The 56,264-nt window shown below is 63.7% G+C and carries 54 protein-coding genes and 8 pseudogenes (1 of these 62 cut by a window edge); 29 read left to right on the forward strand and 33 right to left on the reverse strand.

Annotated features, from left to right (window positions below; all coding sequences use genetic code 11):
• Positions 1 to 63 carry the 5' portion of a hypothetical protein gene (locus M2428_RS04970; RefSeq protein ID WP_277524275.1) on the reverse strand. The gene continues 66 nt to the left of window position 1, outside the view, so the window shows 63 of its 129 coding nt (coding positions 1-63); the start codon lies at positions 61 to 63; its stop codon lies off the left edge, out of view.
• Positions 64 to 114: 51 nt separating this feature from the next.
• Between M2428_RS04970 and M2428_RS04975 the strand changes: the two genes are divergently transcribed.
• Positions 115 to 693, forward strand: coding sequence for a GNAT family N-acetyltransferase (locus M2428_RS04975; RefSeq protein ID WP_277524276.1), 579 nt, complete (start codon positions 115 to 117; stop codon positions 691 to 693).
• Positions 694 to 754: 61 nt separating this feature from the next.
• Here M2428_RS04975 and M2428_RS04980 read toward each other — a convergent pair whose 3' ends face one another.
• The gene (locus M2428_RS04980; protein WP_277524277.1) at positions 755 to 1,258 is read right to left on the reverse strand and encodes a recombinase family protein; all 504 of its coding nucleotides are present in this window, start codon (positions 1,256 to 1,258) and stop codon (positions 755 to 757) included.
• Positions 1,240 to 2,319, reverse strand: coding sequence for a TRAP transporter substrate-binding protein DctP (dctP, locus tag M2428_RS04985; RefSeq protein ID WP_346780715.1), 1,080 nt, complete (start codon positions 2,317 to 2,319; stop codon positions 1,240 to 1,242). Before dctP ends, M2428_RS04980 begins: the two co-directional genes overlap by 19 nt.
• 2,100 nt (positions 2,320 to 4,419) lie before the next feature.
• Between dctP and M2428_RS04990 the strand changes: the two genes are divergently transcribed.
• Positions 4,420 to 5,394: a sugar phosphate isomerase/epimerase gene (locus tag M2428_RS04990; protein ID WP_277524279.1), complete on the forward strand. Its 975-nt coding sequence runs from the start codon at positions 4,420 to 4,422 to the stop codon at positions 5,392 to 5,394.
• A 1,119-nt stretch (positions 5,395 to 6,513) separates the two neighbouring features.
• Here M2428_RS04990 and M2428_RS04995 read toward each other — a convergent pair.
• The 4 genes from M2428_RS04995 to M2428_RS05010 form a co-directional block, all read right to left on the reverse strand.
• On the reverse strand, positions 6,514 to 7,719 hold the full coding sequence (locus tag M2428_RS04995; protein ID WP_277524281.1) for an acetyl-CoA C-acetyltransferase: 1,206 nt from the start codon (positions 7,717 to 7,719) through the stop codon (positions 6,514 to 6,516).
• A 63-nt stretch (positions 7,720 to 7,782) separates the two neighbouring features.
• A complete protein-coding gene (locus M2428_RS05000; protein ID WP_277524282.1) occupies positions 7,783 to 8,532 on the reverse strand; it encodes an SDR family NAD(P)-dependent oxidoreductase in 750 nt (249 codons plus the stop codon).
• 12 nt (positions 8,533 to 8,544) lie between these two features.
• The gene (locus tag M2428_RS05005) at positions 8,545 to 9,297 is read right to left on the reverse strand and encodes an enoyl-CoA hydratase/isomerase family protein (RefSeq protein ID WP_277524284.1); all 753 of its coding nucleotides are present in this window, start codon (positions 9,295 to 9,297) and stop codon (positions 8,545 to 8,547) included.
• The gene (locus M2428_RS05010; RefSeq protein ID WP_277524286.1) at positions 9,294 to 10,919 is read right to left on the reverse strand and encodes an AMP-binding protein; all 1,626 of its coding nucleotides are present in this window, start codon (positions 10,917 to 10,919) and stop codon (positions 9,294 to 9,296) included. Before M2428_RS05010 ends, M2428_RS05005 begins: the two co-directional genes overlap by 4 nt.
• Before the next feature lie 232 nt (positions 10,920 to 11,151).
• On the opposite strand from M2428_RS05010, the gene M2428_RS05015 reads away from it, so the two are divergent.
• Positions 11,152 to 11,784: a TetR family transcriptional regulator gene (locus M2428_RS05015; protein WP_277524289.1), complete on the forward strand. Its 633-nt coding sequence runs from the start codon at positions 11,152 to 11,154 to the stop codon at positions 11,782 to 11,784.
• 540 nt (positions 11,785 to 12,324) lie between these two features.
• Here M2428_RS05015 and M2428_RS05020 read toward each other — a convergent pair.
• Positions 12,325 to 13,401 (reverse strand): alpha/beta hydrolase fold domain-containing protein, encoded by a 1,077-nt coding sequence (locus M2428_RS05020; protein ID WP_277524291.1) that lies wholly within the window; start codon positions 13,399 to 13,401, stop codon positions 12,325 to 12,327.
• A gap of 633 nt (positions 13,402 to 14,034) precedes the next feature.
• Complete coding sequence (locus tag M2428_RS05030; protein ID WP_277524292.1) at positions 14,035 to 14,649, reverse strand: TetR family transcriptional regulator; 615 nt, start codon at positions 14,647 to 14,649, stop codon at positions 14,035 to 14,037.
• 160 nt (positions 14,650 to 14,809) lie between these two features.
• Between M2428_RS05030 and M2428_RS05035 the strand changes: the two genes are divergently transcribed.
• Positions 14,810 to 15,166 (forward strand): hypothetical protein, encoded by a 357-nt coding sequence (locus M2428_RS05035; protein WP_277524293.1) that lies wholly within the window; start codon positions 14,810 to 14,812, stop codon positions 15,164 to 15,166.
• A gap of 14 nt (positions 15,167 to 15,180) precedes the next feature.
• Positions 15,181 to 16,143: an aldo/keto reductase gene (locus tag M2428_RS05040; RefSeq protein WP_277524295.1), complete on the forward strand. Its 963-nt coding sequence runs from the start codon at positions 15,181 to 15,183 to the stop codon at positions 16,141 to 16,143.
• Positions 16,144 to 16,340: 197 nt separating this feature from the next.
• On the opposite strand, the gene M2428_RS05045 is transcribed toward M2428_RS05040, so the two are convergent.
• Entirely contained in the window at positions 16,341 to 16,916 is a 576-nt protein-coding gene (locus M2428_RS05045) for a TetR family transcriptional regulator (RefSeq protein WP_277524297.1), read from the reverse strand.
• A gap of 90 nt (positions 16,917 to 17,006) precedes the next feature.
• On the opposite strand from M2428_RS05045, the gene M2428_RS05050 reads away from it, so the two are divergent.
• The 8 genes and pseudogenes from M2428_RS05050 to M2428_RS05085 all read left to right on the forward strand — a co-directional run.
• A complete protein-coding gene (locus tag M2428_RS05050) occupies positions 17,007 to 17,393 on the forward strand; it encodes an MmcQ/YjbR family DNA-binding protein (RefSeq protein ID WP_277524299.1) in 387 nt (128 codons plus the stop codon).
• Positions 17,390 to 17,749: an MmcQ/YjbR family DNA-binding protein gene (locus M2428_RS05055; RefSeq protein WP_277524300.1), complete on the forward strand. Its 360-nt coding sequence runs from the start codon at positions 17,390 to 17,392 to the stop codon at positions 17,747 to 17,749. The genes M2428_RS05050 and M2428_RS05055 overlap by 4 nt, the downstream gene beginning before the upstream one ends.
• Positions 17,746 to 19,095: a replication-associated recombination protein A gene (locus M2428_RS05060; protein ID WP_277524302.1), complete on the forward strand. Its 1,350-nt coding sequence runs from the start codon at positions 17,746 to 17,748 to the stop codon at positions 19,093 to 19,095. Before M2428_RS05055 ends, M2428_RS05060 begins: the two co-directional genes overlap by 4 nt.
• A complete protein-coding gene (locus tag M2428_RS05065) occupies positions 19,092 to 19,265 on the forward strand; it encodes a hypothetical protein (RefSeq protein ID WP_277524304.1) in 174 nt (57 codons plus the stop codon). Before M2428_RS05060 ends, M2428_RS05065 begins: the two co-directional genes overlap by 4 nt.
• A 450-nt stretch (positions 19,266 to 19,715) precedes the next feature.
• Positions 19,716 to 19,985 (forward strand): annotated as a pseudogene (locus tag M2428_RS05070) (sulfurtransferase); the annotation flags it as partial.
• Between the two features lie 22 nt (positions 19,986 to 20,007).
• The gene (locus tag M2428_RS05075) at positions 20,008 to 20,556 is read left to right on the forward strand and encodes a rhodanese-like domain-containing protein (protein ID WP_277524306.1); all 549 of its coding nucleotides are present in this window, start codon (positions 20,008 to 20,010) and stop codon (positions 20,554 to 20,556) included.
• Positions 20,557 to 20,782: 226 nt separating this feature from the next.
• The gene (locus M2428_RS05080) at positions 20,783 to 21,187 is read left to right on the forward strand and encodes a VOC family protein (protein WP_277524308.1); all 405 of its coding nucleotides are present in this window, start codon (positions 20,783 to 20,785) and stop codon (positions 21,185 to 21,187) included.
• Positions 21,184 to 21,459 (forward strand): annotated as a pseudogene (locus tag M2428_RS05085) (helix-turn-helix domain-containing protein); the annotation flags it as partial. The gene M2428_RS05080 and the pseudogene M2428_RS05085, both read left to right, overlap by 4 nt.
• 321 nt (positions 21,460 to 21,780) lie before the next feature.
• Here the strand turns inward: M2428_RS05085 and M2428_RS05090 are convergent.
• Positions 21,781 to 22,887 (reverse strand): IS110 family transposase, encoded by a 1,107-nt coding sequence (locus tag M2428_RS05090; protein ID WP_277524538.1) that lies wholly within the window; start codon positions 22,885 to 22,887, stop codon positions 21,781 to 21,783.
• Positions 22,888 to 23,480: 593 nt separating this feature from the next.
• On the opposite strand from M2428_RS05090, the gene M2428_RS05095 reads away from it, so the two are divergent.
• Both M2428_RS05095 and M2428_RS05100 read left to right on the forward strand, forming a co-directional pair.
• Positions 23,481 to 23,627, forward strand: a complete 147-nt coding sequence (locus M2428_RS05095) for a hypothetical protein (protein ID WP_277524309.1) — start codon at positions 23,481 to 23,483, stop codon at positions 23,625 to 23,627.
• Positions 23,628 to 24,304: 677 nt separating this feature from the next.
• A pseudogene (locus M2428_RS05100) lies at positions 24,305 to 24,490 on the forward strand (transposase); the annotation flags it as partial.
• Between the two features lie 158 nt (positions 24,491 to 24,648).
• Here M2428_RS05100 and M2428_RS05110 read toward each other — a convergent pair.
• The 10 genes and pseudogenes from M2428_RS05110 to M2428_RS05155 form a co-directional block, all read right to left on the reverse strand.
• Positions 24,649 to 26,334: a thiamine pyrophosphate-binding protein gene (locus M2428_RS05110; RefSeq protein ID WP_277524311.1), complete on the reverse strand. Its 1,686-nt coding sequence runs from the start codon at positions 26,332 to 26,334 to the stop codon at positions 24,649 to 24,651.
• A gap of 225 nt (positions 26,335 to 26,559) precedes the next feature.
• The gene (locus M2428_RS05115) at positions 26,560 to 27,549 is read right to left on the reverse strand and encodes an NAD(P)-dependent oxidoreductase (protein WP_277524312.1); all 990 of its coding nucleotides are present in this window, start codon (positions 27,547 to 27,549) and stop codon (positions 26,560 to 26,562) included.
• Between the two features lie 132 nt (positions 27,550 to 27,681).
• Positions 27,682 to 28,752 carry an isocitrate/isopropylmalate family dehydrogenase gene (locus tag M2428_RS05120; protein WP_277524314.1) on the reverse strand — a complete coding sequence of 357 codons (1,071 nt, stop codon included), beginning with the start codon at positions 28,750 to 28,752 and terminating at the stop codon, positions 27,682 to 27,684.
• Between the two features lie 721 nt (positions 28,753 to 29,473).
• Entirely contained in the window at positions 29,474 to 29,935 is a 462-nt protein-coding gene (locus tag M2428_RS05125; RefSeq protein ID WP_277524316.1) for an NAD(P)-dependent oxidoreductase, read from the reverse strand.
• A gap of 512 nt (positions 29,936 to 30,447) precedes the next feature.
• Positions 30,448 to 31,821: a 2-hydroxycarboxylate transporter family protein gene (locus tag M2428_RS05130; protein ID WP_277524319.1), complete on the reverse strand. Its 1,374-nt coding sequence runs from the start codon at positions 31,819 to 31,821 to the stop codon at positions 30,448 to 30,450.
• 73 nt (positions 31,822 to 31,894) lie between these two features.
• A complete protein-coding gene (locus tag M2428_RS05135) occupies positions 31,895 to 32,770 on the reverse strand; it encodes a hydroxymethylglutaryl-CoA lyase (RefSeq protein ID WP_277524321.1) in 876 nt (291 codons plus the stop codon).
• Positions 32,771 to 34,027: a CaiB/BaiF CoA-transferase family protein gene (locus M2428_RS05140; protein ID WP_277524323.1), complete on the reverse strand. Its 1,257-nt coding sequence runs from the start codon at positions 34,025 to 34,027 to the stop codon at positions 32,771 to 32,773.
• A gap of 269 nt (positions 34,028 to 34,296) precedes the next feature.
• Positions 34,297 to 34,956, reverse strand: coding sequence for a helix-turn-helix domain-containing protein (locus tag M2428_RS05145; RefSeq protein ID WP_277524325.1), 660 nt, complete (start codon positions 34,954 to 34,956; stop codon positions 34,297 to 34,299).
• 189 nt (positions 34,957 to 35,145) lie between these two features.
• Positions 35,146 to 35,287 (reverse strand): annotated as a pseudogene (locus M2428_RS05150) (disulfide bond formation protein DsbA); the annotation flags it as partial.
• A gap of 267 nt (positions 35,288 to 35,554) precedes the next feature.
• Entirely contained in the window at positions 35,555 to 35,743 is a 189-nt protein-coding gene (locus M2428_RS05155) for a hypothetical protein (protein ID WP_277524327.1), read from the reverse strand.
• A 761-nt stretch (positions 35,744 to 36,504) separates the two neighbouring features.
• On the opposite strand from M2428_RS05155, the gene M2428_RS05160 reads away from it, so the two are divergent.
• The 7 genes and pseudogenes from M2428_RS05160 to M2428_RS05195 form a co-directional block, all read left to right on the forward strand.
• Entirely contained in the window at positions 36,505 to 37,899 is a 1,395-nt protein-coding gene (locus M2428_RS05160; protein WP_277524329.1) for an FAD-binding oxidoreductase, read from the forward strand.
• Between the two features lie 42 nt (positions 37,900 to 37,941).
• On the forward strand, positions 37,942 to 38,139 hold the full coding sequence (locus M2428_RS05165) for a DUF4913 domain-containing protein (RefSeq protein ID WP_277524331.1): 198 nt from the start codon (positions 37,942 to 37,944) through the stop codon (positions 38,137 to 38,139).
• A 714-nt stretch (positions 38,140 to 38,853) separates the two neighbouring features.
• A pseudogene (locus M2428_RS05170) lies at positions 38,854 to 39,431 on the forward strand (dihydrofolate reductase family protein).
• Between the two features lie 439 nt (positions 39,432 to 39,870).
• Positions 39,871 to 40,203 (forward strand): hypothetical protein, encoded by a 333-nt coding sequence (locus M2428_RS05180; protein ID WP_277524339.1) that lies wholly within the window; start codon positions 39,871 to 39,873, stop codon positions 40,201 to 40,203.
• Positions 40,204 to 40,918: 715 nt separating this feature from the next.
• Positions 40,919 to 41,035 (forward strand): annotated as a pseudogene (locus tag M2428_RS22230) (DNA/RNA non-specific endonuclease); the annotation flags it as partial.
• A 73-nt stretch (positions 41,036 to 41,108) separates the two neighbouring features.
• Entirely contained in the window at positions 41,109 to 41,663 is a 555-nt protein-coding gene (locus tag M2428_RS05190) for a DNA/RNA non-specific endonuclease (protein ID WP_346780721.1), read from the forward strand.
• A 358-nt stretch (positions 41,664 to 42,021) separates the two neighbouring features.
• Positions 42,022 to 42,147, forward strand: a pseudogene (locus tag M2428_RS05195) (aminocyclopropane-1-carboxylate deaminase/D-cysteine desulfhydrase family protein); the annotation flags it as partial.
• A gap of 329 nt (positions 42,148 to 42,476) precedes the next feature.
• Here the strand turns inward: M2428_RS05195 and M2428_RS05200 are convergent.
• Positions 42,477 to 42,617: pseudogene (locus M2428_RS05200) on the reverse strand (helix-turn-helix domain-containing protein); the annotation flags it as partial.
• Positions 42,618 to 42,764: 147 nt separating this feature from the next.
• On the opposite strand from M2428_RS05200, the gene M2428_RS05205 reads away from it, so the two are divergent.
• Positions 42,765 to 43,043 carry a hypothetical protein gene (locus M2428_RS05205; RefSeq protein WP_277524341.1) on the forward strand — a complete coding sequence of 93 codons (279 nt, stop codon included), beginning with the start codon at positions 42,765 to 42,767 and terminating at the stop codon, positions 43,041 to 43,043.
• A 183-nt stretch (positions 43,044 to 43,226) separates the two neighbouring features.
• The gene (locus M2428_RS05210) at positions 43,227 to 43,700 is read left to right on the forward strand and encodes a GNAT family N-acetyltransferase (RefSeq protein ID WP_277524543.1); all 474 of its coding nucleotides are present in this window, start codon (positions 43,227 to 43,229) and stop codon (positions 43,698 to 43,700) included.
• A gap of 102 nt (positions 43,701 to 43,802) precedes the next feature.
• Here the strand turns inward: M2428_RS05210 and M2428_RS05215 are convergent, their stop codons facing one another.
• The 3 genes from M2428_RS05215 to M2428_RS05225 form a co-directional block, all read right to left on the reverse strand.
• Complete coding sequence (locus tag M2428_RS05215; RefSeq protein WP_277524343.1) at positions 43,803 to 44,234, reverse strand: DUF309 domain-containing protein; 432 nt, start codon at positions 44,232 to 44,234, stop codon at positions 43,803 to 43,805.
• Positions 44,235 to 44,364: 130 nt separating this feature from the next.
• Positions 44,365 to 44,751 carry a VOC family protein gene (locus M2428_RS05220; protein ID WP_277524345.1) on the reverse strand — a complete coding sequence of 129 codons (387 nt, stop codon included), beginning with the start codon at positions 44,749 to 44,751 and terminating at the stop codon, positions 44,365 to 44,367.
• A gap of 351 nt (positions 44,752 to 45,102) precedes the next feature.
• Positions 45,103 to 45,771, reverse strand: coding sequence for a TetR/AcrR family transcriptional regulator (locus M2428_RS05225; RefSeq protein WP_277524347.1), 669 nt, complete (start codon positions 45,769 to 45,771; stop codon positions 45,103 to 45,105).
• A gap of 103 nt (positions 45,772 to 45,874) precedes the next feature.
• Between M2428_RS05225 and M2428_RS05230 the strand changes: the two genes are divergently transcribed.
• Positions 45,875 to 46,663: an SDR family oxidoreductase gene (locus tag M2428_RS05230; protein ID WP_277524349.1), complete on the forward strand. Its 789-nt coding sequence runs from the start codon at positions 45,875 to 45,877 to the stop codon at positions 46,661 to 46,663.
• A gap of 76 nt (positions 46,664 to 46,739) precedes the next feature.
• Positions 46,740 to 47,597, forward strand: a complete 858-nt coding sequence (locus M2428_RS05235) for a PhzF family phenazine biosynthesis isomerase (protein ID WP_277524350.1) — start codon at positions 46,740 to 46,742, stop codon at positions 47,595 to 47,597.
• A 68-nt stretch (positions 47,598 to 47,665) separates the two neighbouring features.
• Here M2428_RS05235 and M2428_RS05240 read toward each other — a convergent pair whose 3' ends face one another.
• From M2428_RS05240 to M2428_RS05265, 6 genes are all read right to left on the reverse strand, one after another.
• Positions 47,666 to 48,031: a carboxylesterase family protein gene (locus tag M2428_RS05240; protein WP_277524351.1), complete on the reverse strand. Its 366-nt coding sequence runs from the start codon at positions 48,029 to 48,031 to the stop codon at positions 47,666 to 47,668.
• Between the two features lie 23 nt (positions 48,032 to 48,054).
• The gene (locus tag M2428_RS05245; protein WP_277524353.1) at positions 48,055 to 49,380 is read right to left on the reverse strand and encodes a replication-associated recombination protein A; all 1,326 of its coding nucleotides are present in this window, start codon (positions 49,378 to 49,380) and stop codon (positions 48,055 to 48,057) included.
• Positions 49,377 to 49,736: an MmcQ/YjbR family DNA-binding protein gene (locus M2428_RS05250; protein ID WP_277524356.1), complete on the reverse strand. Its 360-nt coding sequence runs from the start codon at positions 49,734 to 49,736 to the stop codon at positions 49,377 to 49,379. The genes M2428_RS05245 and M2428_RS05250 overlap by 4 nt, the downstream gene beginning before the upstream one ends.
• Complete coding sequence (locus M2428_RS05255; protein WP_277524358.1) at positions 49,733 to 50,119, reverse strand: MmcQ/YjbR family DNA-binding protein; 387 nt, start codon at positions 50,117 to 50,119, stop codon at positions 49,733 to 49,735. Before M2428_RS05255 ends, M2428_RS05250 begins: the two co-directional genes overlap by 4 nt.
• 114 nt (positions 50,120 to 50,233) lie before the next feature.
• The gene (locus M2428_RS05260) at positions 50,234 to 51,196 is read right to left on the reverse strand and encodes an aldo/keto reductase (protein ID WP_277524359.1); all 963 of its coding nucleotides are present in this window, start codon (positions 51,194 to 51,196) and stop codon (positions 50,234 to 50,236) included.
• A gap of 16 nt (positions 51,197 to 51,212) precedes the next feature.
• Positions 51,213 to 51,488, reverse strand: a complete 276-nt coding sequence (locus M2428_RS05265) for a hypothetical protein (protein WP_277524361.1) — start codon at positions 51,486 to 51,488, stop codon at positions 51,213 to 51,215.
• Positions 51,489 to 51,695: 207 nt separating this feature from the next.
• Between M2428_RS05265 and M2428_RS05270 the strand changes: the two genes are divergently transcribed.
• Positions 51,696 to 52,307, forward strand: coding sequence for a TetR family transcriptional regulator (locus M2428_RS05270; RefSeq protein ID WP_277524363.1), 612 nt, complete (start codon positions 51,696 to 51,698; stop codon positions 52,305 to 52,307).
• A 310-nt stretch (positions 52,308 to 52,617) separates the two neighbouring features.
• Here the strand turns inward: M2428_RS05270 and M2428_RS05275 are convergent, their stop codons facing one another.
• Positions 52,618 to 52,995 carry a hypothetical protein gene (locus M2428_RS05275; protein ID WP_277524365.1) on the reverse strand — a complete coding sequence of 126 codons (378 nt, stop codon included), beginning with the start codon at positions 52,993 to 52,995 and terminating at the stop codon, positions 52,618 to 52,620.
• A gap of 450 nt (positions 52,996 to 53,445) precedes the next feature.
• Between M2428_RS05275 and M2428_RS05280 the strand changes: the two genes are divergently transcribed.
• Both M2428_RS05280 and M2428_RS05285 read left to right on the forward strand, forming a co-directional pair.
• Positions 53,446 to 54,054, forward strand: a complete 609-nt coding sequence (locus M2428_RS05280; protein ID WP_277524366.1) for a recombinase family protein — start codon at positions 53,446 to 53,448, stop codon at positions 54,052 to 54,054.
• A 208-nt stretch (positions 54,055 to 54,262) separates the two neighbouring features.
• Positions 54,263 to 54,466, forward strand: coding sequence for a cold-shock protein (locus M2428_RS05285; protein WP_069951488.1), 204 nt, complete (start codon positions 54,263 to 54,265; stop codon positions 54,464 to 54,466).
• Positions 54,467 to 54,657: 191 nt separating this feature from the next.
• On the opposite strand, the gene M2428_RS05290 is transcribed toward M2428_RS05285, so the two are convergent.
• The gene (locus M2428_RS05290; RefSeq protein WP_277524369.1) at positions 54,658 to 55,815 is read right to left on the reverse strand and encodes an FAD-dependent oxidoreductase; all 1,158 of its coding nucleotides are present in this window, start codon (positions 55,813 to 55,815) and stop codon (positions 54,658 to 54,660) included.
• Positions 55,816 to 56,264: the final 449 nt, after the last annotated feature.

The following is a 56,264-nucleotide window of genomic DNA, read 5'->3' on the forward strand; positions in this document are numbered from 1 at the left end:
CTCGGTCAGCTCGCGGCGAATGGGTTCAACCCCAATGGCCAGACGCTCGTCCAGCGACGGCAATTCAACCGTAAATCGATGTGACGGGTCTTCCCCAGGTGCGAGAATGTCTGCATGCTCACCTTCCTGGAGACCGAACGACTTCTACTCCGGCAGTTCACCCCCGACGATGCCGAACTACTCGTGGAACTGGACAGCGATCCACGCGTGATGCGCTACATCACCGGCGGAATCCCCACCTCCCGTGGCGACATAGAAGGCGACTTCCTCCCGGCATTCCTCGACTACTACCAGCGCTTTCCCGGCTACGGGTTCTGGGCGGCGCTCGAGAAGACGACCGGGGAATTCCTCGGCTGGTTCCACTTCCGGCCAGGACCCGACGATCCGCACGATCAGCCGGAACTGGGCTACCGGCTGCGCCACGCGGCCTGGGGAAAGGGGCACGCGACGGAGGGATCGCGGGCCCTGATCGCCAAGGGGTTCACCGAGTTCGGGGTGCAGCGGGTTGTAGCCTCGACCATGGCAGTAAACACAGCCTCCCGAAGGGTGATGGAGAAATCCGGGATGCGCCTCGTGCGGACCTTCGTCGCCGACTGGCCGGTGTCCGTTCCCGGCGAAGAGCACGGTGACGTCGAATACGCGATCACACGAGATGAATGGGAGTCTGACGATTCTCGCCCTCGTCGCCAGTGACCCGCCGGTATCAGTCGGCCGGAAGTAAAGACCCCGAGGTCCGCGATCGACGCTGAGGGATTCAACCAGGCCGTGCCAGCGCGAACATCACAGCGGCGAGGGCCGGACTGAGACCGAAAGCGCCCTCCCCTGCCCATCGCCCAGGTCGAATCGACCGTCTTTGGGGCCGGCCAGCTCTTTTCGGCGCATGGAACCGAAGGGACGGCGCTGCGGAAGAGGATGGGGACTCCGGAACCTCGAGAGTTTGCCCAACCCGGATCTCAGCCTTGCGCGTCTCGGGGGACCTCGGGCCGTCTCGAGCTTTCATGGGGGTCATGGCCGGCGGGCGGCCGCCGAGTCTGCCCCTGGCTTTCGCGGTCGCTTGGCCGGCCTTCGTGCCTTCGTGCAACCGCGGTCGTTCGTACGCTGCACGAGACGCGAACATGTCGAAATTTGGCTTCTGGTGCGATCTTGTTGTGTCCAGCCAGGGTTCGGTAAGTGACCGGAAACCTATCTCTCGACGTCCAAGAACCCAGACCCTTCGACTCCGGACCAAGTGGCCGTCCGCTAGCCGCCGGCACTGCACGGGGAAACGGATCGGGGCTCAGGTTCGGCCGCGGCCAGATCCTTTATCTTGGCTATGCGGGCTTTTGTATCCGGGTCCGCCTCGAGCTTCATGTAAACAGGGGCGCCGGCAGCTTTAAAGTCGGCAACCTCGGCCGCCGTCGCTACGACCACGGTTCCGCCGTCCTTGCAGAATTTCGCCGCATCGTCCGCCGTCGCGGTCATTGTTTCCACGGCCCACGTGCGGGTGGCTGCCGCCGCGTCTTTCAGGGCCCGCCGCTGACCCTCGCTCAAGGCTTGAAACGACTTCGTGTTGATGACCAGGGAGTTTAACTTGGAGTAGAGGACCATGTTGCCGGTCGCGGTCGTGGCCTTCGGGAGCGACCCGGCCAACGCGAACGACGATTCCGCCGCCACCACCGTTCCCGCTGCCATCCCGTCATAGAACTGTTCGCCCACCAGATCGTCCGGAGTGGCACCAATCGTCCTCAGCAGATCGTAGGTCGTGTCGGACCGGGGAGCCCGTACGGTTTTCCCTGCAAGATCAGCCGGCGTCAGCACCGGTTCGAAGAAGGAGAAGAGCATTCGCGTGCCTTCTGGGAACAGGGCAAGACCGGACACACCGACCTTGTCCAGCCCTGCAAGCATTTCCTCCGCGACTGCCGGGTCCGACACCTTCGCCATCAGTGCATTCGATGTCACAAGGAACGGTGCGTGAAGTGCCGCAAAGGAACTCACCCCTTCGGTGTCCCAGGCCCGGGCCGGGACCAGCCCCATATCGAAATCACCGGTCACCACTGCACGTGCCACTGCTTGATCCGGGTCGTCCTTGTCCTCACCCACGGCCTTCCATACCGGTTCGATCAGGACCTTGCCCCCGGAGTGTTCCTTCACGTTGCGGGCGAATTCCTCAATCTGGGCGGCGGCCGGGCGGCCGGGCTCATCATCGGTGGCTATCCGCAGGGTCTTGGTCTGTTCTGCCGCCGGCGGCGGGCTGGCCGTCGTTGAGCTGCATCCCGCTGTGGCCAGAAGTGCTGCTAATCCGAACCCTACAGAAGTCATGAAGTTGAACGGATTTCTCATAACCACGCGCCTTCCGGACGATGAATCCGTGATGCAGACTTTGGGACGGGCGACTGGTGAAGCAGCGCAGCTGGAAACGTGCGTGTCCGCAAGCTACGCCCAACGCCGCAGCGAAGCAATAGCGGACGGCAACGCCGGACCGCCGTCCTGTTGCGCAGCGAACCTTCCGCTGTGCTGGCCCAACCGAGGACAATTCGGGGCCCGTTTAACGGTGTGGACTATCTACACATCACGTATGACCGGACAATGCAGTACACAAGGAATCCGGGGAAAATCTTCAACAAACCCCCGCGAGTCAGGCCAACACCACAACTCCACGGCATGAATAGGTGCAAGACCAACCATGCCCACTGGGACAGATCAGAAAGGAGGCCCGAAATGACCCCACATCCCAGCACGCGGAGGACCTACAGCCAAGGCCCCTGACCCCGCCACCCACAGTGGCGGGCGGAGATGGCAAATCCGTGGGTTAGGTGATCTCCTCGCATGGTGGTGCCGGCTGAGTGGTTATTACTTGGGTATTCGGATCGTACTCTAGGGCCGGCCTTCCGGCCACAATCACTGTAGCGCGCTCCCATGGCCGGTCTTTAAGTAGGAAGGGAATTTCTTGTTCTTCCCACTCCCTGTGCAGGTCTTCTTCTTCGTGGCCATCTCGTGCCAGGAGGCGACGTCGGGCTTCGAAGTTGTCGCACTGCACCCAGATCGAAGCGTCGACTAGGTCGGAGAGCGCTTGGCGTGATGATCCGCTCCCTTCCACCCACACCACGGAACGCCCGGCGGGTAGAGCTATGGCACCTGGACGTTCTCGGGCCACCCAACCCGGCGGACGGTAATGGACTGCCTCGCCTTGGAGCAGGGGTTCGAGGACACCGTCACGGAGTTCATCGGCCCAGTCAAAAAACGAGAGATGCCACGCTACATCGTCCGTGTGAACGACATCTGAGTCCGGCACTCGAGCTAGTAGACGATCGACCAGGGTGGTCTTGCCTGCCCCGCTCCTTCCATCTACCGCTACAATCCATGGGCGGTTGGGACGTTGTCCTGCTGCCGGCAGTAACCGCCGCACCAAGCCTTCCAGTGACTCGGCCTGCCAGGGTCCCCCATCGGGTTCGCCGACTTCCGGTTTCATATCCATGGTTACCTCGACTTCGATAATCGGTCCCGCCCGAAGCTGCCATATATGGAGTCTCGAGAGTTGCCCTGTATAGCGCAAGCTCTTTTCGTGGCTGAGGATGGCTGATGTACTAATCTACGCGGGGCTGCCGTGTTGCGGGTGTCCGGCTGATTCAGTGCGAAGGTCTAGGGTCATTTCCCTGTTGTGGGGAGAGCGCGGTGCCGTAGCGCAGCAACGTGCACTACTCGCGGACCGGCGGTTCGAAGGCCCATGCTGCCGAGTGCCGCAGCTTTTGAGCGGCACTTTCACTCGGACACGGCGTCGATGCTTCTGGCACTCATTGAGCGCCTTACTGCACAACTCGCGCTCAGAACGACGCCGTCGACCGCGAACGTCGGCACAAGTCTTGAAATAGGTGCGCCTCGCCGTCTTCGATGCCGCCGGGTCTTCTGGGCCCCGCGGAGATGGAGACGATTCGGGCGACGAAATTCCATGGGGCTGCGAGGGGCCTTGAACGTGTTGGTGTAGCCCAGGAACGGGAAGGGCAGGGACTAAACGAAGTCCTGGCGGCCGTCCGGGCCGGCGGCACCCGGGCGGTCCCCAACTCCATCGGTTCGCCCAGTCCCCACCCGCTGTTCGAGAACATCATCGAGGACATGACGACGGTGTCCCAGGAGTTCCGGCTACCGACAGGGATGACCATAAGGTGTTCCGTAAGCCGCAACAAGTCATGCAGTTCCAAGCGCTCCCGGCCATGAAGGAGCAAGCAGCAACACCGCTGTCCAAACCAAGAGAAGGAGCCGCCGGAGCGCAACGGCCACAACAAAAATGGGCCCCACAGGGGCCCATACGAGGAGATTTGTACACACTCAGAGGCCTACAAGCCCCTGAACAGGGAAAACACGTGCCCGAGGTGGGACTCGAACTGCAAGGAATTGCTGGGTGACGTCGAAGGCGCCCTGGCCTCTGCACGGAAGGCCTCCTAGGTGACCACGTCGTTCGACCCGAGCATCCCGTTCGCTCGTGCGGCGCACTCTTCTGCCAACCCGCTCGGCATCCACGCAGGCGTGTGGGTGAATGACTGGTCGCCCACTTCAGCCCGCGCCGCCATCGAGGCCAGCGCCCGGGCCGGGTTCGACCTGATCGAGATCCCCCTGCCGGATGCGAGCGGCGCGGCGGCCGCGACCGCCGGTTCCGATCTCACGAGGGCTCTGCTCGATGACAGCGGAATCGACGCCGTCGTCTCCCTCGCGCTGGGCCTCGACACCGACATCAACACCGCCGACCCCGCGGTCTCAGCCCGCGGTGAACAACGGCTTCTCGACGCCGTAGCCTTCGCCAGCAAGATCGGGGCGCACTACGTCGGGGGCGTGACTTTCTCCGCAATGACGAAATACGCGCATCCCGCCGCCGAGGCCACCCTGGCCAACTGGCTCGCCGTCCTCACCCGGGTCGCCGCCGCCGCGCACGAGGCGGAGGTGCGGATTGGCATCGAGTACGTTAACCGCTACGAAAGCAACCTGCTGAACACTGCCGCGCAAACCGCCGCGTTCATCGATGAGCTCCAGGAACGCGGCGCGGCTAACGTGCTGCTGCATATCGACACCTACCACGCCAACATCGAGGAGCTCTGCCAGGCCGACGCAGTGCGCGACGCGGGCCAGCTCCTCGGATATTTGCACATCGCCGAGAGCCACCGGGGCCGGCTCGGGACCGGGACGATCGACTGGAACGGCCTGTTCGTGGCCTTGGCCGCGTCAGGCTACAAAGGTCCACTGACCTTTGAGTCGTTCTCCTCGGACATCATCTCGCCCGCCACCGTGACGATATCGGCCTGTGGCGGAACCTCTGGAACGATCCGGCCGAAGTGGCACAGCACGCCGCGGCGCTCCTGCGGAAGCATCTCGCCGCATCCGCTGACCGTGCCGCCGCTTCCAGGGCCGCTTCCGGTGATGCCGTGACCCGGGCGATGCACACGCAACGGGCTGCTAACCGGGAGGACAGACTAGGTCGTCAGGTCAGTCAAGCAGGGTTTTGACTCGTGCGGCTAGACCTCCCGGCACGGCGCCCCGGACCGTCAAAGCTCCCGTTTTCACCCGTTCAGCACGAAGTAGTTCAGCATCAATCCCCAATGGTCGCTTGGCACTACGAATGAATTGAGGGCGACCCTCGCATACTCGATCACCGCCGCGGCACCCTCACTATTCTCATAAACCCGAACAATTTGCCATTCTGTGGCTACCTGTTGTTGGACGGCTTTTGGGACAGCAACGGTGGCATGCCGAACCGCGAGATCCTCGACCCTGCCGACGGCCCCTGAAATACGGCGCGGCCGTCCCAGTAATCGATCGTATATGAGATGCACGGGAGTGCGGGCGGCCGCTCAAACGCCCCATCTACAGCCGCTGCTTAAACACCCGGCCAGCACCCATCTGAGACGGTGCACGGTGAGACATCTTTCCAAGAAACTGGAGGCCCGGCAGGACGTCGATTCCTTCGATCCTCCACGACACGACGTCCGCGTCTCGAAAAACGGTAGGTTTCTAGGACCCCGAGCCGAGGTCGACGGGACTCGTGAATCGACGCATCACAGGACTAGGGTTCGTTTTCTTCGTGCTCCACTTGTACTCAGGCTCTTCCTGGGCGGATTTGCCCTTTTGTGGAGCACCGACTACCCGTGGTGGGCTTTTGTCCTGCTGATCATGGTCCCAGCGCTCTTGTCCTGGGCTACTCTCGCCCTGCTGGAAGGCCGGCGTAAGACCCCGTATATGAAGGCCGGCGTAAGACCCCGTATATATAGAGCACGAACGGGAGTACCTACGAAGCGTGGCCCGAGGATCGGGCAGAGTCGGCGGCGACGTCGGCGATCTTGTGTGCCAACTGGTCCTCGCGGGCGAGGTTTTCCTCGCTTTTGTAGACGCGGACGTGGTGTTCTTAACCATGGGGGTTCCTTTTAGTTGCCCTGACAGATCCGTTCGTCGCGTCATGGTCTTGTTCTCTGGAGTCTCCTTGCTGTGCCGGACCCGTGGGTGATTTCCGCCGTGGTGCCGGCAGGGGCGGGCCCGGTGGTGGGGGTCCGGTCAGTTGCGGTAGAGCAGCAGAGCTTCGCCTTGTCCGCCGCCTCCGCAGAGGGATACGGCTGCCCGTCCTTTTCCGCGTCTCGAGAGCTCCAGCGCGGCGTGGAGGGTGATTCTTGCTCCCGAGGCGCCTATGGGGTGACCGAGGGCGATGGCTCCGCCGTTGAGGTTGGTTTTCTCAAGGGGGAATCCGAGTTCGCGGGCGGAGTGCAGTGATACGGCGGCGAATGCCTCGTTGATTTCCAGCAGGTCCAGTTCTTCGACGCTCCAGCCTGCGCGGTCGAGGGCTTGCTGGACTGCGCGGGCGGGTTGGGAGTGCAGCGAGGTATCCGGCCCGGCCACCTGCCCGGGCCGGCCGACCACAGCGAGCCACGCCAGGCCTCGCTCCTCTGCCCAGCTGCGCCGGGCGAGGACTACCGCTGCCGCGCCGTCGGACAGCGGTGATGAGTTTCCGGCGGTGATCGTGCCCTTCGGGTCGAAGGCAGGGCTCAGTTGCGCGAGTGTCTGTGGGGTGGAGTCCGGCCGGATGCCCTCGTCGGCTGAGAGGACGACAGGTGCGCCTTTGCGTTGCGGGACCTCTATCGGTGCGATCTCATGGGCGAATATCCCGTCGGCCACGGCCTGGGACGCCCGCTGGTGCGAGCCCGCAGCGACTTCGTCCTGTTCGGCGCGGCTGATGCCACGTCCGGTGTTTCCGGTTTCGGTGAGCGAGCCCATGGGTGAGCCATCCGCGCTGTCGGTGAGCCCGTCGTGGGCCACTGCATCGAGCATTGTTGCCGGCCCGTAAGATTGCCCGCGACGGAGGCCCGGCAGCAGGTGGGGGGCATTGGTCATCGATTCCTGGCCGCCGGCGACGATGACGTCTGCGTCTCCGGCCCGAATGGTGCGGGCGGCGTCGGTGATGGCTACAAGGCCGGATAGGCACACCTTGTTTACGGTTATGGCTGGTGTCGACAGTGGAATGCCGGCCGCCACGGCCGACTGCTTGGCGGGGTTTTGGCCGCATCCAGCTTGGACGACGTGGCCAAGGATGACTTGGTTGACGTCCTCCGGCGCGATCCCTGCCCGTTCGATGGCGTGACGGATGGCGTGGGCGCCCAGCTGCACGGCAGTGAGGCTTGCCAGTTGTCCGAGCAGCCGTCCCTGGGGTGTGCGGGCGCCGGCGAGGAGGACGACGTCGTCAGGGGAAGCAGCGGGAAGGTCGGCCATGTCAGGACTCCTCGGTAGGGGCGGGTTGTTGCTGGTGATGAAGGGCTGGACGTGCAGCGGGGGTCAGCGGATGGAGGATCCGATGCTGATGCCGCCGTCGACGTCGAGGACCACACCGGTGATGTAGCGGGCTTCGGGGGAGGCGAGGAAGCAGACCGCTGCCGCAATGTCCTCGGGTTCCCCTGGATGCTGGAGCGGAATTTTGCCGATGAGCTTTTCCCGGGCCGGGCCGTTCATGGAGGCGAGCATTGGGGTTTTGATGAGGCCGGGGGCGATGGCGTTGGCGGTGATTCCGTGGCGTGCTCCCTCGAGGGCTACGGTCCGGGTGAGCCCGACGATACCGGCTTTGGCAGCGACGTAGTTGGCCTGGCCGAAGTTGCCGCGCCAGCTCATGGAGGAGAAGGAGAGGATCCGCCCGCCGCCGCGTTTCTTCATGTGCGGCATAGCCGCCCGGATGCAGTTGAAGGTGCCGGTGAGGTTCACGCCGATGACCGCTTCCCAGTCGCTGGTGGAGATGTCCTCGATTCGGTTATCCCGGATGATGCCGGCGTTGTTGACCAGGACATCGCCGCCGCCGACCCCGTCGATCCAGTCCCGCACGGCTTCGCCGTCGGTGACGTCCAGGACGTGGGCGACGGGGGTATGTTCGAAAGTCCCGTCGAGCTCGTCCTTAAGCATGAGGGCGGTCTCGGGGTTGACGTCGGCGACGTGGACGAGGGCGCCTTCGGAGGCGAAGCGACGCACCATGGCCAGTCCCAGTCCCTGGGCACCTCCGGTGATGAGGACGACGTGGTCAGCAAATCTGTTGGTCATGGTCTGTGGCTCCTAGGCGTTGGTGAGGAAGGCGTTAAGGGAGGCGGCGACGTCGTCGGAGGCCCAATGCTCCTCGAAGACGTCCAGTTCGCGCTCCAGCCGGGCGCTGGTGACCGCGGGGTCGGCGGTGAGCAAGGTTTTGAATCGTCGTTGCGCGCCGGCCGGGACGGCGCTCAGGGTCCGGGCCATATCCCGGGCTGTGAGCAGAAGTTCCTCAGCTGGGACCACTGCGTGCAGCCATCCGGTGGCGGCGAGGGAATCAGCTGTGGCCAGCTCCCCGCTCAGGGCGAGCCATGTCGCGGTTCCAGTGCCGAGGTTGGCGGCGATGCGGACACTGGACCCGCCGCCGGGGACAAGATTGTTGCGCACGTGTCCGTCGCCGATCAGGGTCCCGGTGGCGGCGATGACGAGGTCGCAGCTGAGTGCGAGTTCGAATCCTCCCGCCACCGCGTGCCCGTGGAGGGCGGCAATGAAAACTACGGGGCTGGATTCCATTGCCACGGTCAGGTCGCAGATTTTTTGCAGGAACGGGCGGGGGGACTGCCCGGTGCGGGCGCAGTCAAGGAGGTACGCCAAGTCTGCCCCCGCGCAGAAGCTGGGCCCGTGCCCGGTGATCACGACAGCGCGGACACCGTCGTGTTCGGCATGCTGCAGGGCCTCATGGAGCGCAGCGACTGTCTGCGGGTCCAGGGCATTGCGGACCGCGGGCCGGTTCAGGGCCCACACTTCGGTCTCTGCATCCCGGGTGATCTCCAGACGGCTCATTGACCGTCACCTCCTGTAGCTAGGCTCCGCCGCAGGACCGCGCGCTGCATTTTGCCGCTGGGGGTCTTGGGCAGGGCATCAAGGAAATCGATGCGGCGGGGGTAGGCATGCGCGGCGTAGTTCTTTTTGACCCAGTTCTGCAGTTCGGCGACCAGGGTATCGTCGGCTTTTGTCCCGGCGGTGGGGACGACGAAGGCGTGGATAACTTCGCCGCGCATGGCGTCCGGTGCGCCTACGACGGCGCATTCCTGAACTGCGGGGTGGGTGCCCAGGACGCTTTCGACGTCGAAGGGTCCGATACGGTAGCCCGCCATGAGTATCACGTCATCGTCGCGGGAGGAGAAGTGGATCAAACCTGATTCTTCCATGATGACCAGGTCTCCCGTGAGGTAGTACTGCTCATCAACGGTGAATCGGGTTCCGGCGTTGTCGCGGTCGACGCCGTAGCCGGTGAAGGTGAAGAAGTCGCTGTCGCGGACTCGCACTGCAAGCCGGCCGACCTCACCTGCCATTGCGGGCTCATCACTGTCAATGGACAGCGCGGTGAGTAACCAGCCAGGCAGGGAGTAGCCCATGGCGCTGGGCCGGGGACCGCTCTCGAGATCCGGGTGATGGGCGAAGCCCGCCGGCATGCCAAGCTCGGTCTGTCCGAAATGATCATGAATGACCAACCCCCACTGCTCATTGGCCCAGGCGAACACGTCGGGAGTCAGTGGTTCTCCTGCGCTGGAGAGCCTCCGCAATCTGGGCAGGACGGGGCGGTCAGGGCGTCCACGGAGCGCCCGGTAGACGGTGGGAGCTGCGGCGAGATCGGTGACCTCCAACTGATCCAGCAGGCGCCAGGTGACCTGTGCGTCGAATTTGGCCGTGACGAGAATGCTGGCGATTCCTGCGCACATCGGTGCGATGATGCCGGCATAGAGCCCATATGCCCAGCCGGGGTCCGCAACGTTCCAGTACACCGAGTCCTCGCCCACGCCCAGAGCGAACTCCAGGTAGGACTGCCACCCTGCCGCGTATTTCAGCGGGTGCACGACGGTCTTTGGTTTTCCCGTGGTACCGGAAGTGAACATGTGGGTCAGCGCGACCTCAGGGCCTGTCGGCGCAGACCCGGTCCAGGGCTCTGTCCGGTCCAGGGCCTCACGCAAGTCGACCACCTGGCTGGTACCCGGGTTTACTGGGGCGCCGAGCTGGAAGATGATGTAGCCCTCAGCAGGTATCTTTTCGGCCTGTTCCTCATCGGTGATGACCACCCGCACTTCCGCCTGTTCGAGGCGGTCGGTGACGGCGGCGGATGCGAAGGCCGTGAACAGCGGCACGTAGACCGCCCCCAGGCGCCAGATGCCCAGGATAATCGCCGGCAGATCAGCGTCCTTACCCATCAGGGTTGCCACCCGGTCCCCGGCACCTACGCCGTGCTCCTGCAGAAGGCCCGCAACCCGCCGGGACCTGTCCGCCAGATCCCCAAAAGTGATAACCCGCTCCTGCAGCTGGTCGTCTACTACCCGGAACGCTGTTGCCTCTGCGGGATGCCGGTCGCACATCAACTGGGGCGCTGAAGCCCCTGGGGACGTGAAATCCCCGATGATGGCGTCCACCCGTGTCTGGACTTGCTGGGACATAAGATCCGCCTCCTTGCGAACGATCCTGAGTACGTTCGTACTATACATCGTACTGACACAACATGTCCACTGGTTGTTTCGGTTGAACCTGCCGCAATGAGAAAGGAGGCCCTCTCAACGCCGGACGGTCCAAGTAGGGTGGTAGCAGATCCTGACCTGCCCGGACGACTCGCAATCCCAGGTTGCACGGGTCGTGGATAATATGAGCTCAATCCGATGGAAGAATGAATAGATGCCTACTTCCTCTCGCCCCGCAACGGCAGCGCGCCGTGAGAGCCGCGTCCGCAGGCACGCCGACGCCGACGCAGGACGCCGAAACGAGCTGATCGAGAGCCTTGAGAAGATTTTCCTCGCGGAAGGGTTCAGCTCACTGACGGTCGATGAAATCTGCCGGCGTCTGAAATGTTCCAAGTCAACGTTGTATTCCATCGCCGACTCCAGGGAACAGATCATCCAAGCCGTAACGCGGCATTTCTTTGCCCGCGCAACTGCCGCCATCGAAGCCGAAGTCGCACAAGAGAAGGACCCGGGGCGCCAGATCATCCGGTATCTCGACGGTGTTGGAACTGCAATGCGCCGCAATTCCGTTGCGTTCTACGTTGATATGGTCAGTTATCAGCCCACCGCCAACATCTACCACCTCAATTCAGATGCCGCTGCCCGCCGCGTTCGTGAGCTTATTGAGCAGGGAGTGGAAATTGGTGCTTTCCGCAGAGCGAATGCAACGCTGGCTGCACAGGCAATTGCCCTGCTTATAGACGGCGTGCAGTCAGGAGAGCTGCTGCAGGCCACCGGACTGTCTGCCGGTGAAGCCTTCTCAGAACTCGGTGAGCTCCTGGTGAACGGCCTTTCCATCAGGCGATGACGAGACACTGGGCCATCGCGGCCACGAGGGCAATCTCCTCTTCTGGCTGGTCCCGACCTCTGCCCGCCGCGACGCTCCACCGACCCGACCCCAAGGGATAGGGGTTGTGGCAGGGATTGCCGCCCGAGGGGTACGAATAGGCCGGCCGCGAAACCGGTTGCCGCTGGGCCGCTGCTCCAGGACAGCTGAGCCGCTTCAGGGTGATGTCGCTGGTGCGGGCTCAGGTCGATTGCCGCGGAATGACCCGAGGCGGCTTGAAGGCTCTTGGAACCACTTGCTCCGCGGACGCCGAACCATACCTCCAAATGGATTCAAAACGGCCCGAGGTCAGTGCCCGGAAGTCCCTGCCTTCTCCGGGCCCGCTGAGAGCATCTGAGACGAGTGGGGTGGGCATGGTCATCCTGCCAGGTGCTTCTCGGTGTTTTGTGACCGCAAGGTCGGAGTGCGAATCCGGACCCTCGGCATGTATAGGCCACATAAAGCTGGCACTTGCTCATCGAGCAAGTGCCAGCAGAAGCACGCGGCGTCTGGGTCTGTCCTTTACACCCCGACCGCGGATTCCGCCGCTACGGGCGGAGTAGCCCAGCGCGCATCCAAGAATCGCCGCGCCTGGGCAGGACGCTCCAAGTCCTCAGGGGCAAGCCCTCCGAAGAAGATGTGCTGGGCGGCTTCCCAGACGTGCAGTTCCGCCTCGACCCCCGAAGCGAGAAGTTTGCGGTGGAGGCGGACCGTGTCTGACAGTAAGAAGTCGCGTGTACCTGTGGTCAGCATGATCGGCGGGAAATCGCTCGTGTAGGTGCCGAGGATCGGTGACACATAGGGGTCGAGAGGATCGTGTCCGTCGAGATAGAGCGGGCGAGTGAAGATTCCGAGCACCGTGACGTCGATGTCGATTCCCTCCATCGTCTTGAAGGTGTCCCCGACATGGGCGAGGTCCACGTACGGCGTGTTGATGACCGCCGCTGCGGGCATCGGCAGTCCTTCCGAATGAGCGCGGAGTAGGAGCGCCAGTGCCAGGTTGCCGCCTCCTGACGTCCCTCCGATGGCAACGTTACCGGGCTGGTACCTCTCGAGAATCGCTTTATAGGCGTCAACCGAATCGTTCAGCGGAGTCGGGTATGGGTGGAACGGGGGCATCCGGTAGTCGACCGCCCATGTGCGGACGCCGAGTGCTTTCGCGGTCTGGGCTGCACCGACGCGAGAAACCTCACCGCCGGCTTGAATCCACGAGCCATGGATTGTCATGTAGACCCGCCGGTCCGCGTCCGTGACGCCCTCGGGGGTGGCGATGTACACGGAAACGTCACCGAACTTGGCGTGCTCGACGTGGACATCTGAGATGTCCACCGCGGCGACGCCGAAGTTAGTAGCGGCTGGAGACTCGGGATTGCTGGCCCAAGCCTGATCCCATACCGCGAGCAGCGCCGCTACGGCTTCCTTATCCGACAAGTCGGACGGAAAAGCACTCAGATCAGAGAAGTCGAAGTCGCCGTTGGACGACTGACCGACCATTGACCGAAGCGCCAAGTTGGCTGCGGCTTCGGGACTCACGGTGCTTGGGATTGGAATATCTCGGGCCGGGACGTGCAGAGCGCTTGAATCATCGATCGTTGTCATGGGCATCTCCTGTATCGACATTGATGGCGGAAGAACATTCCGAGCCCCCTGGCCGGGACGTTTCAGGGTACACGCTTACTCAATTTCGTACTCAAGCTAACAAATGTTCACGGGATCAGCAAGTGTCTGTTTACGGCAGCTCGAGCCGGGTGATGTTGTCGGAGGGGGGAACGAGCTCGCGCTAATGGCCAAGCTCGCACTGCTCGGAAGGGAGTTCAGAGATGCGAGGTTGTGCATTCGTGCCCCGGGCCGGACGCGTTGAGCTAATCGCGGAGCGCGGGAAGCCTGAGGAGCGCGAACGCCTCGTCGAGCAGTCGACCGAACCCGATTGCCACCTCACGGACCACCCACTCAGCCGAGCTGACATCGAGACACGTCCTTTTGGTCTCCGGCAACACTGTGGGGAGCGGACGCCGCAGCACCGCACCATGATCGAGGCCGCCAATGCTGAATGCGTGGACCTCGTTGCGTACACGAGCGTCGCAAATGCGGACACCTCAATACGAAGCTTGCGGCAGAGCACCAGGCTACCGAGGCAATTCTCAAGGAAGCCGGGGTCGCCTCGAGTGGGCCGTGCGGAGGCGGTAGCCGAGGTGGCACCGCCGGACACGTGGGCCCGCTTGGCCAAGGTGGCTATTCGGTCAGGATTGCGGGTTTGAGCATCCGGAAGGCGTCATCGAGCAGCACCCGTGATGGCACGTCGCCGCCGCGGTGTACCCACTCGGCGGAGTAGGCGTCGAGGCAGGTCAGGGCGCACAGGGTGACGGCTCGCGCCTGATAGTGGCGATCTGTTTCGGGGCCAGTCATGGCGCCGGCGACCAGCGGCTCGAGAACAGTCATCCACGCTAAGTGCTTTTCCGTGTTCCGAGCGCGCAGAGAAGGAGTGCGGATCATCACCCTGGTCGCACGCAGCGCCCACTCAGGGTCCGATTCAACGTTCTCGATGACCGCCTCGAAGCCCCACCTCAGGGCCTCCCACACCGGCATCGATTCCAGGCCCTGCGCAAGACGCTGGCGAACGGGCTCGCCGTAGATCATCGGGTCACCCAAGACGACATCTTCCTTGGAGGCGAAGTACCGGAAGAAGCTTCGGGGGGAGATGTCGACGGCTGATGCGATCTGGTCCACCGTGGTCTCGTCGAAGCCTTGCTCGTCGAACATCACGAGAGCGACGTCAGCGATCTGCGCTCGGACGGCGTCTTTTGTCCGCTGCCTCAGTCCGCGCCCTACGCTCGTTCTCTCGCTCACTCCATGAGCATACAGCGTCTTTGGTGGCAGCGACTGCCAAACTGTGCATATACTGTCAACAGCCGCGAAAGGCGTTGAGGACGTCTTGCCAGCGTCACAACATGCTCGGGCACACCCCCAACGACCGGAACCGTCCAATCCACTGACCTAAGGAATAGCAATGCCTACCACTGATCAGATCGACGTCTTCTTCACCTACCGTGTCCTCGATCAGGACCTCTTCGAGCAGTACGTCGCGACGGTGCTTCCCGTCACCGAGAAGGAGGAGCCGTACGTCCTCGAGTACACGCTGGCGCGGTCCGCTGACGGGACGATTCTGCAGCACGAGCGTTATGAGAACGAGGAAGCGATTGCCCGCCACCTCGCTCTGACCGCCGATGGCCAGAAGATGTGGGGGGAGTCCACCGAACTCACCAACATCCGTTTCGTCGGACCCTTGAGCGAGAAGTTCCGGACCGAGAACGCGCTGGGGCCCATCGCCTCTTGGTGGGACCGCTACCAGGCCGTCGCCCGATAGCAGAAAGGCATCTCATGCAAACACGCACACTTGGCCAGCAGGGCCTCACCACGTCCGCCATCGGCTACGGCTCGATGGGTATCTCGATCGCCTACGGCGCGGCCGACGCTGAGGGAGGAACCTCCGCCATTCAGCGCGCCTACGACCTCGGAGTGACGCACTTCGACACCGCGGAGCTTTACGGCTGGGGAGAGAACGAGAAGATCGTCGGCCGCGCCGTGAAGGGCTTCCGCGACGAGGTCGTCATCGCCACCAAGTTTGGCTGGACCCGCGAATACAGCTTCGACAGCCGCCCCGAGCACATCCGCGAGGTCGTCGAGAACAGCCTCCGCTACCTCGGTACGGACTACATCGACGTCCTTTACCAGCACCGCCCCGACCCCAACGTCCCCATCGAGGACGTCGCCGGGACCGTGAAGGAGTTCATCGACGCCGGCAAGGTCAAGTACTTCGGACTCAGCGAGGCCGGCGCCGACACCATCCGCCGCGCGCACGCAGTGCAGCCGGTCTCAGTCCTGCAGACCGAGTACTCCCTCTTCGAGCGTCAGGTCGAAGTCCTCTTCCCCGTCCTGAATGAACTGGGCATCGGATTCGTCCCGTACTCGCCCCTCGGGCGCGGATTCCTGACCGGCACCGCGAAACCGGCATCCGAATACGATGAGACCGACATGCGCAGCCGCGATGCCCGCTGGCAGCCCGGCAACTTCGAGAAGAATCTCGAAGCCACCCGTCAGCTGACCGAGCTGGCCGCGTCCAAGGATGCCACGGTGTCGCAGCTTGCTCTCGCCTGGCTTCTCGCGCAGGGCGAGCATATCGTCCCGATCCCCGGCACCCGCAGCGCCAAGCGGGTCGAGGAGAACATCGGCGCCGCCGACCTCACCCTCACCCCAGCGGACCTCGACCGCATCAAGGAGATCCTCCCCACCGGAGGCTTCGGCGCCCGCTACCCCGAGGCCATGCGATCCGAGTGGGAGTAACCACCCGCACATGAACGAAGGGCGAGACGGTCAAGGCCGTCTCGCCCTTCGCTGTTTTGTACAGAGCATCCACCAGAAGAACGGAAACAATTGCGATGCATGGGGTCGCAGCGAAAAGCCTGGCCATTTCGGCAGCGCAGCCAGGTGCGACGGGGCCGGCGGGTCGGATCGCGCGCATGGTGTCAGACACGGTGATGCTACTTCTGCGGTACTCGTTCGGTCGCTGCCATAGTGACGAGGGCCCGGTACGCGTCGTGCACCATGCCCGTGTCGAGCCGATCATGCTCGTTGAGGGCGCGGTAGCTCCACCACCCCCACATGAGCGCGTCGACAGCTCGGGCTGCGCTGTCCGACAGGGATCGGCGGAGGATCACGAGGGACGCCTCCTGTAAATCGCGGAGAAGACCAGCGACCTGTGGACTGCGCGCACCGTAGCGGTGCATCTCCTCGTATATGCGGATGTCGTCGAGCGTCGGGGCCGTTGAGCCGCACGTGGCGGCCACGAGCGCGTCAACGACGTCGTCATCGGTTCGCGCGTCCCTCAATGGGGACGCGTATCGCGGTTCCAGCCCGTCTCGCAGGGTCTTGAACGCGCTCACGATCAATGTTTCCAGGTCGGAGAAGTAGTACGTCGTCGACCCGAGGGGCACGCCGGCCTGCGCGGCGATGCGCCGATACGATGCCGCGTGCACGCCTTCCATCGCGATGACCTCCAGTGCCGCACGGAGGATCCGGGTTCTGCGTTCCGGGTCATTCGGCTTGCCCTTCCGCACGCGCTCCTCCTTCGATGTCAGACCAAGTATGTACCACCGTACGCATATTCCGATAGGCTTGTTCCTGCCAGCGACCTCAGGAGGATGAACATGCAGGGTGACACGCTGCAGCAGTACGCCCGGAACCGCGTCGAGGAGCTTCCGGGTGCTGGGTTGGAGCATCCCTTCGGGCCCGACTGGGAGGTGTTCAAGGTCCGCGACAAGGTCTTCATGCTGAACACCGACATCACTGGTGAGCCGATCGTGATCGTCAAGGCGGATCCGGAGGACAGCAAAGCGCTCCGCGAGCAGCACGAGGACATCACGCCCGGGTACCACATGAACAAGCAGCACTGGATCACCCTGCATCCCGGCGGGGACCTGCAGAAGCGGCTTGTCGATGACCTCGTCACCGAGTCTTACCTGCTCGTGGTCGAGAACCTGCCGCACGCGAAGCGTCCGGTCGACACTAAAACGTTCGGCCGGAGCGACCAGTGATTCTCTCGGGCGAGCAACTGCAGCAGCACGCCCGTGACATTGCGGCATCGCTCGCCGACGTCACCAATGGCCGCCCGTTCACGCCGCACCTCGATGTGTGGAAGGTGCACGACAGAGTGTTCCTCATCGTCACCGACGATGATCCGGGCCTGCAGATCGTTACCCTGAAGGTCGACCCGCACCAGGGGGATGCACTCCGCCGCGACTTCGACACGATCACGATCGGGCGCTACCTCAACAAGCACCACTGGATCTCCATCGGGCCCGGCGTAGGGATCACGAAGCAGCTGATCGGAGACCTGGTGCACGATTCCTACGACCTCGCCGACGACCGGCACCGGAAGCAGCAGCCGTGAGTGAGACCCCGTCGCTGTTCGACGTCGATGACACCTCGCGGCCCTTGGCCGACCGGCTCCGTCCGCGCACCCTCCAGGAGGTCGTCGGGCAGGACCATCTGCTCGCCGCGGACGCGCCGATCGGGCGGATGGTCGACACGCAGCGGCTAGTGTCGATGGTGTTGTGGGGGCCGCCAGGGTGCGGGAAGACCACGATCGCGCGGCTCCTCGCCAAGCAAACCGACCTCGCGTTCGAGCCGCTTTCCGCCACCTTCTCCGGCGTCGCGGACCTCCGCAAAGTGTTCAGCGCTGCGCAGCGCCGGCGGGAAGTGGGTCAGGGGACGATGCTGTTCGTCGACGAGATCCACCGCTTCAACCGCGCCCAGCAGGACTCGTTCCTGCCGTACGTCGAAGACGGCACCATCGTCCTCGTCGGCGCGACCACGGAGAACCCCAGCTTTGAACTCAACGGCGCTCTGTTGTCCCGCAGCCAGGTCCTCGTCTTGAAGCGCCTCGACGACGCCGCGCTCAGCACCCTCATCACCCGCGCCGAAGCGCTCCTCGGTCAACCGCTGCCACTGACCGGCCAGGCCCGGCAGGCGCTGATCGCGATGGCGGATGGTGACGGCCGGTACCTGCTGAACATGATCGAACAGGTGCACGCCCTGCCCGCACCCGTCGGCCCGGCCGCCCTCGCCGCCGCCGTGCAGAAACGGGCACCGCTGTACGACAAATCGCAGGAAGGCCACTACAACCTCATCTCCGCGCTCCACAAGTCGATGCGCGGCTCCGACCCGGACGCGGCCGTCTACTGGTTGGCGCGGATGCTCGACGGCGGCGAAGATCCCCTGTTCATCGCCCGCCGCCTCACCCGGTTCGCCACCGAAGACATCGGCATGGCCGACCCGAACGCCGTCCAACAGACCCTCGCCGCCTGGGACGTCTACGAACGCCTCGGCTCACCCGAGGGAGAACTCGCCATCGCCCAGGCGGTCGTCTACCTCGCGACCGCGCCGAAGTCCATCGGCGTGTACCGCGGGTTCAATAAGGCGCGCGCCGCGGCGAAACGCACCGGCTCGCTAATGCCGCCGGCGAGCATCCTCAACGCCCCGACCCGCCTCATGAAGGACCTGGGCTACGGCGACGGATACCAGTACGATCCCGACACCGAGACCGGGTTCTCCGGCGCGAACTACTTCCCGGACGGCATGCCCCGGGAGACCTTCTACGAACCCACCACCGGCGGTTACGAGCGAGCCATCACCGAACGACTGCGCCACTGGGCGCAGCTCCGGAACGGCGACAGCGCGACCCCACCCCCAAATCCGACGCACACTGACCCTTCTCCGAAAGGACCCCTCACATGACCGAGACCCCCGCACCGCACGCAGTGCGGTCCTGGCTCGGAATCCCCTACGCCACCGCGGAACGCTTCCGCCGCCCCACCCTGCTGCCGTTCGACCCCGCCCTGCCCTACGACCAGAAAGGCCCCCGCACCGTTCCAAGCCGGGAACACCCGCTGGTTCGAAGCCGATAACGGATTCAGCGAGGACTGCCTGAACCTCAACGTGTGGGTACCCGAAGATGTTGGCGACGAACCCCTCCCCGTGGGTGTGCTCCCTTGGTGGGGCCGACGGTGAGCAGGTGAGCGTTCCCGCCGGCGGCGGCGTGCGCGAGTGCTCCGCGAACGGAGCTCCTCGTGGATCCACCGATTCAAAAGTTGAAGTCTCTAAACACGATGGCCCCACCGCGCCCCACATCAGGATGCGTGCAGCGGGGTGACATTTAGCGCTGCGAGAAAGCCGCCATTTACCGATGAGATTCACAGCCTAGGCCAGTAACTGCACGGGACGTGCGGCACGTTTCCTGGGCACGGTGATCGACCGGCTTACGGGCGCCTGCGGTGGTGCGTCGCATCCTCTGCAGGATGTCCACATCATGGGATATTTTTGCTCAAAATGTGGACACATCATTTAACCTGCACTGTATGGACGACAGCCGGATAACCCAAGAAGATCTTCCACCCTTTGTTGATGCCGCATGGCTCAAGGCGCACCGAAGTAGCGTTGTCACCGCTGATGTTCGCTGGTACCTCGACGGTGCGTCAGGCCGTGCAGCGTACGACGGCGGGCATCTTCCAGATGCGGTGTTCGTGGACCTGGACGCATGGCTGTCGGGCAATTCCGGACCACACGGGCTGAACCCGCTTCCCGACTCTGAAGTATTCGCACAGGGAATGTCCTCCCTCGGAATCGGCGACGACACGACCGTCATCGCCTATGACGACGCGGGGGGGAGTAATCGCCGCGCGGCTCGTGTGGATGCTGCGTGCGCTCGGGCACCGGGCGGCGCTGCTCGACGGCGGGATTTCCGCATGGACGGGACCACTGGAGACAACCCCCGTGAAGCCGACACCCGCGACCTTCACGCCGTCTCCGTGGCCCGAGGCCCGTCTCGCCCAGCTTGAGGACATCACGGCAGAGGCTGCCAGGAACATCGTCGACGCCCGCAATGCCGACCGCTTCGACGGAAGCCTCCAGCTGCCCACCGATCCCCAAGCCGGACACATCCCCGGCGCCGTGAACGTCCCGTGCCGTGGGAACCTCGCCCCCGATGGACGCCTGCGCCCGATCGCAGAGGTCCGACGAGCGTTTGCGAAGGTTGGGATCGAAGACGCGACTACCGTCATCTCCTACTGTGGCTCAGGCATCACGGCCTGCCACAACCTTCTCGCTCTCGAGCATGCAGGACTGGGGCAGGGGCGTCTCTACGCAGGCGGGTGGTCAGAGTACGGAGCCGAGCCTCGCCGCCGAGCCGAGCTGGGCTGACAACCGACCTACGATGCCCGCTCGGGTCGAGACCACGACCTCCATCCTGAAGAGTGGGGACCTTCTCAGTCTGGCCCGGTAAGGGATCCCTGTCTGCACCAATGCCGAATGCACGGTCTGGTCCCTATTACTCGGCCGTACCTCTGAATGGGCTCCTACACGCCCGCAAGTCGTGAAGCGCGGCCGAGGCTTGACGTCATACTTGCATTTTGCAAGTATAGGCCGCATGAGCCTTTTCATCACCTGTCCGGTTGAGAGCGTCGAGCGCGCGACTGCCTTCTATACCGCCCTCGGCTGGACCCTCAATGCCAAGATGTCCGATCACAACGTGTCATGCTTCGCGATCGCGCCGGAGCAGTACGTCATGCTCGGCAGCCGCGAGATGTATGCGAGCGTCGGCGGCGCCGAAGAGCTGGTCGGCGGACCCGATACGCCCTCGAAGGTCACGGTCTCGTTCGACCTCGGCAGCCGTCAGGCGGTCGATGAGCTCGTCGAGCGCGCCGGTGCCGCCGGCGGGCGGATCGGTGATATCGACGACTACCCCTTCATGTACCAGCGCCAGTTCGACGACCCTGACGGCTACCACTACTCGCCGTTTTGGATGAAACCGGACGCCGATCCGACCGAGTGAGCAACCTCGCCGCGGCCCTCGATATCGTTGGAGCACGGTGGGCCTTGCTCATCGTGGAGCGGCTGCTCGACGGGCCGCAGCGCTACGGCGATCTGCAGCGCGACCTCGGAGTGCCGACGAACATTCTTGCGACCCGCCTGCGTGAGCTCGAAGCGGCCGGGGTACTGTCCCGTCTGCCCCTCCGGCACAACACCCGGGCCTACGCGCTGACCGATCGCGGGCTCGCCTTGCGCGAGGGGATCGTCGCGCTAGCACGCTGGGGCGGCGAGGAGTGGCCTAGTCGTGGCTCGGAATCGCGCTGCGCTCCGACAAGCTCCCCCGCAGCTACCGCGCCGGCGCCAGCCTCTCCGCCACCCTGGTATGGATCAAATCAGACTCGATCAACACGGCCTAGTAGCGCCTCAGAAACTTAAAGCTTCTAAGACACCCGGACGGGCTAGGCAGCGCGCACCCACTCCCTGTGAGTTGCAGCGGTGATGGCGTGGTTTCCGCAGCGCTTGGTGGTCGAGCGACAGGTCCCGTAAGCCCATCCTTTACCGGACACCACCTGAACCGTAAATCAAACCGAAGCCCGGCATGCTCAACCGGTGCTCCTATTCCGGGTAAGGGTTTGCCCCGGCAACGTGGGATCGGGCCGGTTCCGCGGTGGCGTAAAGGGAGTTGAGTTGGCGGTAGAGGATTCGGGCGATGTAGCGCTTGAGGGATCTGCGGATTTCGCGGTAGCTACGGCCTTCTTGAGTGCGTTTGGCGACGTAGTCCCGGGTTCCGGGGTCGTGGACCATCCGGGTCATCGTGATGGTGTGCAAGGCTCGGTTGAGGCGCCTATCACCACCCCGGTTGAGCCTGTGCCGGACAGTGTTACCGCTTGAGGCCGGCAAGGGATTTACCCCTGCCAGTGAGGCGAAGGCAGCTTCGCTGCGAACCCTTCCTGGATGCGACCAAGCTGTCAGGACAGCAGCGACCGTGACAGCCCCGACGCCCACCATCTCCAACAGCGGCGCAGCGGGGCTTTGCTGGATCAGCTCTGTCATGCGCTTCTGGTTCGCCGTCAGCTGAGTGGTCACTTCGAGAACGCGGCGCGCCAACCGAACCGCTTCCTCCCGCGCAATCGCTAGTTCCATCTGCTCCTGTCGTTCCCGCCATCTGGTGATGGTGGCGATCTGGGCGGGAACCAATGGTTTACGAGCGTCGATTCCAAGATCATGTGCCCGGAGTAAGGCGATGAGTGCATTGACATTCACTGTTCGTTCCCGGGTCAACTGATCCCGGGCAGCGCTCAAGATCCTGAGTCCGGCACGAGTTCCTTCATCGCGGCACGGGGCTCGGAGCTGGGACTCCTCTAAGCCGATGACAGCGGTTCCGATGGCGGCGGCGTCCAGCGGGTCAGATTTGCCGATCGCCCGGCGCCCGCGGGCGTTCATCCGTGGAGCTTCGGCGACGTCATAGCCGGCGTCGGCTACTGCCCTGGCCAGACGTGCCCCATAAGAGCCGATACCCTCAACGGCCCATAGACAGGCCATATCGCCGTCTGTCCGTCGGCCTACCCAGGCAAGTGCGCGGGAAATCCCTGCCGAGGTGGTCGGGAACTGCTCGCACGCGACCCGTCGCTTGGTGCTGGCCTCGATGATGGCGTACGTGTGTGTGCGGACGTGGCAGTCCACGCCGATTACGAATGGGCGGGTCTGCGCAACGATAGTCAACGCGGCCACCCTCCTTCCTTTCGAGCGGGCAAGACTGGTCGCATCACGACCGGCACTGACCTGGGAGGAGTCACTTCGAGGCAATACTGTGATGAGCCACAACCGCAGGGGCTGGGCAAGCTTCTAATCAAGCCACCGTCGTGGGACAGGTCAACGCCGGTCGCTCCAACCAGCGCGGACAAGTCGGGGGAAATGCACCCTCAAGGGGCAATTGTTTTTTCGAGTCACGCGCCAGCAGAACGACCGGCATCAACACTGCCAGCTAGTCCCAGACCAGCCACTGCAAGACTCACAGTTGTTTTTTGGATTGCTGGCAAGCTCGCTTGCTCGGCGGCCGACGGAGGACTGTCTACGCGGAGGAGGGCAAGGGGGAAAAAATTCCTGGAGGAAATCAGCGACGCAGGAGCGCGGGAGCGAAATTGAGCGAGGTGATTACGACAATCGTCACCGATGTCGGTTGGTTTGATCCGTCCCCCTGCTGCCTGCACGCATTGCCTCACGCCACATGCGTGTCCGTAAACCGGTCCCCCACGGCGACACCTTCGCCCGCAAAACTGTCCCGCTTAGGTTGGACAATCGCGACAGTTGCACCATTGTCCGCGCAGCTCACCGGCTACGCCCGGGACTTCACATACGAACAAGACCCGGCGACGCGGCGCAAGGCGCCCACGGGTCTGGGCGTCCCCGAGGGCCGGACCAATAGTGACCACGGCGTGACCGGAAGGTACGGCCGGGACTGAACGACGCCCTGGCGGCTGTCCGAGCCGGCGGCACCCCGGTCGTCACCAAACCCGATCGGTTCGCCCTGCCCCTACCCGATGCTCGAGAACATCATCGAGGTCATGACGAGACTTTGCCAGGAGCTCCGGCTGCCGACAGGGATGACCCTGAGGATCTGATCCCAAGTCATGCAGTTCCAAGCGCTCCCGGCCATGAAGGAGTAAGCAGCAACACCGCTGTCCAAGTCACGACAAGGAGCCGCCAGACCAGCCGCCACCAACAGAAATGGGCCCCCGCAGGGGCCCATAAAGGAGATTTGTACACATTCAGCGGCCCACAAGCCCCTGAACAGGGAAAACACGTGCCCGAGGTGGGACTCGAACCGCATTCGCTCCCCCGCAAACACGGGGCTCCCACGGAAACATGCGGAATCCGGCCCGATCCGACGCAAGTACGGCCCAGTCCGAGGCCCAAAGTGTGTACTTTGTACACACCCCAAAATCGCCGGCTCCAATGATTCCGACGAAGCCCCACCCTAGCGCCCTCGACCCTATGATGAGCCAGACGGGTCGCTGCTGTGTTCCGCTCTTCCGCACCCTCGCAAATTGACATCACAACTTCGTCGGTCAGCCAACCGCTGGGGAGTGTCTGAATAACGGTGGATCCGGGGTTGGCCTGACACGCCGGGCGGTGCCTCACCAACGCCATCGAGTCCGTCAACGCCAGGTACCGGCGCGCAGTCAGGGCCAGGGGTCATTTCCCCACCGAGCAGGCGGCCTTGAAGTGTCTCTATCTGGCCACCCGGGCACTGGACCCGACCGGCCAAGGCAGGGCAGGATGGGCCGTACGGTGGAAGCCGCCACTGAACGCCTTCGCCATCACCGTCGATGGAAACACCCTAGCGGCAGGCCGGTCCGGCGGGACAGCTCACTTGCGGCCACGGCGGACCGGCCTACGGCGTCGAGAATGGAGGCGGCACGTTCGACGGTGCGGTCTCCCGTTAGTGCCAGGGGACGGCATATTGCCGGCTTCTGATGTCGCTTATCCTTTGGCGGCCACGGACTCCTTCATCCATTCGGCCACGACTTTTTGCGAGATGGCAACGTCAAGGACGAAAACGCCTTCGTCGTGGCTGGTGAGCCAGTCCTGAAGCCGCTCCAGGTCGGCCAGGGTGCGCACTTTGATCCCTTTGGCGCCGAGGGCTCGTCCGACGGCGGCGAAGTCGACTTCGTCGATAAGCATTGCTTGGTCGTGAAGTCCGTTGACGGCGTACTGGTGCAGTTCGGCGCCGTAGGCGGAGTCGTTGAGGATTACGACTACGCCCTTGCGGGTGGTCCGAAGGAAGGTTTCGAAGTCGGCCATGCCCATGAGTGCGCCGCCGTCGCCGGTGACCAGGACAGTGGTGCGTTCGGGGCGGGCTACTGAGACGCCTGCCGCTGATCCGAAGCCGAGGCCGATGGACTGGAAGGCGGTGCCGACGAGGATCATCGCGTGCGGGTCCGGTACCGACAGGTACATGGGTGCCCAGCCCATGAAGTGCCCGCCGTCCATCACTACGGAGCGTTCGGCCGGGAGTATCCCGTCCAGGGCGGCGACGACGGCTCTGGGGTTAAGGCGGCCGTCAGGGCCAAACTCAACGGAATCCTCAGTGGGGTGGGATGAGCGGAAGTCTGCCTTGGATACTTCGGGAGCTTTGTCGCGCCAGGTTGATGTGCCTTTGGGAAGGCGTTCGAGCAGGCCTTGGATGAACGGGTGGATGTCTGCACGTATGTAATCAGTTGCTGCCTGGGTTCCGGTTTCGGGTTCGTTGTCGACCCGGATAATTTTTGTGCCTTCCGGGAACAGGGTTCCGTAGCGGGTCTGGAAGGTGTTTTGGCTCGCGCCTACCACCAGAACGACGTCGGCCTGGCGCGCGATCTTGAGGCGGTGGCTGCGGGTGAAGCCGCCGGCGATGCCCAGGTACCAGGGGCTGTTGAAGGCGTTGACTGCCATGAGCGAGGTCATGAAAAATGCTCCAAGCCGGTCGCCCACGGCGCGCAGCTCAGCGGTGGCATCGGCAAGGAGGACGCCGCGTCCGGCCAGGATCAGTGGTCTCTCGGCTTCGGCGAGCAGTCCAGCCACCTTCTCCAGCTCACGAGGTTCAGTGGGCCATGAGGATTTTAGAGGCAGGGGTTCTATGGGTTCCGGTGCCGAGGGTGGGGCGGTGGCAAGGTCGAAGGGGATGGAGACCACTACGGGCTGGACAGTTTGCAGGGCGAGGTCGAATGCGCGATGGGCGACCGCTGTGGCGTTGCCGGGTCCGGCTACCAGGGTGAGGACTCCGGCCGCTTCCGCGGCTTTGGTCTGGTCGATGTCGGAGGGTCGAAGGCCCGTGGACGGAGCGTCTCCTACCACCAGGACCAACGGAATGCGGGCCATACGTGCCTCAGCGAGGGTGGTGTAGGCGTTGGTGAAGCCGGCTCCGTAGGTGGTAGTGGCGGCTGCCATATCCCCGGTTGCCCTGTAGTAGGCATCGGCCATTGCGACGGTCGCTGATTCGTGACGGGCTGAGGTGAAGGGGAAGCCTCGGCGGGTCAGGCGGCTGATGAGGTGAACGTTGCCATTGCCCATCAGGCCAAACAGGTGGGCTGCCCGCTCCGCGACAACGTCCGCGACCAGTGCGGCCACGTGGCCTTCGTCCGGAAGCGAGGGTGCTTCGTCTGGGAGGGCTTCGGTGCTGGTGCTCATCACGGTTTCTCTCAAGATCTTTGTTGGGGCGGGCAGTGTCAGGCGGACGGGGCAAGTGGTGCTGCCTCGGGGGTGCTTCTGGCTAAGCCCGAGCCGGCAATAACGCAAGTAGCTGACGGAGCCCCGTAGCTACTCCGCGGCTGATGAAGATTGCCGGCATCGGCCCGCCAAACCCGCGTGACTCCCGGGAGTCCAGGGACCACCGGGACTAAATTGGGATGGACTTTAAGCGGGCAGGGTGCTCGCTGCTCGCTTCGTCGCCGTGACAATCCCGGTTGGAATGTCGCCAAGCAGGACCGCATCGAAGTTCTGCCACACGGTCGCGATCCTGCGCTCGACGTTTTCCCAGCCGACGCCTGCCATATGAGGCGTGCAGACTACCTGCTCCAGATTCAGCAGTTCGCTGGCGGCGTTCAACGGCTCTCGCTCATAGACATCAAGTCCGGCTCCTGCGATGCGCCCTTCGCGTAGACATTCAATGAGCGCGCCCTCATCCACGACCTCACCGCGGCCGACGTTGACGAGAACACCGCTCCGCTTCATAAGGGCCAGTTCGTCCCGGCCGATCATGTTGTCGGATTCAGCATTCAACGGAACGCTCAAGCAGACGATGTCGGAGATTGCCATGAGCTCCTCCAACGGGACGGGACGGGCCGGGATGAGTTCGGAAACAGTCAGCGGGATCTGCGCGTTGTCATAGAAGACCACGTTGGCACCGAAGCCGTGGTGTACGATCTTGCCGACCCAGCGTCCGATATTTCCCAGACCGACGATCCCGACTGTCTTGTTGTACAGCTCCGAGTACGACATCTCGTCCAGGTCCTGGCGCCATTTTCCATCGCGCATCAATTGCATAGAGGCTGGAATTCGCCGCAGCACTGTCAGCATCAACGTGACCGCATGCTCCCCGACGGATATGGAATGGGTTTTCATCTGGGCCACTGGAACACCCAGGTCATCCAGGACACTTATCGGAAGCTGCCCATAGCCGGAACTCATGTATTGAATGAACTTCACGTTTTTGGCCGCCCGAAACACCTCTTCGGGAACATCGACGCCAGAAATGAGGAAATCGGCATCCGCAGCTTCACGACAAACGTCCGATACATCCGCCTCCGGCGGCATCACCTTTACGGTGTAGCCCTCGGGCGTAGAATCCACAAGTCGATCAACATAATCCTTCAAGGGATTAATAAACAAAACTTTGTATGTCATAGGTACGTACCTTTCGTGAGCAAATCCTGTCGACTGTGACACGAGGACCTGACTGAGCAGAGCATGGGCTGGCCGATGTGGGATCATCTCTCCGCCACGGCGGCGGCGCGGCATTCCAGCTGCGGAGGTCAGCTACGCCGGCAAGGCGCCCACGACGGTTTCCACCACTTCCTGGGTTCCCGCCGTTCCACCCAAGTCGGGTGCCCGGGGGCCAGTTGCCAGCGCTGACTCCACGGCGGCTTGGATGCTTTGTGCTGCATGGGTGCAAAGCTCATCTCCGCGGCGTTCGCCTAGCCATTCCAGCATCATCGCGGCCGACAGTATCATCGCCGTTGGATTTGCGATCCCCCTGCCCGCAATATCGGGCGCGCTACCGTGAGAGGGCTGGAACACGCCATGTGTAAGGCTGACATCGGCGGAAGGCGCGACGCCGAGACCGCCGACGAGGCCGGCCGCAATCTCTGAAATGATGTCTCCGAAGATGTTTTCCGAGACGACCACGTCGTATCGTTCCGGATCGGTAACCATGTACATCGATCCCGCATCAATGTAAAACTTTGCACTTCCGATATCGTCGTTTTTCGCGGCGACCTCGTCGAACACTTTCTCCATCAGAACGTTGCTACGCAAGGCGTTGGACTTATGCAGCAGTGTCACGTGCCCCGGCGTACCCCGCTTGCGCCGCTCCCGCGCCTGAGAAAACGCAACGTCGAAAAGCTTTTCACACGTGGCCCGGGTGATCGTCATACGATCACTCGCACGCTCATCACTGGGCTCATGCTTATCGGCCAATCCCGCGAACATCCCTTCGGAGGTTTCACGGATCACGAGCATGTCGATGTTCTTTGCTTTTACGGGGCCCTCGACTCCCGGAAACAGCCGAACCGGCCGAAGGCTTGAGAAGAGTCCGTAGTGAGCCCGCATTTCAACCTGGGCACCCAATTCAAGACCCTCCGGTCCACGCACGTCGGGCAGCCCCATGGCACCGAACAGCACAGCGTCCGCCTTGCCGATCTCATCCATATCCGCAGCAGTGATCTTTCTTCCGGTACGGCGATATAAGTCTGCGCTGAAGTCATAAAACGTGTAATTGAGCTTGAGCCCGTACCGCGTTTCGCATTCCTTCAGTACGGACAGAGCGGCCTCGACGACTTCAGGTCCGATTCCGTCCCCGGGCATTACAGCAATTTCGTATTCAGTCATGGTTCTCCTGCCTTGTTGTTCATGAGCGCTTCCGCGCAGGGGGTTCGCCTCGGTCTCGAGACCTTCGCTCCCGCGAAGCTTCCCTAGGGCTTTCCCATCTGATGGGAAAGGATGTTTGGTAAGTGGGAAGACATTAGCAGGAGATGACTCAGCTCACAAGGGCTTGGAGAGAGTCCTTCTCGACGCGTACGTCAGCGGGGCAACATGGCGTGCGCAGTGGCGCGCCCGGGGTTACGGAGACGGAGTGCGCGTCCCGGCGCGAAGGCGGGAAGAGGAAGGGGCCCTGCAAAGCGCACGCATCGGGACGGTGCGGGAGCCGGAGTCGGGGCTCAGGGAAGGTCGAACGTCTCCATGGCGTCGCCCAGGCGGGCGGCCACCGGGACGGTTTGCTCGCCGAAGTCGCCGCCGGGTGTGTCCATGAAGCGAGCCCGGGGGACGATGAGGCAGACCGCCCCGACCAGTTCCGGCGCCGACCATCACGGGGGCACTGGCGGAACCCAGCCCGGGGAGCCTTGGCGTCAGCACATTGGGTTCGACAAGCAGGGCGCCTGGTGGCCGCCGGGGTATGCGTACCTCCGGCGGCCGTCGTCAGTACCCTGCCTGGATATCGATTTGGCCTTGCAACGGTGCTCCGGCGGACCAACGCTTGACGTTTTCGCGCACGCGCGTGGATCAATGGCTGAACCATTTCTTCGGTGTCGGCTGAGTGCGGGGTGATCAGTCACCTTGGCTCGGTCCAGAGTGGATGCCCGTCGGTTAGGGGCTCTGGGTCTGTCACGTCCAGGGCGGCGCCGGCCAGTCTTTCCCCGGCCAGTGCTTGGAGGAGAGCTTCCGTATCGAGGAGTTTGCCCCGGGCAATATTTACCAGGATGCACGATGGCTCCAGCAAGGCCAGTTCCTGCGCCCCAATCATTTGTGCGGTGTCGCTGGTCAGGGCTGCGGCCAAGACGAGGACATCGGCGCTTGGCAGAACATCGGCCAGATCTGTGATGGTGACGGTCCGGTCCGCGCCCTCAGCAGTCTCGGCTTTGCGCCCCACGACCGTTATCCGGGTGTTGAATACGCCGAAGAGGCGGACGGCCTCCTGGGCGGTTCCCCCCGCACCGATGATTACGATGGAGCGTCCTTCCAGCGTGGTGCCTTCTTGTATGCCCCAGCTTGTTGCGCGACTGCGCTCGGGCAAGTGCCGGAGCATGGCCAGAGTCAGGGCGAGGATGTGTTCGCCAACGGGGCGGGCGAACGCTCACTTGGCACTCGTCCAGACCCTTTCGGAGTGGGCGCGGATGGGTTCAAGGAAGCGTTCGATGCCGGCCGAGGGCAGCTGTATCCAACCTATTGCGGGGTGTTCGGTCAGGAGGTGGTTGGGGTGGACGACGTCTGCATGGCGGTTGCCGACCAGCGCCGAGGTCTCGGCGGACAGGGAAATGAGCCTTTCTCCCCCGCCCCGACGGCTTCTTCGAGGCCGGGCGTTCGGGCGCCGAGCAGGGAAATCCCGGGTAACGCACGGTCTGGATTCGTGTCATTTTGAGGCTCCGTTACTGTCCCATTCCGGGTTGACGGACTTCCGGGCCGACGCCGTCGCCGGGAAGTACAGCAAGCGAGTAGTCGGTCACGGGCGTCCCTTCTGCTTGTAGCCCGAAAGGGTGCCGGCGCCGCTTGGCGCCGGCACCCTTCCAAGCCGCAGTGGTGTTGGGTCTAGCCGAAGAACGGCACCAGGAGGGAGGTCACGAACAGGACCAGCGCCCCGCCGATCCGGTTGGTCAGGGCGGCGAACGGCATGAGGTGCATGCGGCCGGCGGCGCTGAGGACAGAAACGTCGCCGCTTCCGCCGGTGTCGGCCATGACCAAGCCGGGGGTGATGGAGGCTTCAACGAAGTTGAGCTTGACCAGCCAGCCCAGGATCCCCGAGGACAGCGTGGCGACGAGGACCGTGACGATTGTCAGGACGATGAACATCGGGTTGGACAGGGACTGCAGGACTTCCTCGATGGAAATGTAGGTGATGCTGACACCGACGAGCAGTGCCGGGATGAGAAAGGCACCGATCATGTCGCCCCACTCGGAGCTAGCGTCTTCGAGTTCCTTCGGGAAGAGGCCGAAAATCTTGATGGCGGCGGCGATGATGATGGTCCAGGCGTAGGGGTGGAGGCCGGGAATGAAGGCGGCGACCAGGTTGCCGACAATGAACAGGATGCCGGCGATGGCCAGGCCCTTGCCGAGGGACAGGAACGAGGCGACGTCCTTCTTCGGCGGTGACGTCAGGTCCCCGGCCTTGCCCTTGATGCGCATCAGCTCGCCGTTGCCGTTGAATCCGACGAAGGGCTGGATGCCGCGTTTGCCGATGCCGTTGTAGATGCCTGCGATCAGGATGCAGACGATGTTGGCCATGACGACGGCGGACATGAGGTCACCCATGAAGTCCGCGGAGCTGCCCCCGGTCCGGGCGGCATACATTTCCGACATCGGCAGCGCCCCGACGCCCAGGCCGCCGGCCATGATCGGCGCGGCGATGAACAGGATGCCTTCGATGAAGCCGAAGCCCGTGACGAGCCCGAGCAGCCCGACGATCGAGAAGGTGGCGATGAGGCAGCCGATGAGGGGGACGATGAACCTGGGGCCGGCCTTGAGCAGCAGGGCCCGGGGCATGCCCAGGATGCTGCCGGCGATGATGGTCACCACGAAGAAGTCGAGGAACCCGTAGCCCTTCACGAAGTTCTGCACCACGGCGATCAGGTTCTCAGGCATCACGCCCATAAAGATCAGGATGGACGGGACGAACGTGCAGAGGATGGTCGGCAGCCCGAAGTCCCGGAGCACCGGAACGGTGTTGCCGATCCAGATAAAGAGCCCGCCCAGGATGATCGTCGCGGCAAAGCCGGCCAGCATCGAATCGGGGAGGTTGCCGGTGGCCGCCGCAATGAGCAGGACGGCCAGGAAGCTGACGTAGTAGAGGGCCGGGAAGTCCGCGAGGCGGCCGAGGTTCGGCTTGGGCGGGCTGACCCGCTCTTCCGTGGCAGCGGGAGTGGATATTTCTTCGTCGTTGGACAGGTTGGTCTGGGTTGCTGACATCTTTGTCTCCCAAGGGGATAGGTGGCACGGCGCCGTGAGGCGCGGTCTGCCGAAAGGGTGGGTGTGCCTGTTCTTAGTGTGAAGCGGAAAAGCTAGAAAGGGCAGGGGCACGGGTGACGGACCCGCGGGCGTAGGCCACGGTTTCGGCGAGCTGTGCCTCGTCGATGCCGGTGTCGTGGCCCGCGGCGTGCAGGTGGCGGACGAGTTCCTCGGTGGCGAGGTTGCCCGCGGCTCCGGGGGCGAAGGGGCATCCGCCGTACCCGCCGAGTGCGCTGTCGAAACGGGTGATTCCGAGGCTGACGGCTGCGCTGACGGTAGCCAGCGCCTGGCCGTGCGCGTTGTGCAGGTGCAGCGAATAGTCCAGCTCCGGCTCGGCGTCCAGGACATATCCCACGGCGGCGATGGCCTGTTCGGTGGGCGTGGTGCCGAGGGTGTCGGCGAGCCCGATGGTGGTGATGCCCATGGCCTTGAAGGCCCGCACCACCCTGAGCAGGTGCTCCGGGGAAATCTCGCCTTCGAAGGGGCAGGTGAACGCGGTGGAAACGCCGGCGAAGAAGTCCATTCCGGGGAACCGGGCGACCACCTCCCCGAGACCGGCCAGGGCTTCCTCGATGCTCTGCCCGGCGTTGGCGTTGCTGTGCGCCTGGCTGGCGGAGGTGACGACGGCAATGTGCTCCGCCCCGGCGTCGACGGCCCGCTGGATCCCGCGGCCGTTGAGGGCCAGCGAAGTGTAAGCAACGTCCTTGCGGACGGGGAGCCCCGCGAAGATCGCTTCGGCGTCGGCCATTTGCGGGACCTTCTTCGGGTTGACGAAGGAGGCGACTTCGAGCCGCCGCACGCCGGCGGCGATCAGCCGGGCTGCGGTTTCGAGCTTTTCGGCCGTCGGGACGACGACATCAACGTCCTGCAGTCCGTCCCGGAGGAAAACATCAGTGATCTCAACCCGCATTTAGACCACACCCTGCGGGACGAGTTTGCGGTCCAGCGGAAGTGCCTCGGCGAGCTGTGCCGGGGTGAGGCCGGCGAGGTCGCGAAGGACTTCCTCAGTGTGCTCCCCCAACTCAGGCCCGAGCCACCGGACGGAGCCTTCGTGGCCGGGGATCTTTGGAACGACGCCGGGGAAACGGACGGCTTCCGGGTCACCGTCGATGACCACCTGGTGGGTCTGGATCATGTCCCGGGCGATGTAGTGGCGGTCCTCTGCGATGCTGGGCGCATCGTAGACGGGCCCGGCGGGGACGCCGGCCAAGTCCAGTTCCTCCAGTACTTCTGCCAGGGTGCGTTCTTCGGTCCAGTCCGAGATGGCCGTGTTGAGTTCTTCTTCGCGCAGGCCGCGGGCTTCGGTGGCCAGGAGTGTTTCGTCCGCGGCGAGGTCGTCGCGGCCGATCGCCTGCATGAGGCGGACGAACACGGAGTTGGAGTTACCGCCGATGACGACTTCCAGCCCGTCCTTGCAGTTGTATGAGCCGGTGGGCACTACTCCGGGCAGGCGGCCGCCGGTACGGGTGCGGATCATGCCGTAAGCGTCATAGTCCGGAACGAGGGACTCGAGCAGGCTAAAGATGCCTTCGTAGAGGGCAACGTCAACGACCTGGGGTCCGGTCTGCTGGATGCCCTTGGCTTTCTGCAGCATCAGCATCAGGGCGCCGATGGTGCCGTAGAGGCCGGCCACTGTGTCGCCCATGCTGGCGGCGGCACGGCCGGCCGGGCGGTCCGGTTCCCCGGTGATGTAGCGAAGTCCGGCGAAGGACTCGGCGGAGCTGCCAAATCCTGCGCGGTCTTTGTACGGGCCGGTCTGGCCGTAGCCGGAGATCCTGACCACGATGACCTCGGGGTTGAGTTCGGTGAGGACCTCCGGGCCCAGTCCCCATTTTTCCAGGGTGCCGGGGCGGAAGTTCTCAATCACCACATCGCACTTGGCGGCGATTTTGCGGACGGTTTCCTGGCCCTCGGGCGTGCGAAGGTCCAGGATGACGGATTTCTTGTTCCGGCCAATGGTCCGGAAGAGCATGGACGTATTTCCGCGGGTCTTACGCCAGTCACGCAGCTCGTCGCCGCCCCCGGGGCGTTCAATTTTGATGACTTCAGCGCCGAAGTCGCCGAAAATGCGTGCGGCGAAGGGGGCCGCAATGAAGTTACCAAGCTCCAACACCCGGATGCCCTCCAAGGGGAGGGAGTTTGAAGCTGCATCAGTCTTATCGGTCACGGCTGTGGTTTCCCTTGATTGAAAGTCGACCTTCCCACTGTGTGGGACTCATCGGTCACGAGGCGGAAATACACTAGCAAGTGATGCGCAACACAACAAGGGGGCAGCCGGATTTTTCTGGCAGAGGCCATTTGGCACTCTGGTTGGCCTACTGAAGGCCCTGGTGCAGGCCGCACGGCCGCACGCTGCCGTGGCGGATGGTCGTGCCATTCAACCGGGACCGAAATGTCCGCCGGGAAAGGGGTGCAGCTAAGTACCCCGGGCCGATCCTAGGCGTTGGGGATGAGCTCGAGGTCGGCAGCGATTTGCTGGGCTGCGGCTGCTACAGCAGCGCCGAAATCCCGGCCCGGCGAAACGGAAACCCTTGACAGCGGCACCGCTAGACAAACGCTTGCCAGCAGGCGGTCCCGAACATGGACCGGGGCACTGACGGAGCCGAGGCCTGGCGTGCGTACTCCCGCGGATTCGACCCAGCCATGCTCGTCAAGGCTGGCCAACGCCTCAGGATCCCCAGCCAACAACCGGCCGCTGGATCCCTCAGGGAGCGGGAGCCGGGAACCCGGTGGCAGCGAGGCCTTCAGTTCGTGGTCGCTGTCGATACTCAGGAGACATATGCGTTCGTCCCCGCGTCGTACCCAAAGCTGCACAGTTTCCCCTGTTGCCTTCTTGAGTTCGGTCAACCTCGGAAGGGCAGACTGTTCCACGGCGCTGCGCACAAATCGATGGCCCAGCCGGAACTCCCCGGCATCAGTGCGGCGGAGGAACCCGTATTCGACCATGGAGAGGGCGAGTCGGTGGGCTGTCGAGACTGAAAGCCCCGATCTTCTCGCCAGCTCACTTGCGGAAACTGCCGCGCCATCAACCGCATCAAGAATTGACGCTGCCCGCGCGAGCGTTCGATTGCTGGCCAATGCATCCGGGGAACTCATGGTGCAAGCCTAGTCGCCGGATAGGCCCGGGGTGCCCGGGGCGCGTGGATTCCTGGGAAGGATTTCTTATACAGTGACAAACTACGTCCGTGGTGGGTCACAATTCCTAAGCACCAAGGGCAGCCCGTGACAGAATCTCCATTGTTCGCAGTGCACACAGCCCTCCCCAATCCAGAGACCTGGGTTGCACCTGTCCCCGTATCCCTTCTTCAGTTCCTTCACCAAGGGCTCGGCGGCGCGGCAGGATTCTTAGTTCGAAGTCCAGGGGCTCGACCAGCTGTGCCTTCTCGATGGCCGGGTTGGTGGCCCGGCGGCTGTCTTCCCTGACGAGGTAGCCGATGGCTATGACAATAACTGAACAAGTCACAGGTCGGCTCAGTAGCGACTGGCCGGCCCGCCTTTTGCTGAAGCAAGTGCCCCAGACCAAATCGAGCGTAGGACGGCGGGACGAAGGTCAATCCTCCAGAACGCGTTACTGGAAGTTCCGAAATCGCACCTTGCCGGTACCTGCCGCGAACAGCGCCGGTCGAAGACTAAGGGGTTCATCAGCAGTGTTTGTGTTGTATCCGGCGACGTCGAAACGCAGACCGTGCCTAGTCTATTCAATTCCGTCAGAGCTGTAGTACTGCGTCACGATGCGCCCGTCGTTAACGATGCGGAGGTGCAGTACATCAGTGGACGGTGCTGGCTCGCGCCAGTATGGAATATCCCGGCCGGCCCGGTAGCTTGTCATGCGGTCACCGTCGTGGCCCATGCCGCAGAACAGGCGGTAACTGTAGTAAAGCAACAACCCGCCTTGCGCGCCGTCCAGAAGCTCTACTTCGCCACTTATCTCGTATCGCCTGGGACGATCATGGGAACTTGATCCCCAAGCCACGGCAGGTCATGCAGTTCCAAGCGCTCCCGGCCATGAAGTTGTAAGCAGCAACACCGCTGTCCAAGCCAAGAAGGAGCCGCCAGACCAGCCGCCACCAACAAAAATGGGCCCCGTAGGGGCCCATAAAAGGAGATTTGTACACACTCAGAGGCGCTCAAGCCCCTGAACAGGGAAAACACGTGCCCGAGGTGGGACTCGAACTGCATTCCAGCCCTTGCAAACACTGGACTCCCCCGGAAACATGCGGAATCCGGCCCGATCCGATCCCGGTACGACCCGATCCGAAGCCCAAAGTGTGGACAATGTACACACCCCCAAATTTGCCAGCTTAAGGCATACAGCTATCAGCCGCACTTACGTCGCCGAGGTAAGGCTCTTCTGATTCATACTTCAAGTGCCCTACGGAATGGAATTATCCGGTCTCACCATAGCTGTCAGTCCTGACGTGGGAACTGACACGTTGGATGAGAAGCAAAACGTGCCTGGCTGTCTCATCGAAGGTGTCAGTTCCGTATTGATGCCGCTGACCGAACTGAAGTCCTCGCAACGCGCCACTCCGGTCGGCGCTCAGCCGCTTCGTATGATGCACAATTCCCGCAACCTTCAAACTCTTGTGACTTCCTCCGAACGTGTGGGAATCTGCTTGGAGTAGAGAGAGGTCCGTGAGTCCAATGGCACAGGGCACGGTGATCGACGGCGGTGCTGTCGATGAACTACAGACATCCTTTCGGGGTGAACTCGTCCGTCCGGATGATGCCGGTTACGACGAGCATCGCAAGGTGTGGAACGGTTCGATTGATCGCCGTCCCGCGCTCATAGCCCGCTGTACCGGCGTCGCAGACATACGCGCTGCCGTCCGGCTCGCCCGCTCGCAGGACCTGCTGGTCGCCGTGCGTGGTGGCGGTCACAGCTTCCCTGGGCTTTCAGTGTGCGACGACGGCATGCTCATCGACCTCGGGCTGATGAAAGGGATCCGAGTGGACCCCGAGGGGCGAACGGCACGTGGTCAGGCCGGCGTGCTGCTCGGCGAGCTCGATCGCGAGACGCAGGAGTTCGGCCTCGCCGTTCCTTCGGGAATCGTCACCCATACCGGGCTGGCCGGCCTCACGCTCGGCGGTGGAATAGGTTGGGTCATGGGCAAGTACGGGCTCACGATCGATCAATTGCAGTCCGTGGACGTGGTCACCGCCAACGGCGAGCTGGTCAGGGCCAGCGAGGATCAGAACGCCGACCTCTTCTGGGGGGTGCGCGGCGGCGGGGGCAACTTCGGCATCGTCACCGAATTCGAGTTCAAGCTCAACCCTGTGGGTCCGTACGTTATGGCAGGTCCGGTGTTCTGGCCCATGGAGGATGCCCCGGAAGTCCTGCGGTTTTACCGCGATTGGATCGCAGACTGCCCCGACGAGCTCATGACGATCGCCGTGCAGCGAAGGGCTCCGGCCCTGCCGATCGTCCCGCCCGACCTGGTCGGCAAGCTCGTCGTGGCGGTCGTCGCCTGCTACGCGGGACCGGTCGAGGACGGTGAACGAGTCGTGCGGCCGCTCAAGGAATTCGGTTCGCCTGTGCTGGATCTTTGTCGGCCGAAGCCTTTTCTGGAGCATCAGAGGATGTTTGATCCGTCGTTCCCCCGCGGCTGGTCCTACTACATCAGGTCCTGTGACGTCGCATCCCTCGACGACGATGTCATCGACATCGTCGTCGAACGCGGCAGGCGCATCACCTCGCCGGTCACCAGCGTTGCCCTGTGGCAGATGGGCGGAGCGGTGGGGCGGATCGACGACGGCGCCACCGCGTTCAGTGGCCGCCAGGCAGGGTTCACCTTCAACATCAACGGCAACAGCAAGACCGCCGATGGCTTCGACGCTGAGCGCCAATGGGCTCGTGACTATTGGTCCGCCCTCGCGCCCCACCACACCAGCGTCTACGTGAACTTCCTTATGGAAGAGGGTGAGGAGCGGGTCAGGCAGGCGTACGGGGCTGGTAAGTACGACCGGCTCAAGGCACTCAAGCGCAAGTACGACCCGACGAACTTCTTCACTCTCAACCAGAACATCAAGCCCGGCTGACTTTCGCGGACAGATCCAGGAAGCCTTGTCTACTCCAGCGCCGTGGAGTTCTTCGCCGAACTGCTGGCCCAGTCCTACGTCCGAGAAGTCAGCGAAGGCGCAACCTTCGCATGGTGCCCCGAGTGGTACAAACACCCCGAAGCACTGATCCGCATGGAAGCAATCTGGCGGGCATGGGAACACCTGCGCTTAGAGCCGGCCCTCGGAGTCAGCACGTGGTGGCTCCCTTGGAGGCCGTAAACGTGGTGTCTGTGAACGCTGAGGGTGCCGAGACCAGGCGCTACAAGCTTGAAACTATGAGCCCTGGAAAGGAGAGGCGAGTTGACCTCCCTCTCCCGGTTACAGGCAAGTCATATGTTAGCTTCAAGGACGCGAATGCGGATTCACTGTCTCTCGACGGCCTCAATGTAGCCAGCAGGGCATCTTCCCGCGCGCGCCAGACACCGCGGTTAACGTGACTCGATTCCGACTGTGGGAATCGCGCGTTGTGGTTCACACTTTCCTCTGTCGCTAGCACTCTTGTGGCCACCTGTGGGCTTTGAGAGCCTGTGGGCTATGACTCCTTCAAGGGTCCGATTGCCTAGGATTCTCGCGGTGTCCAAAGCCGCAGAACGACTCATGTCAGAGGTTCAGCGGGTCAATCTCGACGCAAGCTGATCCAATTCATTGAGGCACTTTCCTCTAGCGTCACGAAGTTGAGGGATGGAAATGCCCCGAGGCCAGCGAGCACCTGGGCAGGAGGAATAGTCAAGACCTGTGGATCGGAGAGGCACGCTCTTCTTCCGGCCCGCCGCGTTGCTGACTACACTGATCGTCGCCACCGTCATGGCCGTGGTCAAGTCCTGGGGCCGCATCCGGGACGGCCGGACTTCAGGAGTCCAACGGCGATGAGTTTCGCCGTGGTTTCCAGCCTGCATCCACACACCCCGATCAACCGCACTCGAGGAGAACATCATGACCCCTACCTACACCTTCGACGTCTTTTCCAGCCTCGACGGCTACGGCTCCCACAGCGGCAACTGGGGCGGCTACTGGGGCAAGCAAGGCCCCGAGCTGCTCGACCGCCGCCTCGCCTTGTACGGCGAGGAGCAGCGGATGGTCTTCGGGGCCAACACGTACCGGGCGTTCGCGCGGATGCTGGCCTCGAGCACCGAGGAGTCCGAGGTGCGTGACCCATGGGTCACCCGGATGAGAAGCCTGCCGGCAACGGTGGTGTCGACCACACTCGAAGGACCCCTCGACTGGCCGGACGCGACCGTCGTGAGCGGCGACGCCGTCGACGTCGTCGCCCGGCTCAAGGAGGAGTCCAAGGTGCGTTGCGGTCCCACGGCAGCCTGTCAATGAACCGGGCGCTGATGGCCGCCGGTCTGGTCGACCGCGTCCAAGTGACGCTATTCCCGGTGATCACCGGTCAGACCGGACTGGACCCGATCTTCCAGGGGGCGGCCGACTTCGACCTCGAGCTGATCGCGAACCGGACGCTCGACGGCAACATCCAAGAGCTCATCTACCGGCCCACCCTGCACGTCTGAGTCCGTGCATGCACCCCCACCCCGTCAAGCAGCCGACCTGACCCGGAAGTTCCACAGCAGCGGACAGCCTGGGCCAAAGGCCACGACGAAGCAGGAATGACTGCGAACGGCGTCGTCGCGGAGCTCCTACGCCTGCAGCATCGTTTCGACGCTGCAACCCGCCAGCGCGCCAACCTTGCCGAGCCACTCGCTGGACGCACGCCCGAACAAATGGCTACCTCAACGCCCTGGCCGCGGTCCTCTTCCTTGGGTGGGCTGTCCCCGACCTGCCGACGGACCCGGTCAGGCGACCGCCGTACTACCCAGAGTCGCTGAGGCCTGCACCCCGGCGGGCCGCGTTCCCGCGTCCAGGTTGGGAGCGGGAGGAAGCCGGCGTAGCAACCCGGCCGGTCGAGCGCCGGGGGTTGTCCCCCGGGCTCCAGGAAGGGAGGATGTTCCCATGCTGCCCGAGGAGCGGTTCAGAGCGCTGGTCGAGGAATTCGCCGCCAGCCCGGGCGTCAGCGTACCGGGCGAACCGGGGCGGCGCGGGTTCGGATCCTCCGCACTGAAGGTCAACGGCTCGATTTTCGCGATGATCTCCGGCGACAAGCTGGTGTTGAAACTGCCACATGCCCGGGTCGTCGCGCTGATCGGGACCGGAGCCGGGACACCGTTCGATGCCGGGAAGGGCCGCCCGATGAAGGAGTGGCTCACCGTCACGGGCGACGATGAGGAGTCATGGCTGGCCCTGGCCCGGGAGGCACTGGACTTCGTTGGGTCCGCTCACCGCTGACCTCCGGCCGCCAACGACTCGGGCTCCCGTAACCACCTCGTAGCACGCTCCCGCTAAGCCTTCTCCGCGGCACCGTTGGTGCCGTCCCTCGTGGGCTCAGATCTAACTGACAAAGTCACGCCCGGGTAGCCGCGTTGTGGACCGAAATTGGTGTTGTGCCCGCACTCCTTCAATGAACGCAATGCGTACGTCGATTCTTGGCCGTGGTCCAGGAAAATCTTCTTCTGGGTGCGGGCCCGCTGTTTTGGTACCTCGTGCAGCCCCGAAATTCGTCGGCTGACGACCTGGAGTCCTAAAGGCAGGCGACCATCGAGTGTTTGTGACGAGCGCTGGACATCGCCCCTGCATGGCGTCCGGCAGGTCCCGTTCGTTGATACCGTGACCCTTGGCTGGAAGGCCGTGAAGGCCCGGTTATCCCAGCGGACACCCGAAAGCAGTGTCTGTGGACCCGGGGTGTCCGCCAGCCGGGCCGGGGGTTTCCCGTTCCGCCTTCGGGCCCTGGACCGTTGAGCGGCCGGCTCATTCACTTCGTTGTCACCGGCGGCTGCTAGTGTCCGGGCATGGATGAAGTGTTGCTGGGACCGGGCTCTTCTTCTGCACGCGATCTGTCGGGCCGTCCGGCTTCGACGCCGGCTTCCTCGGCGTACCGGTGCCTGTTCCGACCCTGGCGGAGGTCGAGACGGTCCTTCTGCCCTACACGCACTTCTCCGTACTCATGCGGCCGGACAAACGCCTGGCCGCGGTGACGGCCCTGGGGATTGACGGGGCGCAACGGATGGACCTGGGCCGGTCCGGCATCCGGTGGCGGCCCGACCCCCGGCTGGGCGAAGACCAGCAGACCGGCGAGAGGGTCTACGCCCGCAACGACATCGACCGCGGCCACCTGGTCCGCGGGCCCCAGCCGTCTGGGGCGAGACCCGGGACGAGGCCGCCCAAGCCAACGAAGACACCTCCACTACACGAACGCCGCACCTCAGGCGGCAACGTTCAATCAGGGACTGGGCCCCTGGCTCGGTCTGGAAACCTACCTGCAGGACAACGCAGCCGACAACGGCCGGCGGCTCGTCGTCCTCACGGGCCCGATCTTCAGTGACACCGACCCCGCCTACCGGGGCGTCCACATCCCGCTCCAGTTCTTCAAGGTCGCCGTTTTCCTCCACCACGGGGACCTCGCCGCAACCGGCTACATCGTGGACCAGACACCCGAGCTCGCGAACCTGCCCGACGTCCCGCGGCCCGGCGCCATCGACGAGGCTCCCCCGCTCGGCCCGTTCCGCACCTTCCAGGTCCCCGTCCGAGACATTGCCGCCCTGACAGGCCTGAACCTGGACCAGCTCGTGGCCGCAGACCGGATGCCAATCTCCCGCGCGCTGACCACCACGCCGGTCATCTCCACCTGGAGACGGCTGAACTCGCCGCTGGACCTCGACCTGGACTTCGACCTCAACAGCACGGACTGACATCCCCGACCTGACCTAAGCCGGCACCGGAGCCACCCCGGCAAGGCAGGCTCTGACGGTGGCAAAAGCAACAGTTGGGGCACGGCAAAGCCCTGCGCCGGCCGCCCACACCAGCCCTGGCCGCCAGCCGCGCCAGCGGACGCCCGAAAGCAGTGGCTATGGTTCCACGGCGCCCGCCCGCCTGGTGCGTTGGCCGTGGCAGGATGGGGTCCATCATGGACAGACGGTTGCGGCGCGCTCCTGATGCCGAATGGGTGTTGATGTACCGGCTCGGACTGAGCCGGCATCGCATCGCTGCCCTCGTCGGTGTTCCGCCCGGCCGCCGTCGGAAACCATCTGGCCATCGCCCGCCGCCACGACCCGGCCGGTCTACGAGGGCCGGTCCCTGGCCGGGCTGATCGACCTCGTGAAGAGCCGGGAGATTCCGGCCGGCCGCAATGTCCTCTGTGCCCATCTGGGTGGCCAGATCGCACTCAACGCCTAAAGCGGGCTCTTCCGGTCCTGACCCCGGCCGGCATGGTCTCCCGGCGGCAGTGCCCCCGGCCGGCGGCTGACGCCAGTCCGACGGCGGAGGGTCCCCCGGCGGGGCCTGACGCCGTCGTCGTCCATGACCCGCAGCGCCGGGCATGAAAGAAGAAAGAAGAATTTCCGATCGGTGCGTAACCTTTTGGGCTACCCCAACGATCACTCCTTTGTAAGCGCCGCTCGGAGCCAGGACCCCCATCGGGCACCGGCTGGCCCTTCACCGTAAGCGCCGGCCGGCGCCTCCCCCCATCTGGTCTCCGGTCGGCCCTTCACCGTAAGCGCTTGCCGGCGCCTGTCCCCATCGGGCGCCGGCCAGCCTTCCATGCTGTTGCGGGAGAGTTCCCTGCTGATTGTGGACGGGGAGCGGCCAAGTTCGTCAGCAATCGCCCGCAGCGTCATGCCGGCCGCGGTCAGGTCACGGATCGTCTGGTGGACGGCGAGGTGTACGCCTGGACGGCCAAGGCCGCGGAAGTGACGTGGAAATACGGTCCGGTAACCTACCGGACCTGGGTGTGGAGTTCGGCGGTCACCCGCCGGGAAGAATGATGAACAGGAACTTGGGAGAACGCGCAGACCGTGACAGCAACAGCGAATGAAACTGCCCTGGACGTTGCCGTGGACGTCCGGTTCACCCCGGCCGGCACTCCCCTGGCCGTCCGGCATGAGGGCCGCATCTGGGCCGTGGCCGCCGATCCGGTGCGCTGGTTCACCCGGTACGCCCGGCGGGACACACAGCGCACTGCGGCCGTGGCCAGCGGCGACCCGGTGAGCATCGAATACTGGACGGCACCTTCTGCCCGGGATTCCAGTTCCTCCCCGACGGCCAACTCCACCCAACGGTGGTTGAGCTCTTGAGCACGCGACGGAACTGAAGATCCCACATAACTACTTCACGGTCTGGATGGTCACACCATCCACAGAACTCAGCGGATCCCGGTCCGTTTTTGCGAGAGTGGTTCAGTAATTCAGATGGCACCCTACGGGGCGTGGATCCTGCTCGATTTCGTCGCGCCGAATAGTTTCAGCTTCAATGGCTACATGCCTCCCGTCTGGTCATTGCGCCAAAGCCTTCCCTCTGACGCTTCATGGATTGCCGAGCTCCGCGCCCAGGTCATGCGTCCCGATCTCGAGCGCCTCGGACGCTGGGATCCGGTGCGCGTCAGACAGCGCTTCCTCACGGGCTTTCACCCGGCGCATACGTTTGTTGTCGAAGTTGAGGCCTCCGCGGTTGGTGTCATTGCGGTCCGCCCCGAATCGGATGAGCAATGGATTGAACACTTCTATCTGGCCCCCGAGTATCAAGGGCAGGGTCTGGGAGGCGCGGTGCTGCGCCACGTATTGGAGGCGAAGCGCGATCACCGGCCTTTCCGGCTCAACGTCCTCCAAGGCAGCCCGGCGAGGCGTCTCTACGAACGCGCCGGATTCGTCCACGAGCACGAGGATTCGATCGATGTGTTCCTCGTCGCCGAAACGGACCGGAAGGTCGTGCCCCGGAGAACCTGCTCCCGCTGAACGATCCCCCTAATGGGACAAACTAATGGTCAAGCAAACTCTTTGCAGTACCCGGAATTAGTGCCTCCGCCGCCGCCTGCCGCGGGGATGCTGGCCGCCGGCTCAGTGGCCGGTGCGCATCCGGTCACGTGCGCAATTCACAACGGCGGACAAGTCGATCCCGTAGGTCGGCCCGTCGCTGGAACCGTACTCCTCGAGTCGGGCCGCACCGCGCTCGAGGAGCCGTTTCGCACCAATGCTGTTCCCCCGGGCGGCGTGGGTGAGCCCGACGCAGATCTGGGCGAGACCTTGCCAAAGGTTGCGTTCTTCGGCCGGCCCGGCTTTCCAGCGGGCCTCGAGTACCTCATGAGCGGCGAAGGGCCGGCCTGCCTCCACCAGACTCCGGGCCGAAACCAACGTCTGCGCCGGCGGCAGCGGTTCCTCCGAGACCGGCTCGACGCCAGCGCTTCCGTACGGCAGCGGCCGCCCAAGAGCGTCACGTGGCCGGGCCTGCCGCGGGCGCCTTGCAGCATCCCGATCCCTGTCACCGGTCATTGCATTTTCCGCCCTGAGCGACCCTGGACGTTACAAGCCTTCATACGCCCAATGCTAAGACCCGGCCCTTCCAACATCCGTTCCGCCGCAAAGGATGCCGTCGGGACGGCGGCCGCGAGAGAAGAAATGATCACCGCTGGTCGCGTCGCAGGGGGTGATCATTTGGAACCTCGACGAGCACGATGCGCACTCCGTCGGGGTCCGCGATCCACATCTCCACCAGCCCCCACGGCTCCTGCTGCGGCTTGCGGATCACCGGTACCCCGGCCGCCAGCAGCCGCTCGTGCTCGAGCTGCACGTTGCGAACCTGAATCCAGATCGCCAAGGCACTCCCCTGCGGATCAGCCGACCGTCCACTGACCTCGAGAAAACCGTTTCCCAGGAAGAACACCAGGCCCGGCGCATCACGACTCCCGAACTCACGGTAGATCGCCAAGCCCAACGTGTCCCGATAAAACCGGTGGCTCCGCTCAGGTTCGGCCGGATGAAGCAGGATGCGGCTCCCAAGAACTTCCATGTTCTCCATCCTGCCCTCGAGTCATGCACTTCGCACGCCGCGTGCCAGTGAATTCCTGGTGTTGCGTTCAAGGATCCCGTTGGGCGGCGAGCTGCCACACCGATCGGGGCGCCACGGTCGACACCGAATCTGCTGCACCGACCGTTCCGCAAGCGGAACGGCGGAACCGCCAACTCAGCTCCGATTTAGGGGCCAAAGAAGTTAATGGTCACACTCCTGTTTGACTGTTAAACAGGGGTTGCGGTTAAATCGCAGCTTAATTGGCGGTCTGCGGTCCAGTTTTGGGAACCCCTGCCGGGCATATCTAAGGGCGATGTCCCGAACGAAGGCTGCCTGACGGCTAGCTCGGACTCAACAAGGGTTCATGACGCCGAGTTCATCTCGGGGCGCGGCTCCTGCGCCGATTCCCGAGGCTACCTGGGGCGCGGGCATACCTGCGACCATTCCGGCCCACAAGAGGTCGGTAGTCGCTAGGGTCAGGTAGTCCACGGATGTTCCATCCAGGAGGTTGCCCGCTGCCAGCATGGCGGCTCCGTGCAGGCTCACGAAGCATACGAGCGCGAGCCTCTCGGAGTCGCCTGGCGCCAGCTCCCCGGCGTCCTGGGCTTCAGCGATGAGCGCCCTGGCGACCCTTATGCCGTCTTCGCCGATGCTTCGCAGTTCATCGCTGGCATCAGGATGGTGCTTGGTGGAGTGCATCACGGCCAGCAGGACCGGGTGGGCGACCGCGAAGTCAACATAGGCCCTAGCGATCCCGACAAAGCGTGGCCGACGGTCTCCGGCCGCTTCAGACGCTCCCGTGATCCGGGCGTTCATGCTGCGGAAGCCGTCAAGGGCGAGAGCATCGAGAAGCGCCTGCTTGTCACGAAAATGCTTGCCGGGCGCCGCGTGGCTCACACCCAGGTCACGCGCGAGTTGCCGCAGGGACAGTCCCTCGACTCCTGCTTCTTCGATGACTTCCCTTGCACGGGCGAGCAACGCCTCGCGGAGCTTGCCGTGATGGTAGGGCTGATCGGTCATGAGATCAGTATAGACACAAAGTAGTCATTGACAACAATGATGCCACTGCCTACAATGTTGCCATTGGCTACATTGAGTGGCCGCCACACGGAATGGATTCGACATGACCATGAGCTACATCGGAACCACGGCACTCATCACTGGAGCGAGCTCCGGGCTCGGCGCCGAGTTTGCCACACGATTTGCAGCGCTCGGGGCCAACCTTGTGCTGGTCGCACGGCGGACCGACCGGCTTGAGGATCTCGCCCGGAAGCTGCACGACGCGCACGGCATTTCAGTGACTACGTTCTCGAAGGACTTGAGCCGTGCGGGAGCAGGAGCGGAACTCCGCGACGAGCTAGCCGGCCGGGGTATCCGCATCGACACCCTGATCAACAACGCGGGCTTCGCCACCAGCGGCCCTTTGGTCGAGGAAGACCCCGCGGTCATCGCCTCGGAGATCTCCCTCAACGTGGCCTCTCTCGTCGAGACCACGCGGGCATTCCTCCCCGAGATGCTCGCCGCCGGGAGGGGCGCACTCATCAACGTGGCCAGCACCGCAGCTTTTCAGCCGGTACCTGGGATGGCGGTTTACGGGGCAACCAAGGCATTCGTCCTGAGCTTCACCGAAGCCCTGGCACATGAGACGAAGGAATCCGGCCTTCGTGTGCTCGCGCTCTGCCCGGGGGCTATCCGCACCGAGTTTTTCGATGTACTCGGGAGCCAGGCGGCAGCGGTCGGCCGGCTGCAGAGCGCCAGCGATGTCATCGACACTGCCCTGCGCGCTCTCGATCGCCGCACTACACCGGTAAGCGTCGTCTCAGGCTTGGGAAATCGCCTTCTGGCCGGCATCGCCCAGCGCCTCCCCCGAAACATGTCCCTCGCCATGGCCGGCAGAGCCGTACAGGACTAGTGCTACAGTCGCATTTCGCTTCGCCCTGTTGGTCTTCGCCACGCCCGTATCTTCACAACCCACCGAGGATGTAGCAATGAATCAGACTCCAGACGTACTTCGTTATGCCGCCTTTACCAACACCCCCGACGGAGGCAATCCGGCGGGAGTAGTCCTGGACGCAACCCGACTTGACGACGCCCAGATGCAGGCCATCGCGGCCGACATCGGATATGCGGAAACGGTCTTTATCACCGAGGCGTCGGTTGACGGAGACTCCCGCCGAAACCGCGTGCGGTACTTCTCCCCGATCGCCGAGGTGCCGTTTTGCGGCCACGCCACAATTGCTTTGGCCGTCGCGCTGTCAGGGCGAGATGGTGCCGGGACCTTTGTTTTCGACACCGCGGTGGGGTCCGTCGTGATCGAGACTGCAGGCCAGGGCGCAGCCGTGACGGCATGCTTCACGAGCGTGGAACCGCGAGTGGCCGAGTTCCCCGACGACGTTCTGAGCACCCTGCTCGGGTTGCTCGGCGTCGGCCGGGGCGAACTGCACCCCGAGTACCCTCCGATGCTCGCTTTTGCCGGGAACTGGCACCCCATTCTCGTCTTCGCAGAACGAAGGACCTTTGACTCATTCGTGTTCGAACCGAACCATATGCGCACGCTGATGGACGCCCAAAACTGGGCAGGCACCGTAACGACACTCTGCGAGACCGGGCCGGGCGAGTTCGACTCGCGCAACCTCTTTCCGGTGGGCACCATCACTGAAGATCCGGCGACCGGTTCGGCAGCCGCCGCTTTCGGCGGATACCTCCGCCTTCTTTCGCTTGTCGAACCACCCAGCCGGGTGGTGGTGCTCCAAGGGAGCCACGTCGGCCGCCCAAGCAGACTCACCATTGATATTCCACCGCTCGGCGGGATCATCGTGCGCGGAGAAGCCGTCGAAATCGCTTGAGCCGTACGGGACTCTATACGGCGGTGCGATGAACCGGGCCGAGACGACTAGCTGGAAAGTACGTCTGCTCAGCTTGGCAAGGGGGTTCGCCGTCCGTGTCTCGTGTCGTCACGGCCGGTCGCGGCGAGCCCGGATGCGTTCGAGGTGGTCTGGGTGTTCGCTCCCATCTCGAATCCGCCGCCGTAGATGTAGATGATGACGGGGAGCGGTTCGTCGGCGGCGTCTTCGGGTGCCCACACATTGAGGTTGAGGCAGTCTTCGCTGAATCCGTTGTCGGCCTCGAGCCACGTGGGGGCGCCTGCCTGGAGGGGTGCGGGTCCCTTCTGGTCGTATGGCGCGTCAGGGTTGAAGGGCAGCAAGACGGGGCTGTGGAAGCGTTCTGCGGTGGCGAAGGGGACGCCGAGCCAGGAGCGGATGGGGTGTGATTTGGACATGTGGTGAGCCTTTCGAGCGGTGGTCAGTTGTCTTCGGGCGGTGTCGTCGCGGCACCGGGTTGGTCGCTGCGCAGCTGTGCCCAGTGGCGGAGTCGTTCGCTGATGGCGCGTTCGTAGCCGCTAGTGGTGGGTTCGTAGAACGTTTCCCGGGGGAGGCCGTCGGGGAAGTAGTTAGCGCCGGAGAAGCCGGTGTCGGTGTCGGGGTCGTATTGGTAGTCCTTGCCGTAGCCGAGGTTCTTCATCAGGCGGGTGGGGGCGTTGAGGATGTGGGCTGGTGGCATCAGCGAGCCGGTGCGTTTCGCGGCAGCCCACGCCTTGTTGAACCCGCGGTAGACGCCGATCGATTTGGGTGCGGTGGCGAGGTAGAGCACGGCCTGTGCGATCGCGAGTTCGCCTTCGGGTGAGCCGAGGCGTTCGTAGACATCCCATGCGGCGAGGGCCTGCTGCACGGCGTTCGGATCGGCGAGGCCGATGTCTTCGTTCGCGAACCGGGTGATCCGGCGCGCGATGAACAAGGGATCTTCTCCACCGTCAAGCATCCGCGCCAGCCAGTACAGGGCGGCGTCGGGGTCAGAGCCCCGCATGGATTTGTGGAGCGCGGAGATGAGGTTGTAATGGCCTTCTTGCGACTTGTCGTAGAGCGGTGCCCGCTTCTGTACCGCGGCGGCGAGCACGGCCGGGTCGACCGGCGCAGGGAGGGCCTGCACCTGTTCGATCATGTTCAGCAGGTACCGACCATCCCCGTCAGCCATCGCGATCAACGCATGGCGCGCATCGTCATCAAGCGGCAGCCGCCCGCCGAGCAACTGCTCCGCCCGGGTGACGAGTGCGCTGAGGGCCGTGTCGTCGAGGCGCTTCAGGACGAACACCTGGCAGCGCGACAACAACGCACCGTTGAGTTCGAAACTGGGGTTCTCGGTGGTGGCCCCGACGAGCACGATAGTGCCATCCTCCACATAGGGGAGAAAAGAGTCTTGTTGCGCGCGGTTGAAGCGGTGGATCTCGTCGACGAACAGCAGGGTTCCTTGCCCGAGCTCTCGCCGGCGCTGCGCGGTCTGGAAGACCCGGCGGAGGTCAGCGACTCCGGAGAAGGTGGCCGAGAGCGGTTCGAAGGCTAGGTTGGTCTTTTCGGCGAGGAGCCTGGCGATCGTGGTCTTGCCGCATCCGGGCGGCCCCCACAGCACCATAGATACCAAATGGTGCGCGCCGACCATCCGCCCGACGGGTGCGTCTGCTGCGAGCAGGTGATCCTGCCCGACGACATCGGACAGGGTGTGAAGTCGCAGACGGTCCGCCAGCGGCCGGGCGGCGTCGTCGACGTCGAACAGCGACGGTGGTTGCTCGGTCATGGGTGACGTTTCGTGGGGGTTTGGCTGGCGAGGTCGTAGGAATCGTGCACCAGGTTTTCGATCAGTGAGGCGGTGATTCCCGCGCCTGGTCCAATAGAAATCCAGTGCTGCTTGTCGAGGTAGTGGCCGGCGGTGATCGCGTCGTGGTCGCGGCGCAACGCGTCGCCGTGATGCGGGTCGACCTTCACGGTGATGATCTGCAAGTCAGGATCGTCGTCGGTGACGATGAGGAACACCTTTTCGTGCACCTTCCACACGTCCAGGTGCGGGGCGAACGGATGCCCGTGGCTCACGTCGTCGAGTGACGCCGCTGTGTCGCGGGCGATCTGCTGCAGCCGCGCTCCGGAAAGCGTCACCGGTTCTTCCGCCCGAACGTGGCAGGGTCGACCGGCCGCATCGCGTGCGGGAGGTTCTCCACGACGAGCAGATATGAATCCGTGACCAGGTCATCGATCAGCTGTGTCTGCAGGTCGCCGGAGGGATGCAGGGTGATCCAGTGCTGCTTGTTCATGTGGTATCCAGGCGTGATGTCCTCGTGCTGTTCCCGCAGCGCTTTGCCGTCCTCCGGCGCGGCCTTGACGATCACGATCGGTTCCCCTGTGACGTCGGTCAGCAGCATGAACACCTTGCCCCGCACCTTAAATACCTCCCATTCAGGGCCGAAGGGATACTCGAGGCCGGCCCCGGGGAGCTCCTCCACGTGGTCCCTGGCGTACTGCTGCAGTGCGTCGGCCTGCATATGTCCTCCAAACTCGGGGTAGCGGTAGCGCATGGCGCTTTTCGTTGTGACGAGGAAGGCGCGAGGCGGCCAGCGCCTCGCGTCTTCCTCGTCATTGGGTGTTGTCGTTGAGCGTTACTGCCAGTTCGGGTTCATGCCCTCGGGGTAGCGGGAGCCGAATCCACCGGTGGGAAGGATCTCCTTGACGCGGGCGAGATCGGCTTCGGTGAGGGTGAGGTTGGCGGCGCCCACGTTTTCCTCGACGCGCTTGGTGCTGCGGGTGCCGGGGATGGGGACGATGTGTTCTCCCTGCGCGAGGAGCCAGGCGAGGGCGAGCTGCGCGACGGTGGCGTCCTTGGATGCGGCGAGTTCGGTCAGCTGGCGTGTGGCCTCGACGTTTTTCTCGAAGTTGCCGGGCTGCCAGCGGGCGTCCCAGCTGAGCATGTCGGCCTCCTCGTACTCGGAGGCCGGCTTCGCGGTGCCGGTGAGGAACCCGCGGCCCAGGGGCGAGTAGGGGACGAAGCCAATGCCGAGCTCGTTCAGGGTCGGGAACAGGACCTCTACTTCACGCTCGAAGAGGGAGTACTCGGTTTGGAGGACCGAGACGGGCTGAACGGCGTGGGCGCGGCGAATGGTCTCCGGTCCGGCTTCGCTGAGGCCGAAGTACTTGACCTTGCCGGCGTCGATGAGCTCCTTCACGGTTCCGGCGACATCCTCGATGGGGACGTCGGGATCGACCCTGTGCTGGTAGAGCACGTCGATGTGGTCCATGCCGAGGTAGCGCAGGCTGTTCTCGACGACCTCGCGGATGTGCTCGGGCCGGCTGTCGAACCCGTAGTCGTGCGTGTAGCCGAACTTCGTGGCGATGACCACGTCGTCGCGGAAGCTCTTCACCGCACGACCGACGACCTTCTCGTTCTCCCCCCAGCCGTACAGCTCGGCGGTGTCGAAGAACGTCACGCCCAAGTCATAGGCGCGCTGGATGGCGGAGGAACCGCCTTCAGCGTCGGACGCTCCGTAGGCCATCGAGATTCCCATCGAGCCGTAGCCGATGGCGGACGTGGTCAGGCCCTGTGTGCCCAGAGTGCGTGTCGGCATGAGATGTGTCCTTCTGTTATCGGTTGATGCACTGGTAGCGGTCCCACCAGGAAGCAATGGGTTCCAGCGCGTTCTCGGTCCGGAACTTCTCGCTGGGGGGCCCGACGAAGCGGATGTCGGTGAGTTCGGTGGACTCTCCCCACATCATCTGTCCGTCAGCGGTCAGGGCGAGGTGGCGGGCAATCGCTTCCTCGTTCTCGTACCGCTCGTGCTGCAGGATCGTCCCGTCAGCGCTGCGCGCCAGGGTGTACTCGAGGACGTATGGCTCCTCCTTCTCCGTGACGGGCAGCACCGCGGCGAGGTACTTCTCGAAGAGGTCCTGGTCCAGGACACGGTAGGTGAAGAAAAATCGACCTGTTCAGTGGTTGGCATGACTTTTCCCTAAGTACGTGAGTTGGGACGCCTCGGTCCCGGCAAATATGTGCTGACCGAGGGCGATGAGAGCAGTTTATGCCCTTTGTGTCAGTTGCTGTCAACTTTGACGTTGTATGCTCGTTCCATGAGTGAAAGCAGTGGTGGGGTCGGGTTACGGCAGCGAACGCGAGACGTCGTGCGTCAGGAGATCGCCGACGTTGCTCTTGTGATGTTCGACGAGCAGGGTTTCGATGAGACCACCGTCGACCAGATCGCAGCCGCGGTCGGCATCTCGCCGAGGAGCTTCTTCCGGTACTTCGCCTCGAAGGAGGACGTCGTTCTCGGGGATCCGATGATCTACGGTGAGCCCGTTCGGGAGCGACTTGCCCAGGCACTGGGATCGATGCCTGTATGGGAGGCCCTGCGATCAGGGTTCGAAGTACTGGCGGAAACAGTCGAATCAAACCCCGAATGGGCGTTACGAGCAACGCGAGTAATGATTAGCACGCCTTCGCTGCGCGCCCGGAACACGGAAAAGCACCTGGCCTGGATGACTGTTCTCGTGCCCCTGGTCGCCGCCGCCCTCACCGGACCCGAAGCCACACGGCAGTACCACGCACGGGTAATCACCCTCAGCGCCCTGACCTGCCTCGACGTCTCCTCAGCCGAACTCGTCCACCGCGACGGTGCCGTAACAACCCGGGAGCTGCTCGATGAAGCCTTCCAGCTACTGAAACCCACAGCACTGGTCGACTAAACCCGCTCCTGCAGGACTCTCACAGTGCAGTACCGACTACACCGGCGCCTTCAGGGCTGCCCGTAAAGGGATCGTTATTGAGAACGGTGGGACCACCCCTTTGGCTCCTTACGCGCGCTATCGTGTGGCATGAGCTGTGGAGTTGGTCGCTCTGTGGCGGCGTTTTCTGGTCGCTCCGTGTCGCAACAGTGCCCGTAAGGCGAGCACCTATTCCCAATACATCGCAGCCGCACGTGAGCAGAGGCGCATCTCATGACCGCCGACACGGAACGCCGAGGCTAGTCGACGCACCGGATCGCGTCGCAGACGTTCACGGATGGGCGTGACGCTCCAACGCGTCCAGAGTCGTCTCGGGCGATGTGTTGAAGCAGAAGGTGATTCCGGGCGATTCCGCATTGCACACGTTGATGATCCGTTCGAAGAGCTCGGTGTGCTCCGGGATCATCCTGATGCCGCCCCCGATCATCACGAGGCCGAAACGATCACGACCGAATGCCGAGCGGATCTCTGCTTCGGCCTCGTCCGGGGAGGTGCCGATCAGGCAGTTGACGGCGTCGAAGCCGGCGGCCGTAGTGGCCCCGAACCCCGCTTCGATCCGTTCGGTCATCGTGGCCGCGTCGAGGCCAGGAGGCAGCTTGCTATAGTCGAGGGCTCGCGCGTGGATGCCGATCATGAGGATTCGAGTCATGGGCCTCATTGTGGCATGCACCCGAAACACTTGGCTGCGGGCCCGCTGGATCCTTGCTCGACCCGCCCCGCCCCAGATGAGCTGTTCCTGTAGTGCAGAGGACTCGTGACGTTCCGTGCAGACGACTTCGGAAAATGACATCGGTGGGCCGGCTCCAGGTTGCGAACCGCCCGTTAGACGGTCGTTCATCGGGCGCGCCAGCACCCTAAGGCCGTCTGTGCGGGTGCTGGAGCTGACGTGCCCGTATACCCGGCCCGACTAACTGCCCGGTGAAGGTGCCCTAAACGCTTCACTCCAGGTCGTCTCACAACCCTTGGGATGTGAGACGGTCCGGTGAAACAACAGTGCGGCTTGGAACTCCGCGGCCCCGAGTGTCTTGCCACCGTGTATCGCAGCCTCCTGCTAGTTTGCTGACACGAGCATTGGTTGCAAGACACTTGCGGGGTTTACATGGGAAAACTGATCGGTTACGTCCGCGTCTCGACCAGGGCACAGGACTTCGACCGGCAGGTTCGGGACCTGCTCGCAGCCGGTGTGCGACGTGATGACCTCTACACCGACCACGGGGTCAGCGGCGCCCGGGCATCGAGGCCGGCATTCAAGAGGGCGCTGGAAGCACTGCACGAGGGGGACACGCTGGCGATCACCACGTTGGACCGGCTGGGAAGGTCCACGGTGAACATGCTCGGCCTTGCCGAAGAGCTGCGGGCCAGGGGCGTCAACCTTCGGGTGCTGAACCTGGGCGGCGGGAATGTGGACACCGGCACCCCGATGGGATCCATGGTCTTCACCGTCATGGCGGCCCTGGCCCAGATGGAACTCGAGATTAAGCGCGAACGCATCAACGACTCCGTCTCCAAACGCCGGGCCGCGGGGAAGGATCTGGGCGGGCGGCGGCAGCAGTTCAGCGACAGCCAGATCAGCAACGCCCGCCGCCTCATCGACGGCGGGGAGGCAGCCACCCACGTCGCCCGTGACCTGGGTATGTCGCGGGCGACCCTGTACCGGCGGATCGGAGAGCTGGATGCCCGGCAATGGATCACCTCTCAGACGCCCTGAGGCAGACTGGCAGCCGTGGCCCCCGCACCCGCCGGCTCACCCTTTCGGCCCTTTCCGCCCCAGCTGATGCCAAGCCGCCTCGGCGACTTCCGCTTTTGAAGCCAACTGTTGCCCCTGCCAACGATCGCCCATAGGCTCATCCATGTGAGTGGCGGGGACGGTATTCCGAGAAGCGGAACCGCCCAGCGACCCGTGAAGGAAATCAAGCATGGCAACAGGTACTGTCAAGTGGTTCAACTCCGAAAAGGGCTTCGGTTTCATTGCCCCTGACGACGGAAGCGCTGACGTGTTCGCACACTATTCGGCAATCGCATCCAGCGGTTACAAGTCCCTGGACGAGAACCAGAAGGTTCAGTTCGACATCACCCAGGGCCCCAAGGGCCCCCAGGCTGAGAACATCCAGCCGCTCTAGCAGTCCCCGAGAGACTGGTCAGCCCTTGCGGCCGGCCAGTCTCTTGCTGTGTCCGGGGACCAGCGAGTATACGAGCGCACCTTTGACGTTCAGAATCTCCTGAACCTGTTCCAGAGTCAGCATCCTGGGGAACGCGGGTCCCGTGGTCGGCGCAGGGTTCTCTTTCCCGTCCTCTCTTTGTTTCGGCATTCTCAATCCACCTCGTTCCGGTGTCGTAGCTCGTCCTTGGTGCGCTGTCCGCGGCGGAGGGATCCGGCCGCGTTCAACACCGCATTGCGCATCGTGATGCCTGACCGGGTCTTGGGTACGAGGAGGCGCGATGCGATGCCGGCGCCCCGTTGTAGCGGTCGGACGTGTTTGCGGTGCGTGTGTTCATAGCCGGCGAAAGCGGCGGTGTGGTCATCCGGGTGGGTGGCAATCGCGTCGGCGAGGGTCTTGGCACCAACGATCGCGCTGCTGGATCCTTCACCGAACAGCGAGATGCAACTCGCCGCGTCACCGAGCAGCACCACGCGGCCGGCAGTCCACTTCGGTACGTCCACGCGGGTGACGGCATCGAAGTACCTATCGCCGGACGCGCCCCATTCCTCGAGCGCGAGCGTGGTGAGCCATCCGCCGCCGGCGTAGGTGGACTCGACGAGGCGTCTGCCTTGTTCCGCGTCGCGGTTGTCGAAATCGGGCTGCCCCCGGAAGATGAATGCGAACCCGGGCTTCCCACCCGCCGGATGGATGGTCAAGGAGGTTCCCGGTTCGTTGTACAACAGCACGGTGCGCGGATCCTCGATCGGAGTAGGGGCGCGCACGGTGCCCACGAACATGCCGAATGGGCGGGAAAAACGTTCTTTGGGGCCGAATGCCAAACGCCGAACGGTGGAGTGGACTCCGTCGGCTCCGACGACCAGGTCGAAGCGACGGGAAGCGGCCCGATGAAACTCGACGTCGATTCCACCGCCGTCCTGTTGCAGGGCGGTGATCGAGTCGTCCCGGATGATGAGGCTTGTCTCCTGGGCCTTCTCGAGTAACAGGGTGACGAGTTCATTGCGCGCGACCTCGACCTGCTCGTGGCGGTCGACGCGTTGGCGCGTGCGGATCGTGGCCTGTGGCCGCCCGCCGGCGTCGACGAAGACCAGGCGTTCGACACCGGTGGCTACCTCCTCCAGGCGCGACCAGATACCCATTTGCCGTGCAATAGCGACCGCTCCTCCGCGTACGTCGACAGGGTTGCCACTAGATCGTGTGTCGGCCGCTCGTTCCACAATCGTGACCGACCAACCGGCCTTCGCCAGCCAGTACGCGGCGGTCGAGCCGGCAATGCCGCCGCCGGAGACCAGTACGCTTCGATCCACCATGCCCCCATTCAAGCACTCAACACCAGAGGTGTCCGGCAGACCCGAGTCGCTACTTCAGCGGCAGGAACGTCCCGGAACTCGAACGCCGTGGGGTGCGTGTGCACAGCATCCACGGGGCATCGCATTCGGCCTGGTACGGCCACTCGACGCATTCGTCACGGTGCTTCCCGAAGTGTTCGGCTAGGGATCCCCTTGAGGCACGTGGCATATCTCGCCCGCAAGCATCGTCCCAAAAGCCGTTCCCTTTACGGATAGGGCGGCCGTGCAGACGACTTTGGACATTTCGTGCAGACGAGTTTGGAAAATGACATCTAGCCATCCCCTGCACGGTCCGCGGAATAGAGCTGCGGTGGAGGTGTGGCCGGTGTGACTGTGCCTGCATGGGAAGGCCTCGTGTGCTCTCGCTTCGGGGCCCCGGCCAAGAGATTGTTCGATAAATCACTTTTATG

The organism is Arthrobacter sp. ES3-54 (genome assembly GCF_029504395.1).
Taxonomy (GTDB): domain Bacteria; phylum Actinomycetota; class Actinomycetes; order Actinomycetales; family Micrococcaceae; genus Arthrobacter.

Bases quoted from the DNA above. Each gene is read 5' to 3' on its own strand.
- M2428_RS05050 (WP_277524299.1), top strand. From the start codon at position 17,007: ATGCAGGGTGACACGCTGCAGCAGTACGCCCGGAACCGCGTCGAGGAG.
- M2428_RS05240 (WP_277524351.1), bottom strand. From the start codon at position 48,031: ATGTCCAAATCACACCCCATCCGCTCCTGGCTCGGCGTCCCCTTCGCC.
- M2428_RS05215 (WP_277524343.1), bottom strand. From the start codon at position 44,234: ATGACCGGTGACAGGGATCGGGATGCTGCAAGGCGCCCGCGGCAGGCC.
- M2428_RS05110 (WP_277524311.1), bottom strand. From the start codon at position 26,334: ATGAGCACCAGCACCGAAGCCCTCCCAGACGAAGCACCCTCGCTTCCG.
- M2428_RS05245 (WP_277524353.1), bottom strand. From the start codon at position 49,380: ATGACCGAGCAACCACCGTCGCTGTTCGACGTCGACGACGCCGCCCGG.
- M2428_RS05285 (WP_069951488.1), top strand. From the start codon at position 54,263: ATGGCAACAGGTACTGTCAAGTGGTTCAACTCCGAAAAGGGCTTCGGT.
- M2428_RS05160 (WP_277524329.1), top strand. From the start codon at position 36,505: ATGGCACAGGGCACGGTGATCGACGGCGGTGCTGTCGATGAACTACAG.
- M2428_RS05275 (WP_277524365.1), bottom strand. From the start codon at position 52,995: ATGACTCGAATCCTCATGATCGGCATCCACGCGCGAGCCCTCGACTAT.
- M2428_RS05290 (WP_277524369.1), bottom strand. From the start codon at position 55,815: ATGGTGGATCGAAGCGTACTGGTCTCCGGCGGCGGCATTGCCGGCTCG.
- M2428_RS05135 (WP_277524321.1), bottom strand. From the start codon at position 32,770: ATGCGGGTTGAGATCACTGATGTTTTCCTCCGGGACGGACTGCAGGAC.
- M2428_RS05145 (WP_277524325.1), bottom strand. From the start codon at position 34,956: ATGAGTTCCCCGGATGCATTGGCCAGCAATCGAACGCTCGCGCGGGCA.
- M2428_RS05115 (WP_277524312.1), bottom strand. From the start codon at position 27,549: ATGACATACAAAGTTTTGTTTATTAATCCCTTGAAGGATTATGTTGAT.
- M2428_RS05180 (WP_277524339.1), top strand. From the start codon at position 39,871: ATGCTGCCCGAGGAGCGGTTCAGAGCGCTGGTCGAGGAATTCGCCGCC.
- M2428_RS05270 (WP_277524363.1), top strand. From the start codon at position 51,696: ATGAGTGAAAGCAGTGGTGGGGTCGGGTTACGGCAGCGAACGCGAGAC.
- M2428_RS05080 (WP_277524308.1), top strand. From the start codon at position 20,783: ATGAGCCTTTTCATCACCTGTCCGGTTGAGAGCGTCGAGCGCGCGACT.
- M2428_RS04975 (WP_277524276.1), top strand. From the start codon at position 115: ATGCTCACCTTCCTGGAGACCGAACGACTTCTACTCCGGCAGTTCACC.
- M2428_RS05220 (WP_277524345.1), bottom strand. From the start codon at position 44,751: ATGGAAGTTCTTGGGAGCCGCATCCTGCTTCATCCGGCCGAACCTGAG.
- M2428_RS05035 (WP_277524293.1), top strand. From the start codon at position 14,810: ATGCCTACCACTGATCAGATCGACGTCTTCTTCACCTACCGTGTCCTC.
- M2428_RS05230 (WP_277524349.1), top strand. From the start codon at position 45,875: ATGACCATGAGCTACATCGGAACCACGGCACTCATCACTGGAGCGAGC.
- M2428_RS05235 (WP_277524350.1), top strand. From the start codon at position 46,740: ATGAATCAGACTCCAGACGTACTTCGTTATGCCGCCTTTACCAACACC.
- M2428_RS05020 (WP_277524291.1), bottom strand. From the start codon at position 13,401: ATGACAACGATCGATGATTCAAGCGCTCTGCACGTCCCGGCCCGAGAT.
- M2428_RS05065 (WP_277524304.1), top strand. From the start codon at position 19,092: ATGACCGAGACCCCCGCACCGCACGCAGTGCGGTCCTGGCTCGGAATC.
- M2428_RS04995 (WP_277524281.1), bottom strand. From the start codon at position 7,719: ATGGCCGACCTTCCCGCTGCTTCCCCTGACGACGTCGTCCTCCTCGCC.
- M2428_RS05000 (WP_277524282.1), bottom strand. From the start codon at position 8,532: ATGACCAACAGATTTGCTGACCACGTCGTCCTCATCACCGGAGGTGCC.
- M2428_RS05255 (WP_277524358.1), bottom strand. From the start codon at position 50,119: ATGCAGGCCGACGCACTGCAGCAGTACGCCAGGGACCACGTGGAGGAG.
- M2428_RS05130 (WP_277524319.1), bottom strand. From the start codon at position 31,821: ATGTCAGCAACCCAGACCAACCTGTCCAACGACGAAGAAATATCCACT.
- M2428_RS05040 (WP_277524295.1), top strand. From the start codon at position 15,181: ATGCAAACACGCACACTTGGCCAGCAGGGCCTCACCACGTCCGCCATC.
- M2428_RS05075 (WP_277524306.1), top strand. From the start codon at position 20,008: ATGACGACGCGGGGGGGAGTAATCGCCGCGCGGCTCGTGTGGATGCTG.
- M2428_RS05120 (WP_277524314.1), bottom strand. From the start codon at position 28,752: ATGACTGAATACGAAATTGCTGTAATGCCCGGGGACGGAATCGGACCT.
- M2428_RS05260 (WP_277524359.1), bottom strand. From the start codon at position 51,196: ATGCCGACACGCACTCTGGGCACACAGGGCCTGACCACGTCCGCCATC.
- M2428_RS05005 (WP_277524284.1), bottom strand. From the start codon at position 9,297: ATGAGCCGTCTGGAGATCACCCGGGATGCAGAGACCGAAGTGTGGGCC.
- M2428_RS05010 (WP_277524286.1), bottom strand. From the start codon at position 10,919: ATGTCCCAGCAAGTCCAGACACGGGTGGACGCCATCATCGGGGATTTC.
- M2428_RS05225 (WP_277524347.1), bottom strand. From the start codon at position 45,771: ATGACCGATCAGCCCTACCATCACGGCAAGCTCCGCGAGGCGTTGCTC.
- M2428_RS05015 (WP_277524289.1), top strand. From the start codon at position 11,152: ATGCCTACTTCCTCTCGCCCCGCAACGGCAGCGCGCCGTGAGAGCCGC.
- M2428_RS05210 (WP_277524543.1), top strand. From the start codon at position 43,227: ATGCCTCCCGTCTGGTCATTGCGCCAAAGCCTTCCCTCTGACGCTTCA.
- M2428_RS05280 (WP_277524366.1), top strand. From the start codon at position 53,446: ATGGGAAAACTGATCGGTTACGTCCGCGTCTCGACCAGGGCACAGGAC.
- dctP (WP_346780715.1), bottom strand. From the start codon at position 2,319: ATGAGAAATCCGTTCAACTTCATGACTTCTGTAGGGTTCGGATTAGCA.